Origin of the sequence: Aestuariimicrobium sp. G57, from assembly GCF_050110855.1 — a bacterium.
In the GTDB taxonomy this organism is placed as follows: domain Bacteria; phylum Actinomycetota; class Actinomycetes; order Propionibacteriales; family Propionibacteriaceae; genus Aestuariimicrobium.
Genome location: NZ_JBNINW010000003.1, coordinates 81,036 through 130,727 on the forward strand (window position 1 = coordinate 81,036; position 49,692 = coordinate 130,727).

A 49,692-nucleotide genomic window follows, 5' to 3' on the forward strand; every position below is an offset into this window, starting at 1 on the left:
GCCGGCCCGCAGTCGTCGGATCATCGCCTGGACGACCTCGTCATCGAGTTCCTGGGCGGCGTGGACGACATTGATGGCTGCGCTTTGCAGTTCTGCTGGCAACGTGGAAAAGGCCGCAGCGAAGTCGTTGACCCCGCCCTCACGATCGTTGTGGTGTGCCATGTCACGAGGCTACTCTGCCTTGTCAGGCCGCGGGCGAGGTTGGCTCAGCCCGCCGCGGCAACCTCGGCCAGCATCCCCCGCCAAAAGGTGCGCCACTGCTCGAGCCCGTCGGCCGTGGGCAGCTTGTCGTGGTTGACGGCCAGCGCCGACTTCTGCCCCCCGGGCTTGTTGGTGATGTTCACCGAGACGGTCGCGCCGTCGGCCATCGTGACCCGCCAGTAGCGCCACTTCTCGGTGCTGCTGGTGCGGGGACCATCAACAATCGGTTCGCCGTTGAGCTCGCCGGCGCCGTCGAGGTGCGCCGACCAGCGGGCGAGCACGTCGTCCATGTCACCGGGCAGGGTCTTGCTGACCGTCACCGAGAAGTCGCCCTCGCACCGCTGCCCCGGCAGTCGGCGGCCGATGTGCTGCTCGTAGGCGACGGCGACACCTTGCGCCCACCATTCCGGCGACGAGGACGAGCCCTGCTTGATGATGCGCCCGAGCGCCAGCCTGGCGATACCGGCATGGTCGAGCGTGTGGGCCTGCTGGGCATCGAGCCAGGTCGCCCAGTCGTCCCAGGCGATGCCGCTGCCGGTCTGCAGGGCCTTGGTGTTCGCGGGTGTGGTCATGGGCACCATGGTCGCAGGTTCGACGGGGTTGGTTCACGCGCCGTTCAGCTGATCTGGTCGGCGCCCACCACCTCGACGTCGAGGTGGTGGTCGGCCCAGTGCAACCGGACGAGCACGTGCTGGCCGTCATCATGGGCGTCGGCGACAGTGACCGCCTTGTCCCTGGCCAGGGCCAACGCCAGCTCGCGCAGACGGCGCGAGGGGTGGTCGGCATTGACCAGCAGGGCGGAATGGTCGGCGAACTGCAACCGCGCCACGCCGTCGCTGAACTTCGTGATGCTGCGCAGCGGCGTCAGCCGGGTCTGCACGCGCTGCAGTTGCACCAGCCACGCGGTCACGAGCTCGCGACGATGCTGCGCCGCGGCGGCGGTGAATGCGGCGGCGAGTTCTGGATCGGCGAGCGCTTCGAGAGCCTCGCGGGAGTCCCGCGTGACCATGATCCATTCTCTCTCGCCCACCGGGAGGATGGAAGGGCGGCGCCGAAAGGTCAGCCCTGCAGCACGTCGCGCAGTCGGGCCAGGTCATCGGCGACCATCGCGGAGTCCCGGTCATAGTCGTCGTCGCTGACGCCCTCGAGGCGGTACAGCGTGAAGACAACCTCACTGCCGGCATCGTTGGCGAGCACCCGCAGCGGGTTGTGCACCACGACCCCGTCGGGCAGCACCACGTCGTGGTCGAGGATGCCGAGGTCCACCGGGCCGGTGAACCTCACCTCGACGTCCCCCATGGGCGAGGACGTGAGCCAGCGCTCGTCCTCGTGCCGGATGCCCGCACTCAACCCCGCCGCCCACAGCGGCAGGTTGGCGGGGTCACCGACGAAGGCTGCGACGGCAGCGGGGGGACGGTCGATGCTCACGGAGAGGTGGCGAACTGGCCAGGTCATGGCCCGACCCTATGCCCCCGGGTTAGCCTGCAATGGTGACTGAACTGCTTGATGAGGGTCCGTTCTTCCACGGCACGATCGCCGAGGTGCCGGTGGGTGGGCTGCTGAGCGCCGGTTTTCCGTCGAACTACCGGCCCGAGATCGTGATGAACCACATCTATTTCACCGCGACGGCGGACGGCGCAGGGCTGGCCGCCGAGCTCGCCCGCGAGCTGGCGGGTGGCAAGGCTGAACCGCGGGTCTATCGGGTCGAGCCCACGGGGGCGTTCGAGAACGACCCGAACGTCACCGACAAGAAGTTCCCGGGCAACCCGACCCGGTCGTACCGCACGAGCGAACCGTTGCGGGTCGTGGCCGAGGTCGACGACTGGACGCGCCTGAGCCCCGAAGCGTTGCAGCAATGGCGGGACAACCTGCGCCGACTGCGCGACAGCAACGCCGAGATCATCAACTAGCGCCAGCCTTCCCCGTGCGTCACGCCCAGTGCCGCCGGGCGAACGCGACGATGGCGACCCACAGCCCGACGGGCCACAGCACCCACGGCGCGTAGTGGGCCAGCATGAGGGCCCGCTTCCAGCCGGCCTCGACCTGGGTGACGGGGTTCGAGATGCCCCGCATCGTGAGGGTCACCAGCTGCCAGCCGGTGACGGCGATGATCAGGCTGACGAGTGTCGCCCCTGTCGCAGCGATCGCGACCACCAGGCCGGGCGGGATGCGATGCCCAGCAATCCGCTCGCCCCACGGCTGCACCAGCCCCAGGACGAGCAGCGAGGCGATGGTCTCGACGGCGATGAGCCCGAGCACGTAGAAGAGGCGGCCGCCGTGTTGGAATTCGGGCGCCGGCGACCAGCCGGCACCCCAGACCAGCATGTGCAACCGCCAGATGACCGGCAACAGCCCGGCCGCGACGGCCACCCACGCGGCGATCACCGCCCAGCGCTGCGGAGGTTTTAGCATTACAGTTCTAAAATACATATTCAAAAACTACGTCTAGGGTGGGGACCATGGCAAGACCCGCGCGCTTTTCTCCCGACGACATCATGGACGCCGCCTCCGCAGCCGTCCTGGAGCACGGACGCGGCGCAACGCTGGCCCAGGTGGCGCAAGCCCTGGGCGGCCCGACGGGCTCGATCTACCACCGGTTCGCCTCACGCGACGAGTTGATGGCCGCGCTCTGGTTGCGCTCCATCCGGCGATTCCACGTGGGCCTGATGGCGGCGTACACGCTGCCCGACCCTCAGGAGGCATTGCTGGCAGCCACCAGGCACATCCCGATGCACTGCCGCGAGCACCCGGCGGACGCAATGGCGATGACACTGCATCGTCAGCCAGTCCTCGCGTCGTCCGGACCGGTGTCGCTGCGCGACGAGGCGCGCATGATCAACGACGAGGTGGACGCCGCGATGCGCGACCTGGTGGTGGCCCGCTACGGCGAGGACTCCGACGACGGGTTCCGGCTGGTCATGCTCGCCACACGAATGTGTCCTTTCGGCATGGTGCGCCCGTTCGTGGGCGGCGAGGTGCCGCATTGGCTGGACGAGACCTGTGTCGCGGCCGCAGAAGGAATCCTCGGGCTCGGCGACCGCTGAGCGTCGAACCCGAGCGCCATGACGGCGGCCCACCTGTGGACAACTCGAGAGTTGTCCACAGACGCGGGAATCGGCCCCCGAAGAGCCCCGGTCATCGATGAGACTCACTGCCATGACCTTTGAAGACCTGCCGGACCACTGGAACGAACTCCCCCTCACCGACCCCACAATGACCGCCGATGCCGTCGACCTCGTGCTCAGCGACCGCGACCGCGCCGCATGCAGTTTGCTCGTGCTGTTGTGCGACGACGACTTCGTGCCCCTGCAGCCCATCGTGATCGGCGAGGTCGACTGGAACTGCAGCGCGCGCGAGCGTCGCAAGGGGTTCTCATGGCTCAAGGACGTGCCGGTGGGTGGTGTCGTTGTCGCCATCTCGGCGATGCACCAGCTGCCCACCACCATGGCACAGCGTTGGCTGCGCACCGCCCAAACCGAGTTGCGGGACGGGCCCACACTGCTGGGTTTCTACACAGCCGCGGTGGGCGAACAACCGCGGGCCGTCACGCAGCCGGTTGCCGACGAGATCGCGTCGTGACGCTGCACTACGCCTGGGCGTGCCAGACCCGGTCGAGGTAGCACTCCACCTGCTCCTGGGTGCGGGTGAGCTGCTGGACCTTGACGTCAACGTGAGACTTTGGCATCGCTGCCATGAGCGAGCACTTCACGGACGGCCCCGGCATGCAGCACGCCTCTCGTCCCGGTGCGATCGACTGAGCCTCGCCAGGCCACGTCGTCCAGCACGCTGCGAACGAACGCCATGGCGGCCGGAGACGGGTTGAAATCGCTCCAGGCGAGGTATTCGACCCGTCCCGGGCCGTCAATCATGGGGACCGCACTGACCCCGGGAACGTCGCCGATCGCCCCGGGCGTCAGCAGGGCCACCGCCAGGCCGCGGCGCACCAGACCGAGCATCAGGTCGACGCCGGCCACCTCGAACGCCACATCGCGCGCCACCCCCTGGGCAGCGAATGCGGCGTCGGTCTGCGCGCGCCCCGAAGAACCAGCAGCGAAGTCGGCGAACGTCTCAGCAGCGAGGTCAACCAGACGGACGTCGTGACGCCCAGCCAGTCGGTGGCGCTCAGCAACCAGCAGCACGTGCTTCTCTCGGGCGAGCACCCGCGACTGCACCCCGAGCGGTGGCGTGGCCTCGCTGAGCCCCAGCACGGCCACGTCCATGGTGCCGTCGATGATCCGCGTGACGAACCCGGTGCTGACTCCCCCGCGCACGGCGATGCGGACGTCCGGGTGTGCCTGGTGGAACGACCCGAGCAGCGCGGGCAGGTCCAGTGCGGTCACGGTGGGGATGAGACCCACGGTCAGGGTGCCGCGGACCAGCCCGGCAGCTGCCGCGGCGTCCGTCGCCGCCCGGTCGGCGGCGTCGAGGCATGCCCTGGCACCGACCAGGAAAGCCTGCCCCGACGCGGTCACCTCGACACGACGACTGGTGCGTGCGAAGAGCGTCACCCCGAGAGCCACGCATGCCTCGTCCGGTCGTGTCCGGCGCACCGCGCTCACCGCCATGGCACCGATGGTGTGGGGCACGACCTATGTCGTGACGACGCACCTGCTGCCCGAGGGGCACCCGATGTTCGCGGCGCTGATGCGTACGCTGCCTGCGGGGCTGCTCGCGCTGCTCATCTCGCGCCAACTGCCGCGCGGGTCATGGTGGTGGAAGAGCCTGGTGCTGGGCACGCTCAACATGGGCGCGTTCTTTCCGCTGTTGTTCATCGCGGCGCAACGCCTGCCCGGTGGGGTCGCCGCGACCCTTGGCGCGGCCCAGCCGCTGGTGGTCGTGGCGCTCACAGTGGCGCTGCTGCACGAGCGGCTCTCGCTGTGGCGGCTCGGCTGCGCGGTGGTGGGTGTGTTCGGCGTGGCGCTGGTGGTGCTCGGCCCGGACACCCACCTCGACCCCGTGGGCATCGCCGCAGGCGTGGCCGGCGCGGTGTCGATGGGGGCAGGCGTGGTGCTGACGAAGAAGTGGGGCACGCCAGCGGGTGTCACCCCCATCGCCCGCGCAGGCTGGCAGCTGACGGGTGGCGGGCTGGTGCTGCTGGTGCCGACGCTGCTCATCGACGGCGTGCCGCCGGGCATCGACGGCCCGGCGATCGCGGGTTACGTGTGGCTCGGGCTGGTGGGTGGCCTGCTGACCTACACCCTCTGGTTCACCGGCATCGCCCGGCTGCCGGTGACGGCCACGGCACTGCTCGCCCTGCTGTCCCCACTGGTGGCAGCGGTCTGGGGGTCGTGGTCTCGGGCGAGTCGTTCACCATCGCGCAAGGGGCAGGCTTCGCGCTCGCGCTGGCGGCGATGCTCGCGGGCCAGCTGGCCCCCGCGCGGCTCGGTCGCCGGGTGACCCGCGCGCCGTTGTTGAGCGAACCCGGGCCCGGCTGAGTGGCGCGACTACCGTGGATTCCCCACCCCCCTCACACCGAGGACATCCCATGACCCAGCGTGTGCGAGTCCAGAATTTCGGCGTCAGCCGCGACGGCATCGCCGCCGGCGCTGACCAGACCCTCGACCAGCCCTTTGGCAGTGCCGTCGACCCGATGCGCCTGTTCTCGTGGGCCGTCGCCACCGCGAGTTGGCCCAACCGCACCGAACCCGGCGGCAGCCGCGGCTTCGAAGACCACGTGATCCGCGATTTCACCCACGGCATCGGCGCCGAGATCATGGGCCGGAACAAGTTCGGCCACCAGCGCGGCCCCTGGCCCGACGATGGGTGGCACGGCTGGTGGGGTGAGGACCCGCCGTTCCACACCCCGGTCATCGTCCTGACCCACCACGAGCGCCCGCCCCTGCCCGTCGGTGACACCACCTTCCACTTCGTCAACGCCACACCGGCCGAAGCACTGGCCCGCGCGTTCGACCTGGCCAATGGCTTGGACGTCCGCATCGGTGGCGGCGTCACCACCGTGCTTGAGTTCCTGGACGCCGACCTGATCGACGAGCTGCATGTGGCGATCGCCCCGGTTGAGTTCGGCGACGGTTTGAAGCTCTGGGATCGCCCCGAGGACCTTGAGGACCGATTCCACCTCGAGAAGATCACGGCACCGAGCGGGGTCGAGCACTGCTTCCTGTGGCGCCGCGACGGCACACCGGTCCAGACTTGATCCAGAGTCAAGCGGGACGTCTCGCCCAGAGCCCTCGACCGAAGGAGTCGTCATGGCAGAGAAGACAGATGTCATCGTCATCGGCATGGGCCCCGGGGGTGAGTCGGCTGCCGCGACATTGGCCAAGGCCGGCTTGCGCGTCGTCGGCATCGAGAAGAACCTCGTCGGCGGCGAATGCCCCTATTACGGCTGCATCCCGTCCAAGATGATCATCCGCGCCGCCAACGCCCTCGCCGAGGCACGCAGGGTCGCCGAGCTGGCCGGTACGGCCGAGGTGGTGCGCGACTTCTCGCCGGTCGCCCAGCGCGTGCGCGACGAGGCCACCGACGACTGGGACGACACCGTCGCCGTCGAGCGCTTCGAGAAGGCCGGTGGCCATTTCGTGCGCGGCACCGCCACGGTCACCAGCCCGACAACCGTCCAGGTCACCGGCCCCGACGGCGACCTCGAGTTCGAGGCTGCCCGGGCCATCGTTCTCAACACCGGCACTGATCCGGCCGTGCCGCCGATCCCCGGGCTGGCGGGCACCCCGTTCTGGACCAACCGTGAAGCCATCGCCGCCACCAGCGCACCGGCATCGCTGATCGTGCTCGGTGGTGGCCCCATCGGGCTCGAACTCGCCCAGGCCTTTGCCCGCTTCGGCACCCACGTCGATGTGCTCGAGGGCCTCGACCGGCTGCTGCCCCTCGAAGAACCCGAGGCCAGCACGCTGATCGAGGACGTCCTGGCGGCTGAAGGGCTCGGCATCCACACGGCCACCCGCGCCGAGGGCGTGCGCCATGACGGCAAGGCCTTCACCGTCACCGCCGGGGACCGGGAGTTCAGTGCGGAGCGGCTGTTGGTGGCCACCGGTCGGCAGACGCATTTCGAGGCCCTTGGCCTCGCCTCACTCGGTCTGGACACCAGTGCGAAGGTCGTCCCCACCGATGGGTACCTGCGGGTGGCTGAGGGCGTCTATGCCATCGGCGACATCACGGGCCACGGTGCCTTCACGCACATGTCGATGTACCAGGCGAGGATCGCGGCCGCCCACATTCTCGACCAGAATCCGGACGCGGCCAGCTACCACGCCGTGCCACATGTGACCTTCACCGATCCCGAGATCGGCGGGGTGGGCCTTACCGAACACCAGGCCAGGGAACAGGGCGTGCCCGTCGCGACCGCGACCGCGCAGGTCCCGAGTTCGGCGCGCGGTTGGATCCACAAGGCCGGTAACGATGGCTTCATCAAGCTCGTCGCCGACACCGATCGCGGCATCCTGGTCGGTGCCACCTCGGCAGGCCCCACCGGCGGTGAGGTGCTGTCGATGCTCACCCTCGCGGTGCACGAGCGCACCCCGATCGCACGGCTGCGCGACATGGTCTACGCCTACCCGACGTTCCACCGCGCGGTCGAGGACGCCCTGGGCCGACTGCCCTGACCCGGGGACTAGTCTGGCGACGTGTCGACCACGAAGACTGCGCCCGCCCCTCGCATCAGTCCCTGGCAGATGGTTGACCGGGCTCGGGCTGGTCAGCCTGTTCGCCGACATGGTCGCAGACGGCGGCAAGGCGTTGTACGGGCCGCTGCTCGGTTCGCTCGGCGCCTCGGCACTGATCGTCGGCCTGGTCACCGGTGCGGCAGAGGCGACGTCCCTGCTGCTGCGGCTGGTCGCCGGCCCGCTGGCGGACGCGAAGGGCAACCACTGGAGCTGGACCATCGGTGGTTACGCCTTGACGGCGGTGTGCATCCCGTTGCTGGCAGTGACGCCGTCCATTGGCGCGGCAGGGGTCATCGTTGCCTCGACGCTGATCATCCTCGAACGGGTGGGCAAGGCGTTCCGCAGCCCGTCGAAGTCAGCGCTGCTCGCGCAGGCGTCGCGGGCGATCGGTGCCGGGCGTGGGTTCGGGGTGCACAAGGCACTCGACATGATCGGGGCCGTGTCCGGGCCGTTGATCGTGGCGGCGGTGCTCGCGTGGCGGGGGCAATTGTGGCTCGCGTTCGCCGTGCTCGTGATTCCCGGCGCCATCACGATGGCGATCCTGTTCTGGCTGCGACGCACGGTGCCCAACCCGTCGGTGTTCGACCCGGCGGCGTCCGAGTCGGGTCATGAGGCGCCGAAGGCCACGACCAAGAGCGGCTTCCTCGACCTGGCCGTCGGACGAGACCTGCCCAGGAGCTTCTTCGTCTATGCCGTGGCCGCCGGCCTGATCTCTGGCGGGCTGGTCTCGTGGGGCATCGTCTCGTTCCACCTGCAGCGCGCCGGCATGGTGCCGCTGGCCCTCATTCCCGTGGTCTTCGCCGGTGCCATGGGCGTGGGTGCCATGGCCGCGCTCGGCAATGGCTGGGCCTATGACCGCATCGGCACGAAGGTGCTGCTCATCGTCCCGCTGTTGACCGCACTCGTGCCCGCGCTGGCACTGGGCGACTCGCTGGGATTGGCGCTGCTTGGCATGGCCGTCTGGGGCATGGCTACCGGTATCCAGGACTCGACCATCAAGGCCGTCGTGGCGAAGCTGGTGCCACAGGCCCGGCTCGCCGGGGCGTATGGGGTGTTCGCGGCCATCCAGGGGGTGGCGGCGCTGGTCGGCGGCATCGTGGTGGGCGCGCTGTACGACGTGTCGCGACCCTGGCTGATCGTCGTGGTGGCGGTGGGCCAGGCGGTGGCGCTGGTGCTGCTGATCGTGACCGAGACGCGGGCCGCGCGGACTGCATAGCGGCCGGCCGGCCTCGTCCTCACCCCTGCTGCAGCACCGCCTCGAGCTGGTCGATCGCCCAGTCCAGGTCGTCCTGCGTGATGGTCAGCGGCGGCGCGATGCGGATGGTCTGCCCATGCGTGTCCTTGACGAGCACGCCGCGGGCCAGCACCCGTTCGGCGACCTCGCGTCCGGTGCCCTTGGACGCCGCGATGTCGACGCCTGCCCACAGCCCGGCGACGCGCACTTCGGTCACCCCATGCCCCAGCAACGCCTCGAGCCGGGCCTTGAGGTGGTGCCCCAGCGTCACCGCCCGCTGCTGGAACTCACCGGTGCGCAGCAGCTCGACCACCCGCAGCCCGACCGCCGCCGCGACCGGGTTGCCACCGAAGGTCGACCCGTGCTCGCCCGGCTGGAACACCCCGAGCACGTCGCGGTCACCGACCACCGCTGAGACCGGCAGGATGCCGCCGCCCGCGCCTTGCCCAGCAGGTACAGGTCGGGGACGACGCCCTCGCGGTCACAGGCGAAGGTCGTGCCCGCGCGTCCCAGCCCCGACTGGATCTCGTCGGCGATGAACAGCACCTGGTGGCGGGTGCACAGCTCACGGACGGCCCGCAGGTAGCCCGGCGGCGGGATGATCACGCCTGCCTCGCCCTGGATCGGCTCGATCAGCACGGCTGCGGTGTGCACGTCGATGGCGGCCTCGATCGCGGCGGCGTCCTGGTAGGGCACGACGGTGAAGCCCGGGGTGAACGGGCCGAACCCTTCGCGGGCGAGCGGGTCGTCACTGAACCCGACAATCGTGGTGGTGCGACCGTGGAAGTTGCCGGCGGCCACGATGATGCCGGCCTTGTCGGCGGGCACCCCCTTGACCCGGTAGGCCCAGGCACGGGCGGCCTTGATGCCGGTCTCGACGGCCTCGGCGCCGGTGTTCATGGGCAGCACGAGCTCCTTGCCGCACAACTCGGCCAGGGCGGCGCAGAACGCACCGAGCTGGTCGTTGTGAAAGGCCCGGCTCGTGAGCGTCAGTCGTCCGAGCTGGTCGATCGCCGCGCTGACCAGGTCGGGGTGTCGGTGCCCGAAGTTCAGGGCTGAGTACGCCGAGAGCAGGTCGAGGTAGCGCCTGCCCTCGACGTCTGTCACCCAGACGTCTTCTGCGGTGGCCACCACCACCGGCAGCGGGTTGTAGTTGCGCGCGACATGCTCGTCCTCGTCGTGGATGAAGCCGGCAGTCATCGTCTCGTGGTTGGTCGTGGTGCTCATGGTCAGGCTCCTCGCAGTTCCAGGGTGCAACATTTGATGCCGCCGCCGCCCAGGTGCAGTTCGGAGACGTCGACGGTGACGGGGTGGTAGCCGCGCTCACGCAGCTGGGCTTCGAAGGTGGCGGTGTGGGGTGCGATGACCACGTTGTGGCCGTCGCTGATGGCGTTCACCTCGAGCGTCGGCGGCGCCGAGGCAGCCACGCGGATCGCGTCAGGGAAGCGTTCGGTGAGCACCGCCCTGCTGGCGGCGTCGAAGGCCTCGGGCAGATAGGCGATCGTCGTCCGGTCGAGCACGCACAGTGCGGTGTCGAGGTGGTAGTACGCCGGGTTCACCAGCCGCAACGGGACGACCTCGCGGCCGAACACCCGGGCGACTTCGGGGTGGCTGGCAGGCTCGGAACGGAAGCCGTGCCCAGCGAGGATCACGTCGCCGACCAGCATGAGGTCACCCTCACCCTCCTGGATCGCCATCGGCTCGACGACGTCTAACCCGTGGGCGGCGAACCAGTTCATGAAGGGCCGTTGTTCGGCGCGGCGCTGGGTGACCCTGAACCTCGGGCCGAGGGCCACGCCGTCGATGACCAGCCCACCATTGGCGGTGTAGACCATGTCGACCAGCCCCGGGATGGGGTCGATCAGCTCGACCTCGTGGCCCAGTGCGACATAGGTGTCGTGCAGCCTCTGCCACTGCCGCAGCGCCCTGGCCGTGTCAGGCGGGTGCGCCCTGCTCATCCAGGGGTTGATCTCGTACGTGACCGCGAAATGGTCAGGCCGGCACATGAGGTAGCGACGGTGCTGCATTCCCGCGGAAGTCATGGCGCTCCCCACCGAGGACGGTCGGCGGACGCTGTCCCGGGGCCCGGCGGCAGTTCAACCCGCTGCGTTGCGGGGAAGGGGCGACACGGGCACGCCTGGGTCAATTATTCCACGGGCAGCAGTTTCTCGTACCGAGCGGAGTCGGCACGCTCAGGGACCGGCAACTCGTCGACCCCACCCACCGACTGCGCGGCCTGCAACAGGGCCAGCCCGATGTTCGGACGCGTCGCGGCCCTGGTCAGGATCTCCCGGACCTCGGCCTCCATGGAACGGCCATGCAGCTTCGCCTGTGCGGCGAGCTTGGCCTTCACGGACTCATCGAGCCCGCGGACGACGATGGACGCTCGGCCTCGAGCTTCTTCACAATCCGCTGCACCGTCAGCCACGTGCGGGTGGTGATGTCCTTGCCATAGGTCTGGTCGAGCCAGCGCATGAAATCAGGGGTCTGGCCCGGCTCGCTGTTGTCGATGACGGCAAGGAACGCCCGCGCCGCCTTGTCGAAGCCGACCACGCGCACCAGCGGATCAGGGTCGTCGGGCAGTTCGGTCGGCGGCGCGGCGCCGTCCTTGAGGAACGTCACGACGAGGTAGCTGCCGCGACCGTGGGTCAGCCCGGGGAACGGGTCGCTGTCGAGCAGCGACCGCAACTCCCCCAGCGAACGGACGATCGTGCCACCACCAATGCCCAGGTCTTCGACGAGCGCGGCCTGGATGGTGCGTTCGAGGGCCGGCACATCTGCCTCGTCCGACTCGAAGGTGATGTTGCCGCTGGCCAGCACCGAGGCGACCCGCGCGTAACCCAGCCGCTCGAAGACGCTGCGCAGGCGGGCATTGGAGTTGTTGGGCAGCGACGGGGCGATGCCGCGCAGCAGGGCGGCGTAACGGGTCATGACAACGCTCACCCCTCAGGGTCGGATGGTGTGATGATCAGGCCTTCGTGGGTCACGGTGGCCCCGAGCACGTGGTCATGCTCGTCGCGGAAAATGACGTCCACATCACCCAGTCCGGTCCATCGATGCAACGGATCAGGGTTCGGGTCTTCGGGAAAGAACCCGCCGAGGTCTTCGATGGCGCGGGTGATGGCGCGGTCATAGGCGAATCGACGCTTCACGGCATTCGGCCGTGGCCGGGCATAGCCGTTCCCTGCCCCGACGCCTACCGTCCTGCTCGAGTCGGTTCCGAGGTGGTCGAGCAGCGGGTGCCCCTCATCCCCGTCGTTGAAGACGAACTCGATGTGCGCCGTCCGGGGACGCAACGACTGCAGCCATGCGAGCTGTGCCTCGTGTGAAGGGACCTCCTCGCGATCGTGATCGGTCTTCCACCCCATGGGGCAGCACACTACTGTGTCGTGCCACTCCGAGAGGCTACGCTGCCCGGACGAGCATTGGCGGGACGCCCTGTGGTTCATGACGTCATCAAAGCCGCCGTGCTGCGCGCACGACCGGTACCGAAGCGGACCACGGACGCGAGCGATGCCTCGTTCGGCGTGCTCGTGCGGATGGTCGACCTGGGCGCCGACCTGCAGGCGGTGGATTCCTACGGGAACTCCGCGCTGCATCGCGCGGTGCTCGACGCCGTCCAGGTCCTGCCCTCGCGCGATCCCGGGTAGGCCACAGCACGAATCTCGATCAGTTGCTGTGGCCCACCCGGCAGGCTCGCCACACCGATCAGGGTTGCAGCCGGACGATGATCGCCCAGGTATTGCTTGACCAGCGGGTTGTACTGGGCGTGGTGCGCCTGGGGGTCGACCATGTAGATCTGCAGCTCGGCGATGTTCGTCCTGGTCACGCCGAATCCCGTCAGCACGCGGTCGAGGTTCTCGAGCGTCTGCCTGGTCTGTGCCTCGATGTCGCCGGCACCGACGAAGGCTCCCTGCATGTCGTGCGACATCTGCCCCGAGATGTAGATGGTGCCGTTGACGCAGTAGCCGGCGCTCAGACCGGCGGCTTCCTCCTGCGGGACGCCGTGGCTGTAGGTGGTGATGGTGGCCATGTCGTTGCTCCTGTGTTGTCGCTGGTTGAGTTCATTCTTCACCAGGACTCAGGTGCTGGCGGGGTGATGGGCCTCCCCCAATGGGCACGACGCTCCCCCTCGAGAGCACGCCGCTCCCCATGGACGCACCACGCTCCCCTTGCGCCCGGTCCGACGGGGAGCGTCGCCACCGCAAAGGGAGCGGCATGCACCCCAGGGGGAGCGCGGTGCATGCGGACGGCCGCGGGACAACACCTGCCGCGCCACCGCTCGTCCAACAACGCGCTCGTCCAACGCGGCTCGTCCAACAACGCAGCCGAACCCGCGTGCACCGAAGTTCACCAGGCGCGTTCTCGACGTCAACGCTTTGGTCGCACTTCGCGGAGCAGCGGCAGGATTCCGGCCGCAACGACCAGCACGGCGCTGAAGACTCCGCTGCCCAGCAGGATCCAGCCCGCCAGGGATGCGTCGCCCTCGTCCTGCACGTGAATTGCGACGCCCGCCTTGCCCGGGATCTTCCAGCCGATCGCGTGCTCGGGGCGCAGCAGGGCGACCAGCCCCCATCCGATGAGCATGAACCACACGGCGCACGACGCCACGCGGATGATCAGCGTCAGCGTCACCGCAGACCGCGGAAGGAACACCAACGCCGCAGCACTCGAGCCCACCAGCGTCACGGCACTGCAGGCCACGAACACGCCCCACACGCCCCAGGACAGGTGCATGGCGCACCCGCCGAGCGCCAACAACGCCACGGCAGCCATGATCGCCCATGATTTGGCACCAAGACGCAACTGAACACCTTCCCCCTGCTGGGACGCACCCAGTGTGACTGATGGCATCGAGAGGTCACCAACGTGCATCCACGTCAACTGGGCATCTCAGCCCGGCACCCCATCGCGGCGCTCAGGGGTGATGGAGCACATCCCCAACCTCCGCACGCAGCGCTTGTGCGGCAGAGCAGGGCAACCAACGAACGCCATAGACCAAGCCTTGATGCTCGAGTCGACCGCACTCGATCTCTGGGACAAGCGCCCAGCGCATGCCGTAGTCCTCCTCCAACGATGACCGGGTCCCGTCGAGCCAGACAATGCGCAAATACACGCTCCACCTGGTGGACTTGCCGAAGCCAGGAGACCAGAAGGCCTCTCGACGCGTGAACAAGTGGCCGTGCAACTGTCCGTCCCTGAACAATTCCGCGACACCATCATCGAACACCGACAGTGTCGGATCCTGAAGCTCGACGGCCGGCAGGGGCGCCTCCTTGCTGTCCCACCACCGATCCAGGCGCGCCTGGACCCAGGAGGCCAGGCTTCGACGACGAGCGCTGCTCATGGTGTGAGCGTAGCGAACGGCAGGGACTCACTCACCCAGGTCGCCGCTCAGCCCGGCATGACGCCCAGGATCTTGACCAGCTCCACCAGTCGCGGGTCCAAACCCGAGCGCAGGGCAGTGACTCTTGCTCAAGTTCATGCGACGAATCTATGCCTCGGCAGCGACGAGTTGTCGAGCCGCAGGCCACGCCACCCACCACGAGTTCGTGTCAGGCGCAGCAGGACAGCAGCTCCGCCTTCGTGGTGAACGTCCTGGCGACGATCCGGATGCCCTCGGCCATGGTCAGGTACGGAGCCCAGGCGTCCGCCACCTCCGCGATGGTCTTGCCGATGAGGTGAACGCCAGTCGCAGCCAGTTCGCCGGCGTCCTTGGCGACGGAGCTCAACCCCAGGATCTCGTTCGTGTCCGCATTCACGACCATCTTGATGAAGCCGCGGGTGTCGCGGTTCACCACGGCCCGAGGCAGGTGGTGCAGCGCCAGCACGCGGCAGTCGCAGCGGATACCCGCGGCGACGACCTCTTGCTCTGTCATCCCGACCGCGCCGACCGCTGGACTCGTGAATGTCACCCTCGGCAGGCGTGTGTAGTCCACCGATCGGTCCGCCGCGGCGAAGGCGTTCTCTGCGACCAGGGTGCCGTGGTTCGCGGCGACGTAGACGTACTCCGGGTGCCCGGTCACGTCCCCGGCAGCCCAGATCCGTGGGTTGGAGCTCTGCATCCGGTCGGAAACGACGACCTCACCGAGTTCGCCGGTCGCCACCCCCACGGTGTTGAGGCCGAGCCCCTCGGTGACGGCGCGTCGTCCGAGTGCGACCAGGACGTGGTCAGCCCGGAACTGCTGCTCGCTGCCCGCGACATCGGCCGTCACGACGACCTGGCCGGTGGACCCTTCGCGCACCATCCGGACCGGCACAGCGCGTCGCACCACCCGGATGCCCTCGTCGGCCAAAGCGCCCTCAAGCACCTGCGACACCTCCGGCTCTTCCTTCGATGCCAGGCGCGAACGTGCCAGCACCGTGACGGACGATCCGAGCCGGGCGAACAGCTGGGCTTGCTCGAGCGCCACGGGGCCACCACCGAGCACCAGCAATGACGTCGGCACCTCGTCGAGTTCCATCGCCGTCGTCGACGTCACGTACCCGGCCTCGTCCAGGCCCTCAATCAGTGGGGCCCACGGCCGGGAACCCGTGGCAACCAGGTAGTGATCGGCCTCGATGACCTCGACGCTGCCGTCGGCTGCAGTCACCGTGAGCAATGGCTCGTCCGGCGTGCCGACGAACGCAGCATCACCTTGGCGCACCGCCCAGCCGTAGGAGTTGGCCACGTCGATGTACTTCTCGCCGCGCAGCGACTCGACCAACCCCTGCTTGCCGGCGACCAGCGCGGCCATGTCGACGGGCCCCGCGGCGGTGGCAATCCCCGGGAAGCGCGACGCGTCGTCGGCAATGTGGCGTGCCTCAGCCGCCGCGATGAGTGCCTTGGACGGGACACAACCCGTGTTCACGCAGGTGCCTCCGAGGGTGCCACGCTCGATCATCACCACAGATTTGCCCAGCGTCGTCGCGTGGATCGCCGCCGCGAAGGCCGCACCTCCGGACCCGATCACGGCGAGCTGGTAGCGCTGGGGGCTCGGCCCAGCTGTGAATCGTTCATCCGCTGTAGTCGTCATGCGACCAGTGTGAACCTTCCAGTACACTGGAAGGTCAAGTGCTGTGATCAGAAACGCTGCGATCAGGGAATCAGGGGAATCATGAGAATCGGTCAGCTCGCGGCCATCACCGGGGTCACCTCGAAGACCCTCCGGTTCTACGAGGCCGAGGGGCTCCTGCCCCCGACCCAGCGCACGGTGTCCGGGTACCGCGACTACACCAATGAGTCCACGCACAGGATCGACTTCATCCGTCGCGGTCAGGCAGCGGGCCTCACGTTGGCCCAGATCCGCCAGATCCTCACGATGCGGGACGACGGACGGGCCCCGTGCGAGCATGTCATCCAGCTTCTCGACCAGCGTCTGACCGAGATCGACAGGCAGATCGCCGACCTGCACGCGCTCCGGCGCTCGATAGCCGACCTGCGGTCAGCGGCGGACGACGTGGACCCGAACAGCTGTGGGGCCGAGGACGTCTGCCTCTACCTCTGACGCCTGCAGGTTGCCCCGAACTGACGACACCGGGTCACAGCTGGATCGACCTGTCCTCAACGACGGCATCGAGGTAGGCCGTCGCCGCCCTCAAGACCTCGATCCCCAGCGCCTCGTGCGGCACCTGCCCCAGCAGACGGTGCGTGAGGGACTCGACCAGGGCGACCAGAGTCACAGCCGTCCCCAAAGCGTCGGGCCACCCGTGCTCGGCCTCGAGCAGGGCTGCCACTGCCTTGCATAGAGACTGCTGGGCGTTGATGAAGCACTCCTCCAGTTCGGGTGTGCGCGGCGAGCGGCCCGGCGCTCTCTTGCAGGTGTCGCTGGGCCAACTCGAGCAACAAGGCGTCCTTGTTCGGGAAGTACTGGTACAGGGAGCCGATCGAGACACCGGCCCGGGCGGCGAAGCGGTCGGTGGTCGCCGAAGTCCCCTCGTCGGCGAAAACGTGAGCAGCCGCTGTCAGGATCCGTTGCACAGTCTCTCGTGAACGCCGCTGACGAGGCATCTTGCGCGGGCCGAAGGTCTTGGAACCCGGCATCGCCACCTCCCCGAATGCGAGTACAAAACGCGAGTAATCCCTCATATTCTTACGCATGGAATCACATCTGGTCGGATGGCGCACGTTCGCCGTACTTGGCCTCGCGCTCTACGCCGTGGGACTGCTGCTCGCGTTCGGTGCGCGTGCGTGGTGGCACTTCAGGCGAACCGGCGACTGGGGCATCCGTCGGGTCAGTTCCACGGAACCATTCCTCGGCAGGCTGGGCGCGGGGTTGTTCGGTGCCTCGTTGGCTATGTGTGCGCTCGGGCTCATCATCGGCGCAGTCGTCCCCGCATGGCGACTCCCCATACCCAACTACTGGGCCTGGGTGGGACTGGCCGCGTGCGTTGCCGGACTGCTCGCAGTCGTCGCCTCACAGCTCGCCATGGGCACCTCGTGGCGGGTGGGGGTCGACCCGCAGGAGCGTACCGAGCTGGTCACGGACGGCCCCTTCGCCTGGGTGCGCAACCCCATCTTCACAGCCATTGGCGCCACTCTGGTCGGGTTGGCACTCATGGTGCCCAACTGGGTCGTCCTCCTCGCCCTGGTGCTGTTCGTGGTGGGCGTCCAACTCCAGGTCCGGTTGGTCGAGGAGCCCCACCTGATCACCGCCCATGGTGACGCCTATCTGTATTACGCCCGCCGCACCGGCCGCTTCGTCCCCGGCCTCGGGCGCCTGGTCGGGACCCGCCCAGGCGAATCGACGCTGGGTTGAGCGCCTTCTCGGCGTTCACGCCATGATCGGCCCGGCCATCATGGAATTGTTCCGGCATCGAACCGGGCAGAAGGGCTTGCCACATGAGTGATTCCAGCTCGCGCGAGGCACGGGCGCGAAGCTTCACCAGCAGGAGCGAGTTTCACCGGCCGAGGGTCCGGCACAGCTTGTTCCTCGTGCTCGTGGGCCTGCCGCTTGTCGCGTGGGGGATGTACGTGGTCATCAATGACGTCCATGGACGCACGTTGACACCCTTGCAGGCATGACGACACCCGTGGACGGGTGTCGACGTGCGCCGATGGGTGTCGACGTGCACCTCCAGGTGGGTTGGCGCTCCCGCAGTGGGCACGACGCTCCCCCTCGAGAGCACGCCGCTCCCCTTGGACGCACCACGCTCCCCTTGCGGCCGGCCTCACAGGGAGCGTCGTCACCTCAAAAGGAGCGGCATGCACCCCGGGGGGAGCGTAAGAGCGGGCTCCCGCCAGCGGGACCCAACTCGACGTTGAAGTCAGTGCCCGACCCCGCCTTCGCCATTCCGACCCGAAGGGCCATGTACTCGCCACTCAGATTGAGACGGGCGTCCAGAGCCGATCGATGGGCATCACGTGCAGACGATCCCCGCGTCCGGGATCGATCTGCCTCGTCCGTGGTGTCGAAGGCGGACCCTCACCGTCTGCGTGACGCCGACCCACTCGCGGCCGACGAGGGTGCGCGCACCGGTTCCACGAGCTATCGGCTGACCGCCGAGGGGCGCGATGGGGAAATTGTGGGCCTCCCTGCCCGATCTGGTGGCATCGAGAGGTCACCATCTGTACCACCTGGGGCTCGGGTTCTGCAGAAAGTTGCCTCTCGATCACCGGGTGGCGCTTGTGCCACGGAGCTCAAGGATGGCTCAGCAGCACGCCCACACCGCCGCTGAATTTGATGCCGGCGAAGGTCGCCGCGCGCTCGACCTCAAGGAACCCCAGCTCCAGGTGCAGGTCAATCGACGCAAGGTTCCCGGCGTTGATCACGCTGAAGATCGGTTCGTCCTGCGTCGTCCTCGGGGTGTCGCGAACCAGCTCACCCAGCAGCCGCGCACCGATACCGCGCCGACGCGCGGCTGGGACGACAGTCAGCCCGGCAACCAGCCACTCCAGCTCCGCACCCGGACGAATCCGCACCTTCTGGATGCCGCACCAGCCGACGGGTGCCCCATCCTGCTCTGCGATCAACAACACCTCCAGCCGAGCGATGAGACGACGGGCACTGACGAGATGCTCGTGGGCGGTTCCACCTCGTACGGCCATGATGGTCGCGAGAGCATCTGCGTCCGTGGGCAGGGCGTTGCGCGTCGCCACGGAGGCATCGGGCCCCGATGAGCGGGCGGCCGGCGCATAGTCGGCGAAGGCACGTGGTCCGGCCGTCATGCGATCTGCGGGGGCGTGATCGCGGCCCCGTCCAGGATCTCGTCAATGCGTCGCGGAGGCACACCGATCTCCACCGCGAGCTTGTTCTGGCCGGGACATGGGCCTCATGCTATCCAGACACCGGAGGAGCCGCGGCGGTGGGACCCGAGCAGATGGGTATCGATGATCCCGATCGCTTCCATCAGCGCGTACATCGTCGTGGGGCCGACGAACGCGAATCCTGCCTTGCGCAGCGCCTTGGACAGGGCGAGCGATTCCGGCGACGTCGTGGGGATCTCCGCGAAGGTGCGCGGGGCCGGTGTCTTCGCAGGCTGGAAGGACCAGACGAAGTCGACTATTCCACCTCTGTCTCGCAGACGAATGGTAGCTTTCGCATTCGTGATCGCGGCATGGATCTTCGCCTTGTTCCGCACGATCCCTGTGTCGGTCATGAGCCGCGCGATATCGGCCTCTCCATAGGCGGCGACGCGTTCGGGATCGAAACCGTCGAACGCGACGCGGAACGCGGGCCGCTTGCGCAGGATCGTCGCCCACGACAGGCCGGCCTGGAAGGCTTCGAGGCTGATGCGCTCGTCATTCCCGACTCGTCGGTCACGGGCATTCCCCACTCGGTGTCGTAGTAGTCGCGCAGCATCGGGTCGACGCTCGCCCATGCCGGGCGGGCCAGGCCCTCGTCACCGACGACGACGCCAGGGTCCCCGGGCGTACCGGCGGGCGCTGCGGTGGCGGGTGTGCTCACACTGTTTCTCTCGCTCGTTCGGATCTGATCTGGGAAGACGACCGCTCAGCCGTCGAGGCCGGTAACCCGCACCGTGATGTTGATCCGCCCGGTCTGCAGCCCGCAGCCGTCCGGTGCGGTGCCCGGGTAGACCTTCGGGATGCCGTGGTAGGCGAGCCGGGAGGGGCCGCCGAACACGAACAGATCGCCGGAGGCGAGCTCGATGTCCTTGTAGGGCTTGTTGCGAGACTCAGTGTTGCCGAACCGGAACCTGCAGGTGTCCCCGATCGACAGCGACACCACCGGGGCCAAGGATCGTTCGTCCTTGTCCTGGTGCATGCCCATCCGCGCCGCATCGTCGTAATAGTTCACCAGTGCGGTATCCGGTGTGTAGCCATCGCCTGCGTGCGGGTTGCCGGTCGCTGCGACGAGTGCCTTGCGGCCGAGACGCACCATCCAGTCGGGGAAGTCGAGCACCCGATTGCCGTTCACGTCGACGGCCTCGCGGGTGTACTCATAGGGGTGCCAGTGCCAGCCCAGGCATACGGTGCGCACGCTCATCTCGTGCCCACGCACCTTCGCCGCCCGGATGGGCACCGGGCCGTTAGTCCACTCGTGGAAGCGGGCGACGATCCACCGCTGCTGCTCGAGCGTGAGCCAGCCCGGCACGTAGTACGCCCCCTCGGGCAGCTCCGGGGTGGGCCAGTCGATCATGTCGTCTCCGAACAGGGTGCTCACAGCATGATCCTCTCGATCTCGGCGGGATGCAGGGGCTCGATGTCGCCATCCCGGATCGAACGCGAGGTGTCGTCGCGTCCGTGACCGATCGCAATGTTCTGCGCCCCTAGTCGGATCCCCAGCTCTATCAGCGCGTTGACCTCAGCATCGGCCGCGGGCTGCACTTCCGTGTTGCGCACAGTCGGGGGCATGGACAGGCGCGGACCACGACTCATCGGATCTCCTCTCGGGCCCGCTTCCACGCGGCGTACTTCCCCGGCAGGCAGACACCGCAGGGCCGGAACCCCGCGGCGACGGCCGTTGCCTCGTCGGCGAAGAACACCCGGTTCTTCACGTAGCCGCCCTTCGCGATGGCGCGCAGCGCCGCCGGGCAGTCCAAGCAGCCATAGATGCGTCCACCACGGTGCCCGCCGACGGTTCCCGGAATCGAGCTCTGGTAGGGCTTCCGGTCCGCGTCAAGGAGCGTGTAGGTCTTGTCGCCCATCGCACCCTCACGCGGCATCGTGGAAAACCAGCGCGAGCGTGAACCGCTCACCCGAGCGGATCGCCGATACGCCGTGCCTTACTGGGGCCGCCGACCAGCCCCGCTTGGACTCCACCGGTCGATCCCGCGTGGTGAACACGTAACCGTGACCCTGTGGCAGCAGGAATGCGGTACCCCTGGACTGCGCCCTGGGGCGCTGCTCCAGCAGCAGGAACTCGCCGCCGGTGTGATCCACGCCCGGGTTGTTGAGGTTGATGACCACCTGCAACGGGAAGACCAGGTCGCCGTAGAGATCACGGTGCAGCGCGTTCCAGTCCTTTGCGCCGTACTTCAGCAGGATCGCGGTCGACTTGTCCTGCCCGGCCCGATGGCACTTCTCCAACCACTCGTCCAGGGTGTCCGGCCAGATTGCCTCACGGCCGAGTTTGCCCCACCAGTCGCGGGCGATCGGCAGCAGACGCGGGTAGAGGGCCTGCTTCAGTCGCTCGATCGGCTCCGGGTAGGGGGCGTGGAAGTACTTGTACTGCCCCTCCCCGAATCGCACCCGACCCATGTTGACCGTCTGCCGGAACATCTCGCCGGAGTCGTAGAGGCCTCGGATCTCCTCGGCCTCTTCGGGGGTGAGCAGCTGTGGCAGCAGCGCTCCGCCATAGTCGTTGACCTCTTCGGTGATGGATTCCCAGTCGCCGGAATCCACGCGCTGCGCGTACACGTCGCGGCTTGCTGAGGCCATGTTCTTCCTCCTTGTACATCTGAGTGTGGCCGTAACCGATGTGTGGCAGATGGCCTTGCGGCGAGCGAGGCCAGGAACGTCTCGGAACAGGCATCGTCTGCGTCCACGCCGGGTCCGGGCACAGAACGAACGGCAGACCCGCAGCACGGTCTCCCCGTGCCGCTTGACGACCTGCTCATATGGGCGCTTCACCTTCATCACAAGGTAGACGCGCCAGTCCGACGAAACGTGAGATCCGAGTTGCTAGAACAATCGCGACCTGGACTTCTCGGCCGGTTCCTCCAGCTCCAGCAGGAATCGCTTGCGCTCAAGCCCTCCCGCGTATCCGGTCAGGGAGCCATCCGCGCCCACCACGCGATGGCAGGGGATGATGACGCAGACCGGGTTGCGACCCACGGCCTGTCCAACCCGCTGCGCGAGACGTCGATCCCCCAAGCGTTCCGCCAACGCGCCGTAGCTCGTGGTCTGCCCGTAGGGAATCTCCTGCAGCATCGCCCACACCTTCTCGGAGAACGCATCACCTCGCGCGCGCACCGGCACGTCGAATGACTGTCGATCTCCGTCGAGGAATGCGTCCAGCTCGTCCTTCGTCCGGGCGAGCACTTCGTCAGTCACGGCCTCGACACGGATGCCGAAGCCAGACTCGTTTGGCAGGTGCCAGTGACCTGGAAAGTACAACCCAGTCAACGCGTCGCCGTCAGAGACGAGGGTCACCTCGCCCAACGCTGTCTTCACACGTGCATGTCGCGGATTCGCCATGTTCTGCACCTTCCTGTTCATGATGAAGACGTCTGAATCCCCTCGGACGTGAGAGAAGCATCTGCATCAATCAGCCATTCACCAGCGCCACTCGTGGTGCGCGGATGCGCGGGAGTATCTCGACGGCGATGATCACCACAGCGCAGATGATGCCCATGCCGAGCACGCTCCAACCAATCCACACAGCGTCGGCCTCATCTTTCACGTGCATGCCCCTGCCGCCCCTGCCCGGAAATCTCCAACCGATCGTGTACTCGGGGTAAAGCAGTAGGACCAACCCCCACCCGATGAGCATGAACCACACGGCGCACGACGCCACTTGCATGATCAGCGTTCCCGTCACCGCAGACCGCGGGAGGAGCATCAACGCCGGTGCTGTCGAGCCCACCAACGTCAGGGCGCTACAGGCCACGAACACGCCCCACGCACCCCAGGACAGATACATCGCGCATCCGCCGGCCACCAGCCCGGCCGCGGCAGCGATGACTGCCCAGTGTTTCCTCGCAAGACGCGACCGCATCTGCCTCAACCGCTTGGAGACCATCCGTCTATCGCCGTTCACCACACATACCAACTCCTGTTGAGCAACCGAAATACCCTTCAGCCAACTACGTGACGCCAGTCGAGCACCAGGCCGACAAGCCCTGGGAAGCGGGCGTTCACGTTGGAGTGCGAACCCCATTCGACCACGTCCCACACACGCCGGGCAGTCTGCACGGCGAGGATACCTGCGTCGCGGGGAACCGCCACCGGCGCTCGGGCCCCTGGGGCATGGACTTGCGGCCCTATCTCCCCACGCGGCACCGGCGAGGCGAACGTCATAGGTCACCAAGGCCTCGACATCGAAACGAATCGTGTCGTTGATCCGCCCCGGCGGCACACCGATCGACACCGCCAGCTTGTTCTGCGTGATCCCGAAGCCCTCGATGAAGTCCTCCATGAGGTTCTCCCCTTGGTGGATCGGCTCGAGCAGGTCGCCCTCATCTCTGGCCGTCGCGGCGCCAGCCGCGGCGAGTCAGCCGAGTGCGAGCGTCTCGACAGCCTGGCCAGTGATCTCGGCGATCAGGTCGAAGTCCTTGTCAACAGCCAGGACCGTCAGCCCGACCTTCTCCGCGGTCGCCGCAATGAGCAGATCCGGGATGGACGGAGCGCGGTGCTGGCCACGATCCGCGAGCAGCATCTGCACCTCGAAGGCGCGATCCTCCATGGCGGGCGTGAGGTGATCGATCGGCATGAGCGACAAGGGTGGCATCTCAAACGCCTCGCGACCGACGGCACCCGAGCGGACGGAGAAACCCAGTTCGAGCCGCGTCACCGCCGAAAGGTGCAACAACCCCCGCTCGATGCGCGCGTTCCACTCGGGCATGTTCTGCGCCTGTCCGGCCTGCATCCGCACATAGGCCGACTTGTCGACGAGCCAACTCGTCACCGCCACGCGTCGTCCATCACACCAGGGTCAGCGAGGTCGCCGAACACCTCCGCCGACCGACGCCAGTCGTCCGCTGTGACCGTCGTCGCTACCGGAGCCGAGGCGTCCTGCTCCAGACGGCGACGCAGGAACTCATTGCGCGAGAGCCCCAGCGCAGCCGCCTCCGCGTCGATGCGTGCGACGGCCGCCTCACTCAATCCACGGATCAGCACGTTCGTCATCGAGACCACCTCCATTCACAGATATCATGATATCATGATATCATGATATCAGTCGCCTCGTGGCCCCGCGGCCTCGGCCGACAACCCGTCGCAGCCCTGCAGACCAGCCGTCGAGCCAGACCTTCATCACACATTGAAGCGGAACTCGACCACGTCGCCACGGCTAGGAACCAGCAGAAGCTGCACCCTCTTCGTGGGGTACCTCAGCCGCGTCGTCTGCATTCTCTAGCCATGCGAATGCCTCAGCCACCGCGTCGCCATCGGTCCCAAGAATCTGTAGCCCCGTACGCACAAGGGAGTAGAACTGGTCTACCCATGACGTTGCGAGTTCGACGTTGCCGCCATAGCTCAACGAAAGGCTCGGGATCTGGTGCATCCCATGCAGTACGTTCAGACACGGTTCCATTGCATGTGTCTCGACCGACCACCACTCTGAGTGGGAGACTCCGCTGGCGAGCGAATACGCCTGTCGGTAGAAGTCCAACAGATCGGCCTCTTCGGCCATCGCACGAATCGACTTGCCTTCGGCGAAGGTGTCACGGGTGTCAACGACGCGGTGATCGAGTACGTCATGGTTGTGACTGAGACGCCGCAACTCATCGATACTCTCACGAAACCCCGCGGTTCTCGCTTCCTCAGGTAACTCGTCGGAGATTCGAGCGTAAAGTTTCGCTTTGCCGGCACCATATTCCTGGAACTGTCGGTAGATGATTGGGTCCTGCCGTGCCATCCAATGAAGATAGATCTTCGTCTCCACCAACATGCGTCCGATATGCGCTCCATGCTCCAAACACCACAGGTCAGGAGCTCCCAACACCGCGATGAGATCACGCCCAGCGCGTGCTACAAGGCCAGAAACGACCTCCTGACGTTCATTCGAGTAAAGATTGGCCGGGGCGGTCTCCAACGCCTCTACGAAACTACTCAGCACATCCATCGTGAACCGGCGCAGGTTGCTGCCGTCCTCGGGTATCGGAGTCGGTTCAGTTGAACCGGAGTCACCGCGCGCAGCCTGCCGGTCCTCGACACTTGGATCCGGAGTACCTTCGATCTCCCTCTTTCGGATGCACCTGGACGTCATCGAGTTCGCTCCCCAAAACACCCGCGCCCATTTGATTGATTCATCGAAATGAGCCGGATTGTCGGCCTGAATCATCGCCTTGTGCGCACCCCACATGGCCCGCACCACCGAGTCAGCCGCTGCGCGCTTGGTCGGTTCGCCTGGGTAGTCCCTTAGTAGGTCAATCGTGTCGGCGCTCGACCTGAACGTCCCGGCTTGAACCGTGCTCCAGGTACGCAAACACTTCAGGAGCGCCTCACGGTGGCCATCCTTGATCACACCAAGCAATGCATCTCTGATGAGTTCGAGATCATGCTCTCGAGGTGGCGACGCCTCGACACCGCCCACAAGCCATCGGGCTGGTAGATACGGGTAGGAGGCCAGCGCACCTTTTACCTCCGCAGAGAGCAGTCCCCACGACTCGGCTTCGCCAACAACGATCGTCGGCGCATCCGAAAACTTCTCAGCCAGCGCGGCCAGGTTGGTGAGCCTTCCATCGAGTACCTCCGAAACCCATCCGGTGTCGCCATAGTGCGAAAGCCCCTTCTGCACAGCCTCTTGCCACTTCACAAACATCCGGGCAGCGTCGTTGCCTCGCTCAGCCAGAACGAGTGCGGGCCAAAGAAGATCTGGAAGGTCATCCTTGATCCAATTCTCGAGGCTCAGCACTCCCGTTGCAGCAAGCGGGGACTTAAAGACGCGCCCCTTCCTCACATGGCCAGCCATCGGCCCCGCGTGCTGGTTAGTTCTCGGAAAGCTCACGTTAGACGACCTTCTCTGTTGACCGATAGGTTCGAAACTCTTTCATCGGTATGCCCCTCGACCGTGTCCGACCCTGAGCACGAGGACCGCCAGTTCGTTGTCCTGAATGTCATAAACGATTCGGTAGTCACCGACGCAAATTCGGAACTCACCGTCACCTTCTTTGAGCTGGATGCACCCGGAAGGGCGTGGGTCGCTTGCGAGCGACTCGATCTCATCGAGCAGACGGCGTGCCGTCGACCTATCGAGCTTACGGATCGCCTTCGCTGCTGACGGGACATAACTGATCGCGTACGACATCGAATAGGTTTAGAGACCGAGCTCGTGCATGAGTTCTTCGTGGGAGACGCGCCCTACCTCGCTCCGCGCTTCAACAGCAGCATGCATGTCAGTCTGGTCCTCCAGGGCCCGCACCGCACGGTCATAGAACTCCGGCGACACGACCACCGCACGGCGGCCCGCGCCACGCGAAGTGATCTCAACGGGTTCGCGCTGCGCTGCAGCGATGTAGTCGCTCTGCTGGCTACGGAACTGGGACAGAGTCACGGAGGTCATGAGTCCATCGTACAACTTGTACAAGTTGTACGATTTGTACTCAAATGGCCCGCAAGGCCACAACCAGACGTTAGAGCGCGAACCTCCACTCGACCACGTCCCCATCCTGCATGACGTAGTCCTTGCCCTCGAGCCGCATCTTGCCCGCCGCCTTCGCCGCCTGCTCCGAACCCGCCGCCACCAGGTCGTCGAAACCGACCACCTCGGCCTTGATGAAGCCCTTCTCGAAGTCGGTGTGAATGACCCCGGCCGCCTGCGGCGCGGTCCAGCCCTTCTTGATCGTCCAGCCGCGGGCCTCCTTCGGCCCGGCGGTCAGGTAGCTCTGCAGCCCCAGCGTGTCATAGCCGACACGAGCCAGCACGTCCAGGCCCGGCTCGTCAACACCCGAGTCAACCAGGAACTCCCGCGCCTCGGCCTCGTCCATCTCGACCAGTTCACTCTCGAACTTGGCGTCGAGAAAGATTGCCTCGGCCGGCGCGACGATCTCGCGCATCGACGTCTTGAGCGCTGCGTTGGCCAGCTCGTCCTGGTCGCAGTTGAAAACATAGATGAACGGCTTGGCCGTGAGCAGGAAGAACTCGCGCAGCAGTTCGATGTCGAGCCCGGCGGCGAAGATCGTGGTGCCGGTGTTCAGCACGTCGATGGCCTTCTGCATCGCCTCGAGCTTCGGCTGGGTCTCCTTCTTGATCCGTGCTTCCTTCTCGACGCGCGGCAGAGCCTTCTCGAGCGTCTGCAGGTCGGCGAGGATCAGCTCGGTGGTGATCGTCGAGATGTCGTTGCCCGGGTTGACGGTGCCGTCGACGTGGGTGACGTCGGCGTCCTCGAACACGCGGGTCACCTGGCAGATGGCGTCAGCCTCGCGGATGTTGGCCAGGAACGCGTTGCCCATCCCCTCCCCCTGGCTGGCCCCCTTGACGATGCCGGCGATGTCGACGAACGACACGGTCGCGGGCACGATCCGCTCCGAGCCGTAGATCTCGGCGAGCTTGCCCAGCCGCGCGTCGGGCACGCCCACCACACCGACGTTGGGCTCGATCGTCGCGAACGGGTAGTTCGCCGCGAGCACGTCGTTCTTGGTGAGCGCGTTGAAGAGGGTCGACTTGCCGGCGTTGGGCAGTCCGACGATGCCAATGGTGAGTGCCACGGTCGGCAAGCCTACCGGTCATGGACGAGGACCGCCGCACACGACCCCGACCGGGGCGACCCGTCCCACTCTGCGAGAATTACGCAACCCCCGCTTTTCGGAAACTTTGCCCACCCGCTAGCCTTCGTGTTTAGGTAAGGATCACCTAACCATGAGCCTGGCGCCGCCCCCGGCGCCCACGACTGAAAGCAGTCAGATGCCCTTGTTCGACCAGATGCCGCTGTTCGACCGCCCCCTCACCCGGCGCCGCCTCGGTCTCGTTGCCGCCAGCATTGCTGCCGTCGGCACCCTCGCCGCCTGTGGCGCCTCGGCCGAAGCCGGCTCGTCCAACGGCCCGAAAGTGAGCGTGACCCACGCCCAGGGCACCACCGAGGTGGCACAGAACCCGCAGAAGATCGTCGTGCTCGACTTCGGCGCGCTCGACACCCTGAACTCGCTGGGGCTGGCCGATCGCGTCGTCGGCATCCCCAAGGGTGGGGTCGTGCCCGAGTCGCTCGCGGCGTTCAAGGACGACAAGTACGCCGACGTCGGCACGCTGCAGGAACCCAACATCGAGGCGATCAACAAGCTGAAGCCTGACCTGGTCATCGCCGGGTTCCGGTCGGCGGCGAAGTACCCCGAGCTGGCAAAGCACTTCACCACCATCGACATCACCTACACGACCGACAAGCCGTTCTACGACGGCGTGTCCGGGGCCGCAACCATCATCGGCAAGGCCGTGGGCAAGGACGCCGAGGTCGCCACCAAGCTGGCCGAGATCAAGAAGGCCCTGGCCGACGCCAAGGCGAAGGCACCCACCGGCGCCAAGGGCATGATCCTGATGACCACCGCCGGCAAGGCCACCCTGCACGGCGCCGACTCGCGTTACGGCATGATCCACCGCGACCTCGGCATCGCCCAGGCGATCACCGATGTCAAGGCGGCGAGCCACGGCGACGCCGTCTCGTTCGAGGCGGTGCAGAAGGCCGACCCCGACCTGCTGTTCGTCATCGACCGCGATGCCGCTGTCGGACAGGAGGGCAAGGCCGCGAAAGAGGTGCTCGACAACGAGCTCGTGGCCACCACCAAGGCATGGAAGAACAACAAGGTGACCTACCTCGACGGCCAGCGCTGGTACATCACCATCCACGGCCTCGACAACGCCCTGGCCATGGTCGCGGAGGCCGCGGCCAGCCTGTGACCCGCGCACCCGTGAGCAACACCGCGACCACCGGTCCTGCGTCCGTCACCCCGGACGCCCGCCCCACCCACCCCCGCCCTGCGCGGGGGTGGGTGTTCGGCGTGGCGGTGGCCGTCGTGCTGGTACTCGCACTGGTCTCGCTGTTCGTCGGCGTCAATGACCTCTCGCCCCTCGACGTGCTCACCGGGCGAGCCACCGAACAGCAGTGGCAGACCCTGTTCGCCTCGCGCATCCCCCGCACGGTGGCGGTACTGCTGGCCGGGTCGGCACTGGCGCTGTCGGGCCAGCTGATGCAGCTGCTCGTCCGCAACCGGTTCGTCGAACCGGGCACGGTCGGCACCGCCGAGTCGGCAGGTGCCGGGATTCTGCTCGTCACACTGCTGTGGCCGGGGGCACCGCTGGTGGTCAAGATGCTGATCGCCATCCTCACCGCGCTGGCCGGCACCGCCCTGTTCATGCGGCTGGTCAACGCGCTGCCCCGCGGCGAATCGGTGATCGCGGTGCCGCTGGTCGGCATGATGCTCTCGGGCATGATCGCCGCCGCCACCACGTTCGTGGCCTACCAGACCGACCTGCTGCAGTCGCTGGGGGTCTGGCTGGCCGGCGACTTCTCGGGCATCCTGCGCGGACGCTACGAGCTGCTGTGGGTCATCGGGCTGGTCTTCGTCGCCGTCTGGTTCGCGGCCGACCGGTTCACGATCGCGTCGCTGGGCGAGTCCCACGCCCATTCGCTGGGGCTGAACTACCGCGCCGCCATGAACCTGGGCCTGGCGCTGATCGCCATCGCGAGCGCCGTGTGCCTGGTCGTGGTCGGCAACATCGCGTTCGTGGGCCTGGTCATCCCCAACCTCGTCAGCGCCGCGCTGGGCGACAACCTGCGCCGCAACCTGGGCTGGGTGGCCGTCTCGGGAGCGGGCTTCGTGCTCGTCTGCGACCTGATCGCCCGCACCATCAACTATCCCTACGAGGTGCCCGTGGGCACGATCGCGGGGGTGATCGGCGCCGCGGTCTTCCTCGTCCTGCTGTTGCGCCGGGTGCCGTCGCGCAACAGGGCTTCGTCCCGAAAGGCCGGTGGACGAGCATGAGCGCGGCCAACCTGACTGTGCCGGGCACGACACTCGCACCCACCCGTCGGCGGCTCTCGCCCGCGATGCGAGTCGCGCTGCTGGGGTCGATGGCCGCGCTGGCCGTCTTCGCGTTCCTGGCGATCGGGTCGGGTGGCGACCTGTTGTTCACCCTCGAGTTCCGCGGCCGCAAGCTGGCCGGCATGGTGCTGGTCGGCTGGGCCACGGGCGTGGCGACAGTGGCGTTCCAGACCGTCACGGGCAACCGCATCCTGACGCCGTCGGTGATGGGCCTCGATGCGCTGTACGCGTTCGTGCAGACGTTCCTGCTGTTCCAGCTGGGGGCGACGATCACGGCGACGCTGGGCCCGGTGCCGATGTTCGGCATCAACCTGGGCGTGATGATGGGCTTCGGCGTGCTTCTGTCGCTGCTGCTGGCCAACCGGCGCACCAATGTGCACCTACTGGTGCTGATCGGCATCGTGCTGGGCACGCTGTTGCGCTCGCTGCAGTCGCTGCTGACCCGCATGATGGACCCGACGTCGTTCACCCAGCTGCAGACCTATTTGTTCGCGTCGTTCAACACCGTGCACCCCGAGTTGTTGTGGGTGGCGGCGGTGTTGATCGCGGGCGGTTCGGGCTGGTTGTGGTGGCGTCGCCATGAACTCGACGTGATGATGCTGGGCCCGGACGCCGCGCAGGGCCTGGGCGTGAACCCGCGCCGCATGATCACCGAGGTGCTGCTGGTCTCGGTGCTGCTGGTCAGCGCCAGCACCGCGCTGGTCGGGCCCATCACGTTCCTGGGGCTGATCGTGGCGAATGTCGCCTACCTGGTCGCCGGTTCGGGTCGGCACACGTGGACCATGCCGGTGGCGGGACTGCTGGCGATCGTCATGCTGGTGGGCGGCCAGGCGATCCTCGAGCAGGTGTTCGGGTTGTCCACCGTGCTCAGCGTCATCATCGAATTCGGCGGCGGGCTGGTGTTCATCTGGCTCGTCATCAAGGGCAGTGCTGTCAAGAAGGGAGCCGGGGCATGATCGAGATCAGTGGGGTGTCGAAGACCTACGGGCGCAGTGTGGTCGTCGACGACGTCAGCATCGCGTTGCCGACCGGTGGCATCACCTCGATCGTCGGTGCGAACGGTGCGGGCAAGTCGACGCTGCTGTCGATGATCGCGCGGCTGCTGAGCATGGACGAGGGCACGATCCGCGTCGGTGGGCTCGACGTGGCCCAGACCGATTCGCTCGAACTGGCGCGCAAGCTGGGCATCCTCAAGCAGGACAACGGGCTGCAGGTGCGCCTCACCGTCGCCGACCTGGTCAGCTATGGCCGGTACCCCCATTCGAAGGGACGACTGAAGCAGGCCGACCACGACGCCATCGAGGCAGCCATCGAGCACATGGACCTGGGCGCATTGCGCGACCGGTTCCTGGACGAGATGTCGGGCGGCCAGCGCCAGCGGGCGTTCGTGGCGATGCTGCTTGCCCAGGACACCGAATACCTGCTGTTGGACGAGCCGCTCAACAACCTCGACATGGCCCATGCCCTGGCGATGCTGCAGCGACTGCGCCGCGCCGCCGACGACCTCGGCAAGACCGTGGTGATGGTGGTGCACGACATCAACTTCGCCTCGGCCTGGAGCGACCACATCGTCGCCATGAAGGACGGCAAGGTGGTGCTGCAGGGTGCCCCCATGGACGTCGTCGACTCGGCCATGCTGGCCCATGTGTTCGGCGTGAACTGCGCGGTCGACAAGGCCTCGGGCTGCCCGATCGCCCAGTACTACATGCCCTCTGCGCTCACCCCGACGCGGCGGCTGGCTGCGGCCGAGCAGGTCGTCGCCGTGGGGCACGGCCTGTCCTGACGCCCACGGCGTCCGGGGTTGGCCCAGCCATCGAGGCTCAGACGCCCGACCAGTAGGCCTCGAGAGCCCGGGCGAGGTACCACGGGTCGTCGATGCCGCACATCTCGCGGGCGGAATGCATCGACAGCAGCGGCACGCCGACGTCGACCGTGGTGATGCCCAGCCGGGTGGCGGTGATGGGCCCGATGGTCGACCCGCACGGCACCGCATTGTTCGACACGAACGGCTGGGTGGGCACCTCGGCGGCCGCGCAGGCACGCGCCCACAACGAGGCCCCGACCGCATCAGTGGCGTAGCGCTGGTTGGCGTTGATCTTCAGCAGCGGCCCGCCGTTGACCAGGGGCAGGTTCTGCGGGTCGTGCATGCCCACGTAGTTGGGGTGCACCGAATGACCACAGTCTGCCGAGATGCAACTCGACCGGGCGATCATCGCGGCGAACCGGTCGCCGGTGACGCCGTGGCCGGCGGCGACGCGGCGCAGCACGTCTTCAAGCACCGGGCCGGCCGCACCGGAGGCAGTGGTCGAGCCAATCTCTTCGTGGTCGAAGGCGACCATCACGGCGATGTCCGACCCGAGTTCGACGCGGGTGAGCGCGGACAGGGAGGCGTGCACGCTGACGAGGTTGTCCATGCGTGGGGCAGCCAGGAACTGTTCGGTGACCCCGAACAGCGACGGCGCCTCGGTGGTGAATGCGACCACGTCGTGGTGGGCCAGGTCGCCCCGGTCGATGCCTGCGAGCTCGCACAGGTAGTCCTCGATGTCGAGGCCGGTGTCATTGACCGCATAGACCGGCTTGGTGTGCTGCTGGCGGTCGAGGTGCAGGTTGTCGTTGGCGGTGCGGTCGAGGTGGATGGCCAGCTGCGGGATGCGCAGGATGGGGCCGGTGCGGACCATGCGCACCTCACCGTCGACGGTCGACAGCCGCCCGGCGAGGCCGAGTTCGCGGTCGAGCCAGGAGTTCACCAGCGGACCGCCGTAGATCTCCATGCCCGCCTGCTGCCAGCCGACCGCGGTCGACGAGGCCGTCGGCTTCAGCGTGAAGGTGGGTGAGTCGGTGTGCGAGCCGACGATCCGGAACCCGGTGGCGTCGTCCACGGTGTCGGGGATCAGCCACGCGACGACCGCACCGTCGCGCACGATGTACTGCCCGCCGTGGCCACGGTCCCACGGCCGGCGTTCATCGAGCCGGGTGAAGCCGGCGGCCTCGAGCTGCGCGGCCACGGTCTCGGCGGCGTGGTACGAGCTGGGCGAGGCGCTGATGAACGTGGCCAGGGCGTCGATGTGTTCGCGTGCGGACATGTCGACCATCCAACCAGAGGGGTCCGACATTTCCCGGTCAGTCAAGCCCCAGCGTGGCCACCTGCCGCTCGATGATGACGTCGAAATAGTCGTCAGGGGCCGTCACCACCCCGACGAAGTGGCCCGCCAACTGCATGGTGATGAAGCCGATCAGCTGGGTGAGTTCGGCCACGGCCCCTGCCGTGGCCCCGGCCGAGACGTCGACGGGCTGGACGAAGCCGCCACCGGGGTGGTCATCGGCGCCGGCGCCCGTGGCGGCGATCTCGAGGAACGGCCCGGCCACCCTCGCTGCGGCGGGAATCGTCTGCGGCGGGGCCTGGTAGCCGGGGATGGGCGTGCCGTAGATCAGCTGGAACTCGTGCGGGAACTGCAGCGCCCATGCCCGTGCTGCGCGGGTGGCGGCGCGCCACCTGTCGGCAGCCGAGCGCCCGCCACCGACCCGGTCGACCGCGTCGTGCACGGCATCGGCCAGGTGGTGGTAGCTCTCGATGATCAGTTCGGTCAGCAGCGCTTCGCGGGACTCGAAATAGCGAAAGACGGCCGACGAGACCATGCCGACGTCGCGGGCGACGGCACGCATGGACAGCCCCACGGCCCCATGCTCGGCGATCTGGCGGCGCGCACTGGCCAGGATCCGTGCGGTGTTCTCGGCCCTGCCCCGCTGCCGGGCACCGGGTTCGCTGTTGTCTGCCATGCCACCCATCATGCCGGGGTTCGCAGCACATTGCGAGAGCACAGCTCTTGTTTTTCGAGAGCGCTGCTCTCATACTGTGAAGAGCACCGCTCTCACCCTGGAGGAACCCATGAAGCACCCGTCCCCCACCTTTCGCGCCCTCGCCGCCCCGCTGGTCGGCACGGGTCTTGCGATGGCCACCTATCTCGTACTGCGGCCCTATGGCGATGCCGGCGATGACCCCGGCGCCGCCGCGGCGGCGTTCGCCAGCCCCCTGTGGGTCACCGCCCACCTGTTCGGCGTGCTCGCCATCGCCCAGTTCGCCCGCCTGGCCCTGCGACTGGACGAGTCGCTCGCCGTCGCCGGGCACCGCTCCCCCAGCGCGCGGGCCGCACGCACCCTGGCACTGGTCGGGGCCGTGCTGTGCCTGCCCTATTACGGGGCCGAAACCTTCGGGTTGCATGCCCTGGGGGCAGCCCAGGTGGCCGATCCGTCGGCGGGGATGCTGGCGGTGGTCGACCAGGTGCGCAACCACCCGGCAGCACTGGCCACGTTCGGGCTGGGATTGGTGGCGCTGTCGGTGGCCGGTGTGCTGGTGGCACTCGCCTGGTCACGGCGCGCGACGGTCATGCGCTGGGCAGCCTGGCCGCTGGGACTTGCCATGGCACTGTTCCCGGCACAGTTCTTCGTGCCACCGGTCGGCCGCGTCGGCTACGGCGTCGCATTCGCAGTCTGTGCGGGCATCTGGTTGGTGGCCGCCCAGCGCCCACAGGACGGGGCGCACGTGGCGGAATCAGGGCCCGCGCGGGGTGGGGAAAAGTTTTTGTCAGAGGGGTACGGCACAGTGAAGGCATGACTTTCGCATCGCTCATCGTGCCGCTCGTCGGCCTGCTGCTGGGCATCGTCGTGGGTGCCGTTGGCGCCTGGCTGGTGTCGCGTTCCCGGGTGCAGGCTGACTCCTCGGACGCTGCGGCCGCCCTGGCTGAGGCCAGGGCGGCCGCCGAACGCGCCCGGGCCGATACATCGGATGCCCGCAGCGAGACGGCCCAGGTGCGGGTCGAGCTGGCGACCCAGCGTGAGCTGCTCGCCCAGCACCGCACCGAGGCGGCCAATGCCGATGCCGACCGGGCCGAGCAGCAGGCCATGGTGAGCCACGCCCGCAGCGAGGTCGCCGAGGCCAGGTCGGCACTTGCGGCTGCTGCGGCCGAGCGTGATGCCGCACTCGCGCAGGTGAAGGCGATGACCGATGACCAGCAGCGCATGGTCGACCAGTTCAAGGTGCTCTCGGGTGAACAGCTCGACAAGCAGGGCAAGGCTGTCGACGCCTCGGCCGTCGAGCGCAACAAGGCGGTCGAGGCGATGCTGGTGCCGCTGACCCGCCAGCTCGGCGAGTTCCAGGCCAAGCTGGCCGAGATCGAGAAGGAACGCGTCTCGATCTCGTCCGAGCTGCGCGAGCAGGTGCGACAGGTGACGCTGACCGGCACCGAGGTGCGCCGCGAGACGGCCGCGCTGGTGACGGCGCTGCGCAAGCCGCAGGTGCGCGGGCAGTGGGGCGAGCTGCAACTCAAGCGGGCGGTCGAACTCTCGGGCATGGTCGAGCACTGCCACTTCGAACAGCAGGGCACCACCACCAATGCCGCTGACGCCACCATCCGCCCCGACATGACGGTGATGCTTGGTGATGACCGGTTCGTCCATGTTGACTCGAAGGTGCCGCTGAACGCGTTCCTGGACGCACAAGAGGCGGCCGAGCCGGCTGAACAGGAGCGCCTGATGGGTGCCTTCACCCGCAACGTCCGCTCACACGTCGACCAGCTGTCCGGCAAGCGCTACTGGACGAGCACCCAGACGGCGACACCCGAGTTCGTCGTGATGTTCATCCCCAGCGAGGGGCTCGCGTCCGAGGCGCTGAGCCGCATGCCCGACCTGCTGCAGTACGCCAGCGAACGCAATGTCATCATCGCCACCCCGACCACCCTGATCGGGCTGCTGAAGACGGTGGCCTATTCGTGGCGCCAGGCCGACCTGGCCGAGAACGCGCAAGAGGTCTTCGAACTGGCCCGCGAGCTGTACTCGCGGCTCGGCAAGATGGGCACGCACGTCGACAAGCTCGGCCGGGCGCTCAACACCGCGGTCGTGGCCTACAACGGCACCGTCGGCTCCCTCGAGACGCGGGTACTGGCGCAGGCCCGCAAGATCGCTTCGCTGAACGTGACCGACGCACAGCTGGCCACCCCCAAGGTGGTTGACGAGGCGGTGCGCTCCATCACCTCGCCCGAGCTGATCGAGAGCGCCCACGAGGTGCCGTCGCTGCTCGATGACCTGTCCCTCACCCGGCCTGAGCCGTCCGCCGACGACCTGGTCGCCGAGGAGCAGTCCCGCGCCACCGCACAGGCCACCAACCGGCTGCGCTCGCTGGGCTGAGGTCCGGCGCGCAGGTGCGCGATCGCGACCACCGGAGTAGAAATGACTCTTGTGACCACACCCGCTGAACTGTCCACGCTCATCGAGTCCGCGACGCGGTCGCTCGAAGGCGTCGCCACCCTGACCCCCCTGCAGCGCAACGACCGGCTGTCCGACGCCACCGGCGCCGAGGTGTGGCTCAAGCGTGAAGACCTGCAGCCGGTGCGGTCCTACAAGTTGCGGGGCGCCTATGCCCTGATGAGCCAGCTCACCGCTGAGGAACGCGCCGCCGGCGTGATCTGTGCATCCGCCGGCAACCACGGCCAGGGGGTGGCGTGGTCGTGCGCACGGCTGGGCATCAATGCCCGGGTGTTCATCCCCAGCACCACCCCGCGCCAGAAGCGTGACCGCATGCTCGCACTCGGCGCCGGCCACATCGAACTGATCGTGGGCGGCGACACCTACGACGACGCCTCGACCGCAGCGAAGCTCACGGCGAAGGAACAGGGCGCCACCATGGTGGCCGCCTTCGACGACCTGCGCACCATGGCCGGCCAGGGCACCATCGCCCCCGAGATCGTCCAGCAGCTGGGCAAGGCCCCCGACGTGCTGCTGGTACCCGTGGGTGGCGGCGGGTTGCTGGCGGGCATGGGGGCCTGGATGCGCACCCACCACCCACAGACCCGCATCGTCGGCATCGAACCCGCCGGCGCCCAGTGCATGATCGAGGCCATGGCCGCGGGCAGGCCCATCACCCTCACCGGCATCGACACGTTCGTCGACGGCGCCGCTGTCAGCCGGGCCGGTGACCTCACCCTGCCGCTCGTGCAGCAGATCGCACCCGAACTGGTGGCAGTGCCCGAGGGGCAGGTGTGTTCCGAGATGCTCGAGCTCTACCAGGTCGACGGCATCATCGCCGAGCCCGCCGGTGCGCTCGCACCCGCTGCGCTGCGGCATGGGTCGGTCGACACGACCGTCACCATCGAGCCGGGCCAGACCGTGGTGACTATCCTGTCGGGTGGCAACAACGACGTGTCCCGCTACGCCGAGATCGTCGAGCGTTCACTGGTGCACGAGGGCCGCAAGCGCTACCTGCTGGTGAGCTTCCCCCAGGAGCCGGGGGCTTTGCGGCGGTTCCTCGATGAGGTGCTCGGCCCCACCGATGACATCGTCCACTTCGAATACGTCAAGCGGTCGAACCGGGACAGCGGCCCGGCGCTCGTGGGCATCGAACTGGCCGACCCGCTCGACTTTCCCAAGCTGGTCGACCGCCTCAAGAAGAGCGCGCTGCAGGCAGAGGTGCTGCCGACCGACAGCACGTTCACGCGCCTGCTCGTCTGACCCGACTCGTCTGACCCGACTCGTCTCACCCGATCAGTGCTGGGCGGCGCGCTTCAGGTCCTTGCGCAGCTCAGGCGGCAGCGCGAAGACCAGCGACTCCTCAGTCAACCGCTCTTCGGTGGCCTGCGGGTAGCCCTTCTCGACCAGCAACTGCAGCACACCCTGCACCAGTTCGTCGGGCACAGACGCACCGCTGGTGACGCCGACCCTGTCGACGCCCTCGAGCCAGGCCGGGTCGATCTCGCCGGCGTTGTCGACGCGGTAGGCCGCCTTGGCGCCGGCATCCAGGGCCACCTCGACGAGCCGCACCGAGTTGGACGAGTTGCGTGAGCCCACGACGATGACCAGGTCTGAATGCGCCGCGATCTGCTTGATGGCTGCCTGCCGGTTCGAGGTGGCGTAGCAGATGTCATCCGAGGGCGGGTCCATCAGCAGCGGGAACTTCTCGCGCAGCCGGCGCACCGTCTCATAGGTCTCGTCGACGCTCAGGGTGGTCTGGCTCAGCCAGGCCAGCTTGCTGGGGTCCTTCACTTCGAGGCGCTCGACGTCCTCGGGGTGCTCGACCAGCGTCATGTGCTCGGGGGCCTCGCCCATCGTGCCCTCAACCTCTTCGTGGTTGGCGTGGCCGATCAGCAGGATCTCGACATCCTCTTTGGCGAACCGCTTCGCCTCGTGGTGCACCTTGGTCACCAGGGGGCAGGTCGCGTCGATCGTCTTGAGTTCGCGTTCGGCGGCCTCGGCGTGGACGGCAGGCGAGACACCGTGGGCCGAGAACACGACCGTGGCGCCCTCGGGCACCTCGGTGAGCTCTTCGACGAAGATGGCGCCCCGCTGTTCGAGGGTCTCGACGACGTGCTTGTTGTGCACGATCTGCTTGCGCACATAGACCGGGGGGCCGTACAGGTCGAGCGCCTTCTCGACGGTGATCACGGCCCGGTCAACACCGGCACAGTAACCACGGGGAGCGGCGACAACCACACTCCTGGCATTCTCAGTCATTGCGTCCGAACTCATGGCCCCGAGTCTACGTGACCGCCATGATGGACCAGCATTTTGTCAGACCCACCCCCTAGGGTTGAGCACGTGCCACTCGAAAGCTCACCTGACAAGCCCCAGCCGCTGGCCCGTGTCGTGTCCGGCCTGCGTGGCTGGATCGAGCGCACCGGTGACATCTGGGTCGAGGGCCAGGTGCTCGAGATCAACCGGCGCAACACCGCGACGCAGTACCTCAAGCTGCGCGACCTGCGCGCCGACGTGTCGGCCACCCTGACCTGCAGTCGGCTCGTGCTCGACGCCGCCGGCCCCCTGACCGAGGGCGCGACCGTGGCCGCCTGGGTGAAGGCGCGCATGTTCGAGCGCACCACCCAGTTGACGTTCGAGTGCCGCGAGATCCGCCCGGTCGGCGAGGGCCAGCTGCTGGCCCGGCTCGAACAGCTCAAGCGCACACTGCAGGCCGAGGGTCTGTTCGACCCCGTGCGCAAGAAGCGGTTGCCGTTCGCCCCGGCCGTGATCGGGCTGGTCTCGGGGGCGAACTCCGATGCCGAACGCGATGTCATCACCAACACCCGGCGCCGCTGGCCCGCGGCACGCTTCGAGGTGCGCCACACCCCCGTGCAGGGTCCCGACGCGGCCAACGCCATCATGGCCGCCCTCGCCGACCTGGACGCAAACCCCGCGGTCGAGGTGGTCGTCATCGCCCGCGGCGGCGGGTCGCTCGAAGACCTGCTGCCGTTCTCGGACGAGGGGCTGGTGCGGGCCGTGGCCGCTGCACGCACCCCCGTCGTCTCGGCGATCGGGCACGAGAAGGACTCCCCCATCCTCGACAATGTCGCCGACCTGCGCGCCTCGACACCGACCGACGCCGCGCGGCGCATCGTGCCCGACGCCGTCGAGGAACTGGCCATGGTGGCCCAGCACCGCACCCGGCTGCTCAACGCCGTCAGCTCACGGCTCGACAACGAGCAGCGCCACCTCGACCAGCTGCGCAGCCGGCCGGTGCTGGTCAACCCGCTCGCCAGCTTCGAGGTGCACGACGAGGCGCTGCGGTTGCTGCGGCAGAGCCTGCGCACCTCCATCGCCCGGGTGGTCACCCATGAGCACCAAGAGGTCGAACACCTGCTGGGTCGCGTACGGTCGCTCTCGCCGCAGCGCACGCTCGAGCGCGGCTACGCAATCCTCAGCGACGGTTCCGACACGATCACGTCGGTGCACCAGGTTGACGAGGCCGACGACCTGATGGCCTGGGTGCACGACGGCCAGATCATCCTCGAGGTGCGCCAGGCCATCCCCCACCCCGAGGACACGTCCCGCCCCCACGAGACCCGAACCACCCAGGAGCGCGTATGAGTGATCAGCCCATCCCCTATGAACAGGCCCGCGCCGAGCTGGCCGAGGTCGTCCAGAAACTCGAATCCGGCCGGGTGCCGCTGGCCGAGTCAATGGTGCTGTGGGAACGCGGTGAGGCACTGGCGAAGATCTGCCAGGACTGGCTCGACGGCGCCCGTGAAAAGGTCGCTGCGGCCCGGGCCCAGGCCGAGGCTGCCGAGGCGCCACGCCGTGCACCGGCGGGTGGGCCTGACGCCTGACTCCCCGTCAGGCCGGCGTCAGCATTCCCGCGAGCTGCACCAACCGGTCGACGCCGGCGTCGGAAACCAGCAGCGTGGTCACCCCACCCTCGGTGCGCACCAGCGAATGCGTCCGGTCGTTGGGCGATTGGTAGTGGTCCCACGTAACATCGCCGACTTTCACCGGGTCGAGCTTGATGCCGTCCCTGGTGACCTGCTGGCGATAGGACGAGCTCGTCGACGACGTCTGGTTCACGGCGAAGTACATCTCGTCATCGCTGAGGAAGCCGAGCTCAAGGGTGGGCGCATCGGCAGGGTTGCCCGACGGCAGCTGTTCGCCCTGCTTGACGAACGTCGCCTTGGTGGCGCGCCACCCGGCAGGCAGCGCCACCAGCGTCTGCACCGGGAAGCCCGCCTCGGTCTTCGCCGTCTGCACCGTCGACTGCCACGGCACGTCCACGATGGGCGGCTGCTCGGGGTCGCGGGTGAAGAACCACGTGATCAGCAGCACGGGCACCATCAGCACCGCGACGGTCAGGAACATGTCGCGCGCTCCCGCGCGGGGGTTAGGGCCAGCCACCCGGACAGTCTCCCAGCCCCACCCAACCGCGACAAACCAGCGTCACTCGCCGTCGGGGCCTTCGTTGACGGCGTCGAAGTCGAGTTCTTCGCCCTCGGTCAGCGTTTGCGAGCCGTCGGGCCCGAGCGCCACCACCTCACCGTGGCGCGCGACCACGGCCTCGATGCCGAGTTCGTCGCGGATGCGCCCGGCGAAGGTGCTGGCGACGCCCGGCTCACCGTGCACGACGAAGACATGTTCCGGTGCCGGGTCGAGTGCCGCCACCCAGTCGAGCAGGTCGCTGGCGTCACCATGCACCGAAAACTCGTGGTCACGCACGATTTCGGCCCGCACCGGAACGTAGCGACCATGGATCTTCACCTGCGGGGCACCATCCTCGAGCGCCCGGCCACGGGTGCCCTCGGCCTGGTATCCGGTCAGCACCACGGTGTTGCGCTGGTGGGGCAACAGCCGCGCCAAGTGGTGCAGCACCCGTCCACCCTCGGCCATGCCGGATGACGAGATGATGATGCAGGGCTGGCGCATGGCGTTGAGCTGCTTCGATTCCCCGGACGACCTCAGCACCTTCAGCCGCGGGAGCCCTCGAAAGTCCTCAACCCTGATGTCGTCGCGCAACTCGTCAAGGCTCGTGTCGGAATAGACCTCGAGCGCCGCCAACCCCATGGGTGAGTCGACGAACACCGGCACGTCGGGGATGCGCCCGGCACCCATCATCTGCACCAGCGACCGCAGCACCGTCTCGGTGCGGTCGATGGCAAAGGCCGGCACCACCACCTGGCCACCGCGCTCGACAGTGCGCCTGATAGCATCGGCGAACGGCTCGTGCTCGAGCTCGGGTTCGGGGTGTTCCCGGTCGCCATAGGTCGACTCGCACAGCACGAACCGCGCACCCTGCGGCACCCCACGCGGCTTCAGCAGCGGGTGGTCGTGGCGTCCGAGGTCGCCCGAGAACAGTGCCTCACAATCACCGTGGCTCACGCGCACACTGGCCGAGCCCAGGATGTGGCCCGCGCGCGTCCACGTGCCCACCAGCCCATCGCCCAGGTCGACGACCTCGTCGAACTCAATCGTGCGGAACTGCTTGATCGTCGCCTCGGCGTCGTCACGGGTGTACAGCGGCAGCGGCGGGTGGTGCTTCGACCAGCCGCCGGCCGCCGCCTCTTCGGCCTCGATCTCTTGCAGCTTGCCCGAATCCCGCAACACGATCGCGGCGAGGGCCGCAGTGCCGCGGGTCATCCAGATGGGGCCCGTGAAGCCCTGCTTGACCAGCCGCGGCAGATAGGTGGAATGGTCGGCGTGGGCGTGGGTCAGCAGCACGTCGGTGATCGTGCGCGGGTCGATCGGGAACGGCTCCCAGTTCTTCTCGCGCCACTGCTTCTCGCCCTGGAACAGGCCGGCATCGACCACCACATGGCGTTCGCCGATCGTCAGCACGTACTTCGATCCGGTCACGGTGCCCGAGGCGCCGAGAAATTGCAGGGTCATCGGTGAGCTGCTCATGACACCAGCCTGCCCGCCCAGTTGCGCGCCCGCCCGCAATCACATACAACCTGCCCCCCGAAATTCCGGCGCACTCACCCCCTGCGACCCACGTGGCTGGTGGGGCGACAGGGGGTGTCAGGGCGTGGCTCAGTACGGGAAGATGCCGATGCCGTTCGGGATGTAGCGCAGCACCTCGATGCCACTCACGCGGCTGCGGTTCAGCAGCTCCCAGTCACCCTCGAGCCCGTCGCGGGCGATCATCGTGGACGAGCCGCCGCCATCAAGCAGCACGCCGTCGTGGGCACCCAGGTGGCGCACCAGGTCGGCGCCGTCGCGGGTCGAGATGCCCTTCGAGACGTTGTCGCGGCCATCGATGGTGAGCAGGTACATCGTCTCGCCGGCGGCATCGACACCCGCATAGGTGCGGGGCTCGCCCGGCTGGTTCGAGATGTTGGCGGTCAGGGCCCCGTCCTTGACGAAGATGCCGCCAGCGACGGCCCAGTCGAACTTGTTGCCGTTCTCGGCGACGCCGCGGAAGTTCGAGGCCACCTCGTCACCCACCTGCAGCTGGCGCAGCTTCGCCGCGCCCTGCTCTCGTCCCACGATCGCCAACTGCTTCTCACCCAGCTGACCGGCGCCGATGGTCGGCGAGATCGAGGTCACCTTGTTGTTGGTCAGGATCACCTCGACGACGTCGGTCGAGCAGACATCGCGGCGGCTGCGGTTGGTGCCGCACGCAACGCGCTGGCGCGACAGGCGACCCCAGCGGTGGTCGAAGGCGGTGATCTGGTTGACGTCCATGCCATAGATGTTCAGGCCGTTGACGGCGATCTTGCCGATGCGCTCGTTGTTGATGAACGCGTCCAGTTCGATGCGGGTGACGGCACCGCGGCCGTTGCGCTGCACACCGATCACCTCGTTGCCGCGGTTCTCGGGGTTGGGCATGGTGCCGCCGTAGCGCTGGCCCTCGGGCACCGCCGACTTGAGGATCTTGCCGTCGAGGATCTCGACGCCGACCGGTGCGAACGTCGCCGGCACACCGGCGTGCTCGACCGAGTTCTGGAAGAAGTCGGCATTCACCGCGGCGATGGCACCGGCGTCCTCGGCCATGTCGTCGAGGCGCTGGTTCCACGCGATGGTCTTCGTGCACAGCAGGTTGGTGGTCGAGATGCGCAGGTCAACGGTGAACAGGTGCGCCTTCGACGCGCCGTGGGTGGCCACCACGTCGTAGTGGCTGACCTGCAGCCCGGGCTGGTGGGTGCTGGTCGAGGTCTGGACGACGCTGACGAGCCCGGAATTCGGGAAGTCGGACGCCGCTGCAGCGCTCGAGCGCAGGAAGGCCGGGGTCAGCACTGCGGCGGCGACGCCGGTGCCGAACACGCGGCGGGACAGGTAGGAGCCGGGCAGGTTGGACGAGTTCATGAGAAGTCCTTTGACGGGAGGGGACACGGTCGCGGTCAACCTAGGCCAGATCCACCACGTCTCGTCAGGTTCTTCACCCGGGGTTCACGCAGAGTTTCCCCGTACCGCTGATCACCGCCCGCCAGTGTGTTCAGCGGCACTGAGCGAACCTGTGAACAGGCCACCGACTAGTCATGAAACGTTTTCCCACAGCACCTCCACGGTTCACCCCGGTTGCCTAGCGTCATCATGTCCCCGCAGGTCCCCCAGGAGGAACAATGAAGCTCCGCAGCACTCACGCCGCCGCGCTGGCGATCGCCATCGCCGTGCCCGGCATCACCGCCTTTGCCCCCACCCTGACCCAGTCCGAGAACGTCTCGGCCCTGACCGTGCCCGCGCAGTACGTCACCACGGCCCCGTCCGCACCGAGCACCGTGCCCGACCGCATCGTGCTGAACGCCACCCAGAACGCCGAGACCGAGCAGGTGGTCTCGTGGCGCACGGCCGTCGGCATCACCCCGGTCGTCGAATGGTCGCCCGTCACCGCCAACCCGTGGGGCCTGAAGAAGACCACGGTGGCGGGCACCACCCAGGTCATCGACTCCAACCTGGGCTACCAGCACGCCTTCCACGAAGCCACCATCACCGGGCTGAAGCCCGGCACCACCTACATGTACCGCGTCGGCGGCGCCGGCGGCAGCTGGTCGGGCTGGCAGGAGTTCACCACCTCGAACCCCAACGCCACGAAGACCTCGCTGATCGCCATGGGCGACATCCAGACCGGCATCAAGGAGTGGTGGACCCGCGTTGCCAGCGCCGCGCAGGCTGATCGTCCGAATGCTGCGGCCATGATCACCGTGGGTGACCAGGTCAACACGTTCAACAACGACCAGCAGTGGCACGAACTGTTCGGCGCTGCGGGCACGATCCCGCAGACGATGAAGTGGCTGCCGGCCGTGGGCAACCACGAGTACCGCTCGACCGCATCGGGTGAGCTGACCCCGCAGTTCCGCGCACAGTTCGCGGTCCCCCAGAACGGCCCGACCGAGTTCCCCCACTTCAACGAGACGGTCTATTTCACCGACATCGATGACGTGCGCGTGGTCACCCTGAACAGCTACTACCGCATTCCGCTCGCGGCCGCGGACGAGCAGAAGTGGCTCGATGCCCAGGCCGCCTGGCTCGACCAGACCCTGACCAACAACCCCCGCAAGTTCACCATCGTGACCATGCACTACCCGATCTATTCATCCTCGCCCGACCGCGGCAACCCCGAACTGCGCGCCACGATGCTGCCTGTGCTGCAGAAGCACAATGTCGACCTGGTGCTGCAGGGCCATGACCACGCCTACGTCTCGGGCCAGACCAACGCCGAGGGCAAGAACAACGGCCCGCTCTATGTCACCTCGTCCTCGTCGAACCGCCAGTACCCGCTCGACTACAGCGACTGGACGAAGAACGGTGCCACGCCCATCACCGGTTTCCACTCCACCAGCACCTACCAGCTGATCGACGTCGAGGGCTCGACCATGACCTACACCGCCAAGGATGCCACCGGCCGCGTGGTCGACCAGTGGGTCATCAAGCGCCCCGGCGGTGGCAACTCGAAGCAGGTCACCAACACCGCGAGCATCGGGATCCCCCCGGTGAAGTGATCGACCATCACCCCGGCAACCACCCACGTAGCTGGCGTTGTTCGACCCAGCTGGTCCCTAGAGCGCCAGCCACGTCGAACAACGCCAGCTACGTGTGGGCTGGGCTGCATGAGCCTCGCCACCCTTGAGCAGGCGACACAGGTCATCCACGCCGCCCTCGACGCCGGGGTCACATTCTTCGACACCGCCGAGGTCTATTTCGCGCACGAGAACGAACGCCTGGTCGGTCAGGTGCTCGCCCCGGTGCGCGAGCGGGTCACGATCGCCACCAAGTACGGCTTCAACGTCAACAACGGCCTCGACGGGCTGAACTCGCGCCCCGAACACATCAAAGAGGTCGTGGACGGGTCGCTGCAACGGCTGCAGGTCGACCACATCGACCTGCTCTACCAGCACCGCCTCGACCCCGAGGTGCCCATCGAAGAATCAGCCGGGGCCGTCAAAGAGCTGATCGACGCCGGCAAGGTCGGGCATTTCGGCTTGTCAGAGGTGGGTGTCGACATCATCCGCCGCGCCAACTCCGTGCAACAGGTCACCGCCCTGCAATCGGAATACTCGCTGTGGTGGCGCGAACCCGAGCAGCAGATCCTGCCCGTGCTCGAAGATCTGGGCATCGGCTTCGTGCCGTTCAGCCCGCTGGGCAAGGGGTTCCTGACCGGCAAGCTCACCCCCGACACCGTGGACGACCGCCGCCGCGCCATGTTCCCGCGCTTCGAGGCCGGGCGCATGACCGAACACCAGGGGCTCGTCGAGGTCGTCACCGGCATCGCCGACAAGCACGGCTGCACCCCGGGGCAGGTGGCGTTGGCCTGGATCATCACCACCCAGCCCCACGCCGCACCCATCCCGGGGACGAGCAAGCCCGAGCGTGCCACCGAGAATGCCACCGCGGCCGAGGTCGACCTGGACGCCGCTGACCTGGCCATGCTCGACGAGACCAGTCAACGGTTCCAGGTCGACCCGGTGCGCTACGCCCCCAGCCACCAGGCCTGGATCAACCGCTGATCCAGCCTCAGAGTGCCTCCTCCAGCAGGTCGGTCACCAGGGCCGCGATCGGCGAGCGCTCCGAGCGGGTCAGCGTCACATGCCCGAACAGCGGATTGCCCTTGAGTCGCTCGACCACCGCCGCGATGCCGTCGTGGCGCCCCACCCGCAGGTTGTCGCGCTGGGCCACGTCATGGGTCAGCACCACCCGCGAGTTCTGCCCGATGCGGCTCAGCACGGTCAGCAACACATTGCGCTCCAGTGACTGTGCCTCGTCCACGATCACGAACGCGTCATGCAGCGAGCGGCCGCGAATGTGGGTCAGCGGCAACACCTCGAGCATGTTCTGGTCCATGATCTCGTCGATGACGAACTTGTTGGTGTGGGCGCTCAGGGTGTCGAAGACGGCCTGGCCCCACGGCGCCATCTTCTCGCTCTCACTGCCGGGCAGGTAGCCCAGTTCCTGCCCGCCGACCGCGTACAGCGGCCGGAAGACCATCACCTTGGAATACATCCGCCGTTCCATCACCAGTTCGAGACCGGCGCACAACGCCAGCGCCGACTTGCCGGTGCCCGCGCGTCCACCGAGCGACACGATGCCCACCTCGGGGTCGAGCAGCAGGTCGAGCGCGACGCGCTGTTCGGCCGAGCGGCCGTGCAGCCCGAACGCCTCGCGGTCCGACTTCACCAGCCGCACCTGCCCGTTGGGCAGTTTGCGCGCCAGCGCCGTCCCCCCGGACGAGTGCAGCACCAGTCCGGTGTTCACGGGCAGGTCATCGGTCTCGGCAATGTCCACGGCGCCGTCGCTGTACAGCCCGTCCACCACGTCACCACTGACGTCGTAGTGCACCATGCCGGTCCAGCCGGTGTCACGGGCGAGTTCGGCGCGGTACTCCTGCGCCTCGAGCCCCACTGCGGACGCCTTGACACGCATCGGCAGGTCTTTCGAGACCAGGACCACGTCGTGGCCCTCGGCCTTGTAGTTCAGCGCCACCGCCAGGATGCGGGTGTCGTTGTCGCCCAGCCGGAAGCCCAGGGGAAGGCGCTCCTGGTCGGTGTGGTTCAGCTCGACATGGATGACGCCGCCCTTGTCATTCACCGGAATCGGGGCATCCAGTCGGCCATGCTTGACGCGCAGGTCGTCGAGAAGGCGCAGCGCCGAACGGGCAAAGTAGCCCAGTTCGGGGTGGTGGCGCTTGCCCTCCAGTTCACTGATGACGACGATCGGCAACACGATGGCATGCTCGGCGAACCGCAGCAGTGCGCGGGGGTCACTCAGCAACACCGAGGTGTCGATGACATAGGTGCGGGTCGACTGTTCGGCGGCCACGTTGAGCGCGTCCTGCGTGACGTGCTGGCGGGCAATGCCGAATTCGGGGGCCGAGGCGTCGGTGGCACTCTTGAGCACGGTGTTTCCTTCCCGTGGCAAGCGGCGATACCCAAGGGGCACGCCCTTGCGCGGATCTTTCGTTCCGTGGTGAAACTTCGCCTGGGGAAGGCCGGGCCATGGGGCCCGAGACAACTGCTTCTGCTGGGAAACCTAACTCTCGCCGGCGTCAATCCACGACGCCGCGCCGACTGTTCACCTCGAGTTCGCCTGAGGTTCCGGACGACCCCAGCTCAGCCGAACGTCGCCACGCAGATGGCCGCGAAGTGGCACAGGGCCGCGACCACCGTGGCGGCGTGGAAGATCTCGTGGAACCCGAACCACGTCGGCGACGGGTTGGGCTTCTTGCGGGCATAGACCACGGCCCCGAACGAGTACACGAGCCCGCCCAGCACCACCAGCACCACGACGAGCGGGCCGCCGTTCGTCCAGAACTGCGGCAACCAGCCGAGCGCGGCCCAGCCCATCAGCAGGTAGAGCGCGGTGTAGAGCCAGCGCGGGGCCGACAGCCACAAGACCCGGAACAACACACCGGCTGCGGCAGCCGTCCACACGAGCGCCAACAGCGCGACGCGCGACGGACCGCTGAGCAGTTGCACCGCCAGCGGGGTGTACGTACCGGCGATGAACAGGTAGATGTTGGCGTGGTCGATGCGCCGCAACACGCCCGCGACGGTGTCATTCCAGCGGCCCCGGTGATAAATGGCCGAGTTGCCGAACAGCATGAGCGAGCTGAGCAGGTAGACCGCCACGGCGGTCCGTCCGCCGATGCTCGGGGTCAGGATGAGCAGCACCAGCCCGCCCAGGAAGATGAGCGGGGTCATGCCGGTGTGCAGCCACCCACGCAGGCGCGGCTTGACCACTGCTGCGACCTGGTCGATGACGGACTGCTCAGACTCTGCGGCGTCATCGGGCGCGTGCTTCAACTTCTCCACACCACAAACCTACGCTTGCGTAGGTTTGTGGTTCAACCCGGGGCCAGCAAAACCTACGCAAACGTAGGTTCCAGTTCATCTGGAGGTAACCCACAGCCCCCTCACCCACGTCGCTAGTCTGTGCGCATGCCCGCGAAGTCCTTCTTCAGCAAGACTCCCCTCGCCCGCTGGGCGGGCAGCGACACGTTGCACGACGTCGTCGATCGACTGCACCCCAAGGGCCTGCTGTACCGGTCGTACGAGGGTCGGCTGGGTGCCGAGATCGACCGGTCGCGCCTGCCCCAGCATGTCGCGGTGATGGCGGACGGGAACAGGCGCTGGGCCCGGCTGAATGCCCCGAACCAACCATTGGTGGTCGGGTACCGCGCCGGCGCTGACAAGCTGCTGGAGTTCTGCCGGTGGTGTGATGAGGCCGGCATCAGCCGGGTGACGCTGTGGGTGCTCAGCACCGACAACCTGCAGCGGGCAGATTCCGAGGGGCTGGACGACCTGCTCGGAGTGATCGCTGACCTGGTTGACGAGTTGGCCGCCCACCCCGGCTGGCGGGTGCAGATCGTCGGGGCCATGGACCTGCTGCCGTCCCCGATCGCCGAGCGGTTGACCAAGGCCACCGCGGCCACCGAGAACCGCACCGGCATGCACGTCAATGTGGCGGTGAGCTATGGCGGGCGCCATGAACTGCGTGATGCGTTCCGCTCGCTGCTCGCCGACGAGGCAGCGAAGGGGACGACGCTGGCCGAGCTTGCCAACACCCTCGAGATCGAGCAGATCGCTGACCACCTGTACACGAAGGGCCAGCCCGACCCCGACCTGATCATCCGCACCAGCGGCGAGCAGCGGGTCTCGGGGTTCCTGATCTGGCAGAGCGTGCACAGCGAGCTGTACTTCTGCGAGGCGCTGTGGCCGGACTTCCGGCGGGTGGACTTCTTGCGGGCGCTGCGCTCGTTCACGCAGCGGGAGCGCCGCTTCGGGCGCTGAGGACCACCTGACGTGACGACCGTGTGCCGAAAACCCTATTCCCACCGAAAGTTCTGAACACCGTCACCCGTCCAAGCACGCA

Annotated in this window: 58 protein-coding genes and 2 pseudogenes (1 of these 60 cut by a window edge); 21 read left to right on the top strand and 39 right to left on the bottom strand. The window is 67.4% G+C overall.

The window, feature by feature from the left end; all coding sequences use genetic code 11:
- The 4 genes in view from ACQCX5_RS07340 to ACQCX5_RS07355 are tightly spaced (at most 50 nt apart) and all read right to left on the bottom strand, a layout consistent with a single transcriptional unit that may run on beyond the window.
- A protein-coding gene (locus ACQCX5_RS07340) for a hypothetical protein (protein ID WP_434541380.1) crosses the window boundary here: on the bottom strand, nt 1-162 show its 5' portion. Its footprint begins 105 nt before the window's first position; only the first 162 of its 267 coding nucleotides appear in the window; its start codon is at nt 160-162; its stop codon lies beyond the left edge, outside the window.
- Nucleotides 163-206: 44 nt separating this feature from the next.
- Nucleotides 207-773, bottom strand: a complete 567-nt coding sequence (locus ACQCX5_RS07345) for a hypothetical protein (protein ID WP_434541381.1) — start codon at nt 771-773, stop codon at nt 207-209.
- 44 nt (nt 774-817) lie between these two features.
- Nucleotides 818-1,210, bottom strand: a complete 393-nt coding sequence (locus ACQCX5_RS07350) for a hypothetical protein (protein WP_434541382.1) — start codon at nt 1,208-1,210, stop codon at nt 818-820.
- A gap of 50 nt (nt 1,211-1,260) precedes the next feature.
- Nucleotides 1,261-1,656 (bottom strand): SRPBCC family protein, encoded by a 396-nt coding sequence (locus ACQCX5_RS07355; RefSeq protein WP_434541383.1) that lies wholly within the window; start codon nt 1,654-1,656, stop codon nt 1,261-1,263.
- Between the two features lie 32 nt (nt 1,657-1,688).
- Here ACQCX5_RS07355 and arr point away from each other — a divergent pair, with 32 nt between their 5' ends.
- Nucleotides 1,689-2,111, top strand: a complete 423-nt coding sequence (gene arr, locus ACQCX5_RS07360) for an NAD(+)--rifampin ADP-ribosyltransferase (RefSeq protein WP_434541384.1) — start codon at nt 1,689-1,691, stop codon at nt 2,109-2,111.
- Nucleotides 2,112-2,130: 19 nt separating this feature from the next.
- Here the strand turns inward: arr and ACQCX5_RS07365 are convergent, their stop codons facing one another.
- On the bottom strand, nt 2,131-2,613 hold the full coding sequence (locus ACQCX5_RS07365; RefSeq protein WP_434541385.1) for a hypothetical protein: 483 nt from the start codon (nt 2,611-2,613) through the stop codon (nt 2,131-2,133).
- 47 nt (nt 2,614-2,660) lie between these two features.
- Between ACQCX5_RS07365 and ACQCX5_RS07370 the strand changes: the two genes are divergently transcribed.
- Both ACQCX5_RS07370 and ACQCX5_RS07375 read left to right on the top strand, forming a co-directional pair.
- Nucleotides 2,661-3,245 (top strand): TetR/AcrR family transcriptional regulator, encoded by a 585-nt coding sequence (locus tag ACQCX5_RS07370; RefSeq protein ID WP_434541386.1) that lies wholly within the window; start codon nt 2,661-2,663, stop codon nt 3,243-3,245.
- 112 nt (nt 3,246-3,357) lie between these two features.
- Nucleotides 3,358-3,780, top strand: coding sequence for a hypothetical protein (locus ACQCX5_RS07375; protein WP_434541387.1), 423 nt, complete (start codon nt 3,358-3,360; stop codon nt 3,778-3,780).
- An 86-nt stretch (nt 3,781-3,866) separates the two neighbouring features.
- On the opposite strand, the gene ACQCX5_RS07380 is transcribed toward ACQCX5_RS07375, so the two are convergent.
- Entirely contained in the window at nt 3,867-4,709 is an 843-nt protein-coding gene (locus tag ACQCX5_RS07380) for a LysR substrate-binding domain-containing protein (protein WP_434541388.1), read from the bottom strand.
- On the opposite strand from ACQCX5_RS07380, the gene ACQCX5_RS07385 reads away from it, so the two are divergent.
- The 4 genes from ACQCX5_RS07385 to ACQCX5_RS07400 all read left to right on the top strand — a co-directional run bounded on the left by ACQCX5_RS07385 (nt 4,690) and on the right by ACQCX5_RS07400 (nt 9,051).
- Nucleotides 4,690-5,598: an EamA family transporter gene (locus tag ACQCX5_RS07385; protein WP_434541389.1), complete on the top strand. Its 909-nt coding sequence runs from the start codon at nt 4,690-4,692 to the stop codon at nt 5,596-5,598. The genes ACQCX5_RS07380 and ACQCX5_RS07385 overlap by 20 nt on opposite strands.
- 88 nt (nt 5,599-5,686) lie before the next feature.
- Entirely contained in the window at nt 5,687-6,355 is a 669-nt protein-coding gene (locus ACQCX5_RS07390; protein WP_434541390.1) for a dihydrofolate reductase family protein, read from the top strand.
- 52 nt (nt 6,356-6,407) lie between these two features.
- Nucleotides 6,408-7,775 (top strand): dihydrolipoyl dehydrogenase family protein, encoded by a 1,368-nt coding sequence (locus ACQCX5_RS07395; RefSeq protein WP_434541391.1) that lies wholly within the window; start codon nt 6,408-6,410, stop codon nt 7,773-7,775.
- A gap of 73 nt (nt 7,776-7,848) precedes the next feature.
- Nucleotides 7,849-9,051 carry an MFS transporter gene (locus ACQCX5_RS07400; RefSeq protein WP_434541392.1) on the top strand — a complete coding sequence of 401 codons (1,203 nt, stop codon included), beginning with the start codon at nt 7,849-7,851 and terminating at the stop codon, nt 9,049-9,051.
- Nucleotides 9,052-9,070: 19 nt separating this feature from the next.
- Here ACQCX5_RS07400 and rocD read toward each other — a convergent pair.
- The 9 genes and pseudogenes from rocD to merA all read right to left on the bottom strand — a co-directional run bounded on the left by rocD (nt 9,071) and on the right by merA (nt 16,085).
- Nucleotides 9,071-10,329 (bottom strand): annotated as a pseudogene (gene rocD / locus ACQCX5_RS07405) (ornithine--oxo-acid transaminase).
- Entirely contained in the window at nt 10,299-11,111 is an 813-nt protein-coding gene (gene ddaH / locus ACQCX5_RS07410) for a dimethylargininase (protein WP_434541393.1), read from the bottom strand. The pseudogene rocD and the gene ddaH overlap by 31 nt, the downstream one beginning before the upstream one ends.
- 104 nt (nt 11,112-11,215) lie before the next feature.
- A complete protein-coding gene (locus ACQCX5_RS07415; RefSeq protein WP_434541394.1) occupies nt 11,216-11,422 on the bottom strand; it encodes a FitA-like ribbon-helix-helix domain-containing protein in 207 nt (68 codons plus the stop codon).
- Nucleotides 11,419-12,000, bottom strand: coding sequence for a DUF1697 domain-containing protein (locus ACQCX5_RS07420; protein WP_434541395.1), 582 nt, complete (start codon nt 11,998-12,000; stop codon nt 11,419-11,421). Before ACQCX5_RS07420 ends, ACQCX5_RS07415 begins: the two co-directional genes overlap by 4 nt.
- Nucleotides 12,001-12,008: 8 nt before the next feature.
- Nucleotides 12,009-12,437 (bottom strand): hypothetical protein, encoded by a 429-nt coding sequence (locus tag ACQCX5_RS07425; protein ID WP_434541396.1) that lies wholly within the window; start codon nt 12,435-12,437, stop codon nt 12,009-12,011.
- Nucleotides 12,438-12,646: 209 nt separating this feature from the next.
- Nucleotides 12,647-13,102 carry a RidA family protein gene (locus tag ACQCX5_RS07430; protein ID WP_434541397.1) on the bottom strand — a complete coding sequence of 152 codons (456 nt, stop codon included), beginning with the start codon at nt 13,100-13,102 and terminating at the stop codon, nt 12,647-12,649.
- 338 nt (nt 13,103-13,440) lie between these two features.
- On the bottom strand, nt 13,441-13,845 hold the full coding sequence (locus ACQCX5_RS07435; RefSeq protein WP_434541398.1) for a hypothetical protein: 405 nt from the start codon (nt 13,843-13,845) through the stop codon (nt 13,441-13,443).
- Nucleotides 13,846-13,987: 142 nt separating this feature from the next.
- Nucleotides 13,988-14,416, bottom strand: a complete 429-nt coding sequence (locus ACQCX5_RS07440) for a hypothetical protein (RefSeq protein ID WP_434541399.1) — start codon at nt 14,414-14,416, stop codon at nt 13,988-13,990.
- Nucleotides 14,417-14,624: 208 nt separating this feature from the next.
- Nucleotides 14,625-16,085 carry a mercury(II) reductase gene (gene merA / locus ACQCX5_RS07445; protein WP_434541400.1) on the bottom strand — a complete coding sequence of 487 codons (1,461 nt, stop codon included), beginning with the start codon at nt 16,083-16,085 and terminating at the stop codon, nt 14,625-14,627.
- A gap of 81 nt (nt 16,086-16,166) precedes the next feature.
- Here merA and ACQCX5_RS07450 point away from each other — a divergent pair, with 81 nt between their 5' ends.
- On the top strand, nt 16,167-16,556 hold the full coding sequence (locus ACQCX5_RS07450; RefSeq protein ID WP_434541401.1) for a heavy metal-responsive transcriptional regulator: 390 nt from the start codon (nt 16,167-16,169) through the stop codon (nt 16,554-16,556).
- Nucleotides 16,557-16,590: 34 nt separating this feature from the next.
- Here ACQCX5_RS07450 and ACQCX5_RS07455 read toward each other — a convergent pair whose 3' ends face one another.
- Nucleotides 16,591-16,731, bottom strand: a complete 141-nt coding sequence (locus ACQCX5_RS07455) for a hypothetical protein (RefSeq protein WP_434541907.1) — start codon at nt 16,729-16,731, stop codon at nt 16,591-16,593.
- Nucleotides 16,732-16,894: 163 nt separating this feature from the next.
- Nucleotides 16,895-17,149: pseudogene (locus ACQCX5_RS07460) on the bottom strand (TetR/AcrR family transcriptional regulator); the annotation flags it as partial.
- Between ACQCX5_RS07460 and ACQCX5_RS07465 the strand changes: the two are divergent.
- The gene (locus tag ACQCX5_RS07465; RefSeq protein WP_434541402.1) at nt 17,148-17,807 is read left to right on the top strand and encodes a methyltransferase family protein; all 660 of its coding nucleotides are present in this window, start codon (nt 17,148-17,150) and stop codon (nt 17,805-17,807) included. The pseudogene ACQCX5_RS07460 and the gene ACQCX5_RS07465 sit on opposite strands and share 2 nt — an antisense overlap.
- A gap of 881 nt (nt 17,808-18,688) precedes the next feature.
- Here ACQCX5_RS07465 and ACQCX5_RS07470 read toward each other — a convergent pair.
- The 14 genes from ACQCX5_RS07470 to ychF form a co-directional block, all read right to left on the bottom strand.
- The gene (locus tag ACQCX5_RS07470; RefSeq protein WP_434541403.1) at nt 18,689-19,147 is read right to left on the bottom strand and encodes a GNAT family N-acetyltransferase; all 459 of its coding nucleotides are present in this window, start codon (nt 19,145-19,147) and stop codon (nt 18,689-18,691) included.
- A gap of 173 nt (nt 19,148-19,320) precedes the next feature.
- Nucleotides 19,321-19,824, bottom strand: coding sequence for a DNA-3-methyladenine glycosylase I (locus ACQCX5_RS07475; RefSeq protein WP_434541404.1), 504 nt, complete (start codon nt 19,822-19,824; stop codon nt 19,321-19,323).
- 176 nt (nt 19,825-20,000) lie between these two features.
- Nucleotides 20,001-20,672, bottom strand: a complete 672-nt coding sequence (locus tag ACQCX5_RS07480) for an alpha-ketoglutarate-dependent dioxygenase AlkB family protein (RefSeq protein ID WP_434541405.1) — start codon at nt 20,670-20,672, stop codon at nt 20,001-20,003.
- Nucleotides 20,669-20,887 carry a hypothetical protein gene (locus tag ACQCX5_RS07485; protein ID WP_434541406.1) on the bottom strand — a complete coding sequence of 73 codons (219 nt, stop codon included), beginning with the start codon at nt 20,885-20,887 and terminating at the stop codon, nt 20,669-20,671. The genes ACQCX5_RS07480 and ACQCX5_RS07485 overlap by 4 nt, the downstream gene beginning before the upstream one ends.
- Entirely contained in the window at nt 20,884-21,156 is a 273-nt protein-coding gene (locus tag ACQCX5_RS07490) for an Ada metal-binding domain-containing protein (protein WP_434541407.1), read from the bottom strand. Before ACQCX5_RS07490 ends, ACQCX5_RS07485 begins: the two co-directional genes overlap by 4 nt.
- Nucleotides 21,157-21,163: 7 nt before the next feature.
- Entirely contained in the window at nt 21,164-21,889 is a 726-nt protein-coding gene (locus ACQCX5_RS07495; protein WP_434541408.1) for a 2OG-Fe(II) oxygenase, read from the bottom strand.
- Nucleotides 21,890-22,132: 243 nt separating this feature from the next.
- On the bottom strand, nt 22,133-22,669 hold the full coding sequence (locus tag ACQCX5_RS07500) for a methylated-DNA--[protein]-cysteine S-methyltransferase (RefSeq protein ID WP_434541409.1): 537 nt from the start codon (nt 22,667-22,669) through the stop codon (nt 22,133-22,135).
- Nucleotides 22,670-22,718: 49 nt separating this feature from the next.
- Nucleotides 22,719-23,588, bottom strand: coding sequence for a hypothetical protein (locus ACQCX5_RS07505; RefSeq protein ID WP_434541410.1), 870 nt, complete (start codon nt 23,586-23,588; stop codon nt 22,719-22,721).
- Nucleotides 23,589-23,663: 75 nt separating this feature from the next.
- Nucleotides 23,664-24,083 carry a PIN domain nuclease gene (locus ACQCX5_RS07510; RefSeq protein ID WP_434541411.1) on the bottom strand — a complete coding sequence of 140 codons (420 nt, stop codon included), beginning with the start codon at nt 24,081-24,083 and terminating at the stop codon, nt 23,664-23,666.
- On the bottom strand, nt 24,074-24,298 hold the full coding sequence (vapB, locus tag ACQCX5_RS07515; RefSeq protein WP_434541412.1) for a type II toxin-antitoxin system VapB family antitoxin: 225 nt from the start codon (nt 24,296-24,298) through the stop codon (nt 24,074-24,076). Before vapB ends, ACQCX5_RS07510 begins: the two co-directional genes overlap by 10 nt.
- Before the next feature lie 163 nt (nt 24,299-24,461).
- Nucleotides 24,462-26,027: a DUF5677 domain-containing protein gene (locus ACQCX5_RS07520; protein WP_434541413.1), complete on the bottom strand. Its 1,566-nt coding sequence runs from the start codon at nt 26,025-26,027 to the stop codon at nt 24,462-24,464.
- 135 nt (nt 26,028-26,162) lie between these two features.
- Nucleotides 26,163-26,420, bottom strand: a complete 258-nt coding sequence (locus ACQCX5_RS07525) for a type II toxin-antitoxin system RelE family toxin (protein WP_434541414.1) — start codon at nt 26,418-26,420, stop codon at nt 26,163-26,165.
- A gap of 9 nt (nt 26,421-26,429) precedes the next feature.
- A complete protein-coding gene (locus ACQCX5_RS07530) occupies nt 26,430-26,675 on the bottom strand; it encodes a type II toxin-antitoxin system prevent-host-death family antitoxin (RefSeq protein WP_434541415.1) in 246 nt (81 codons plus the stop codon).
- A gap of 70 nt (nt 26,676-26,745) precedes the next feature.
- Nucleotides 26,746-27,819 carry a redox-regulated ATPase YchF gene (gene ychF / locus ACQCX5_RS07535; protein WP_434541416.1) on the bottom strand — a complete coding sequence of 358 codons (1,074 nt, stop codon included), beginning with the start codon at nt 27,817-27,819 and terminating at the stop codon, nt 26,746-26,748.
- 196 nt (nt 27,820-28,015) lie between these two features.
- Here ychF and ACQCX5_RS07540 point away from each other — a divergent pair, with 196 nt between their 5' ends.
- Genes ACQCX5_RS07540 through ACQCX5_RS07555 form a run of 4 tightly spaced genes read left to right on the top strand, consistent with a single transcriptional unit; the run spans nt 28,016 to nt 31,927 of the window.
- Nucleotides 28,016-28,999: a siderophore ABC transporter substrate-binding protein gene (locus tag ACQCX5_RS07540; protein ID WP_434541417.1), complete on the top strand. Its 984-nt coding sequence runs from the start codon at nt 28,016-28,018 to the stop codon at nt 28,997-28,999.
- 11 nt (nt 29,000-29,010) lie between these two features.
- The gene (locus ACQCX5_RS07545) at nt 29,011-30,084 is read left to right on the top strand and encodes an ABC transporter permease (RefSeq protein WP_434541418.1); all 1,074 of its coding nucleotides are present in this window, start codon (nt 29,011-29,013) and stop codon (nt 30,082-30,084) included.
- A complete protein-coding gene (locus ACQCX5_RS07550) occupies nt 30,081-31,100 on the top strand; it encodes an iron chelate uptake ABC transporter family permease subunit (RefSeq protein ID WP_434541419.1) in 1,020 nt (339 codons plus the stop codon). Before ACQCX5_RS07545 ends, ACQCX5_RS07550 begins: the two co-directional genes overlap by 4 nt.
- Nucleotides 31,097-31,927 carry an iron ABC transporter ATP-binding protein gene (locus ACQCX5_RS07555; RefSeq protein ID WP_434541420.1) on the top strand — a complete coding sequence of 277 codons (831 nt, stop codon included), beginning with the start codon at nt 31,097-31,099 and terminating at the stop codon, nt 31,925-31,927. Before ACQCX5_RS07550 ends, ACQCX5_RS07555 begins: the two co-directional genes overlap by 4 nt.
- A gap of 37 nt (nt 31,928-31,964) precedes the next feature.
- On the opposite strand, the gene ACQCX5_RS07560 is transcribed toward ACQCX5_RS07555, so the two are convergent.
- Nucleotides 31,965-33,236 (bottom strand): M18 family aminopeptidase, encoded by a 1,272-nt coding sequence (locus ACQCX5_RS07560; protein ID WP_434541889.1) that lies wholly within the window; start codon nt 33,234-33,236, stop codon nt 31,965-31,967.
- Between the two features lie 28 nt (nt 33,237-33,264).
- Nucleotides 33,265-33,921: a TetR/AcrR family transcriptional regulator gene (locus tag ACQCX5_RS07565; RefSeq protein WP_434541421.1), complete on the bottom strand. Its 657-nt coding sequence runs from the start codon at nt 33,919-33,921 to the stop codon at nt 33,265-33,267.
- Between the two features lie 109 nt (nt 33,922-34,030).
- Here ACQCX5_RS07565 and ACQCX5_RS07570 point away from each other — a divergent pair, with 109 nt between their 5' ends.
- The 3 genes from ACQCX5_RS07570 to ilvA are packed head-to-tail and all read left to right on the top strand — an operon-like array spanning nt 34,031 to nt 37,644.
- A complete protein-coding gene (locus ACQCX5_RS07570) occupies nt 34,031-34,756 on the top strand; it encodes a hypothetical protein (protein ID WP_434541422.1) in 726 nt (241 codons plus the stop codon).
- A complete protein-coding gene (locus tag ACQCX5_RS07575; RefSeq protein ID WP_434541423.1) occupies nt 34,753-36,324 on the top strand; it encodes a DNA recombination protein RmuC in 1,572 nt (523 codons plus the stop codon). The genes ACQCX5_RS07570 and ACQCX5_RS07575 overlap by 4 nt, the downstream gene beginning before the upstream one ends.
- Nucleotides 36,325-36,366: 42 nt before the next feature.
- A complete protein-coding gene (gene ilvA / locus ACQCX5_RS07580) occupies nt 36,367-37,644 on the top strand; it encodes a threonine ammonia-lyase IlvA (RefSeq protein WP_434541424.1) in 1,278 nt (425 codons plus the stop codon).
- A 33-nt stretch (nt 37,645-37,677) separates the two neighbouring features.
- On the opposite strand, the gene ACQCX5_RS07585 is transcribed toward ilvA, so the two are convergent.
- Entirely contained in the window at nt 37,678-38,658 is a 981-nt protein-coding gene (locus ACQCX5_RS07585) for a 4-hydroxy-3-methylbut-2-enyl diphosphate reductase (RefSeq protein WP_434541425.1), read from the bottom strand.
- A 69-nt stretch (nt 38,659-38,727) separates the two neighbouring features.
- On the opposite strand from ACQCX5_RS07585, the gene xseA reads away from it, so the two are divergent.
- The gene (xseA, locus tag ACQCX5_RS07590) at nt 38,728-39,990 is read left to right on the top strand and encodes an exodeoxyribonuclease VII large subunit (RefSeq protein WP_434541426.1); all 1,263 of its coding nucleotides are present in this window, start codon (nt 38,728-38,730) and stop codon (nt 39,988-39,990) included.
- The gene (locus tag ACQCX5_RS07595) at nt 39,987-40,229 is read left to right on the top strand and encodes an exodeoxyribonuclease VII small subunit (protein ID WP_434541427.1); all 243 of its coding nucleotides are present in this window, start codon (nt 39,987-39,989) and stop codon (nt 40,227-40,229) included. Before xseA ends, ACQCX5_RS07595 begins: the two co-directional genes overlap by 4 nt.
- Nucleotides 40,230-40,236: 7 nt before the next feature.
- On the opposite strand, the gene ACQCX5_RS07600 is transcribed toward ACQCX5_RS07595, so the two are convergent.
- The 3 genes from ACQCX5_RS07600 to ACQCX5_RS07610 form a co-directional block, all read right to left on the bottom strand.
- Entirely contained in the window at nt 40,237-40,788 is a 552-nt protein-coding gene (locus tag ACQCX5_RS07600; RefSeq protein ID WP_434541428.1) for a DUF4245 domain-containing protein, read from the bottom strand.
- Between the two features lie 42 nt (nt 40,789-40,830).
- Nucleotides 40,831-42,288 carry an MBL fold metallo-hydrolase RNA specificity domain-containing protein gene (locus ACQCX5_RS07605; RefSeq protein WP_434541429.1) on the bottom strand — a complete coding sequence of 486 codons (1,458 nt, stop codon included), beginning with the start codon at nt 42,286-42,288 and terminating at the stop codon, nt 40,831-40,833.
- Between the two features lie 129 nt (nt 42,289-42,417).
- The gene (locus ACQCX5_RS07610; RefSeq protein ID WP_434541430.1) at nt 42,418-43,692 is read right to left on the bottom strand and encodes a phosphodiester glycosidase family protein; all 1,275 of its coding nucleotides are present in this window, start codon (nt 43,690-43,692) and stop codon (nt 42,418-42,420) included.
- Between the two features lie 257 nt (nt 43,693-43,949).
- Here ACQCX5_RS07610 and ACQCX5_RS07615 point away from each other — a divergent pair, with 257 nt between their 5' ends.
- Both ACQCX5_RS07615 and ACQCX5_RS07620 read left to right on the top strand, forming a co-directional pair.
- Nucleotides 43,950-45,326: a fibronectin type III domain-containing protein gene (locus ACQCX5_RS07615; RefSeq protein ID WP_434541431.1), complete on the top strand. Its 1,377-nt coding sequence runs from the start codon at nt 43,950-43,952 to the stop codon at nt 45,324-45,326.
- A 108-nt stretch (nt 45,327-45,434) separates the two neighbouring features.
- Nucleotides 45,435-46,331 carry an aldo/keto reductase gene (locus tag ACQCX5_RS07620; protein WP_434541432.1) on the top strand — a complete coding sequence of 299 codons (897 nt, stop codon included), beginning with the start codon at nt 45,435-45,437 and terminating at the stop codon, nt 46,329-46,331.
- 7 nt (nt 46,332-46,338) lie between these two features.
- Here the strand turns inward: ACQCX5_RS07620 and ACQCX5_RS07625 are convergent, their stop codons facing one another.
- A complete protein-coding gene (locus tag ACQCX5_RS07625; RefSeq protein WP_434541890.1) occupies nt 46,339-47,676 on the bottom strand; it encodes a PhoH family protein in 1,338 nt (445 codons plus the stop codon).
- 254 nt (nt 47,677-47,930) lie between these two features.
- Nucleotides 47,931-48,578, bottom strand: a complete 648-nt coding sequence (gene trhA / locus ACQCX5_RS07630) for a PAQR family membrane homeostasis protein TrhA (RefSeq protein ID WP_434541891.1) — start codon at nt 48,576-48,578, stop codon at nt 47,931-47,933.
- A gap of 180 nt (nt 48,579-48,758) precedes the next feature.
- Between trhA and ACQCX5_RS07635 the strand changes: the two genes are divergently transcribed.
- Complete coding sequence (locus tag ACQCX5_RS07635) at nt 48,759-49,610, top strand: isoprenyl transferase (protein WP_434541433.1); 852 nt, start codon at nt 48,759-48,761, stop codon at nt 49,608-49,610.
- Nucleotides 49,611-49,692 lie beyond the last annotated feature (82 nt).

Coding starts and splice junctions, on each gene's coding strand:
- ACQCX5_RS07345 (WP_434541381.1), bottom strand. CDS start 773: ATGACCACACCCGCGAACACCAAGGCCCTGCAGACCGGCAGCGGCATC.
- ACQCX5_RS07350 (WP_434541382.1), bottom strand. CDS start 1,210: ATGGTCACGCGGGACTCCCGCGAGGCTCTCGAAGCGCTCGCCGATCCA.
- ACQCX5_RS07355 (WP_434541383.1), bottom strand. CDS start 1,656: ATGACCTGGCCAGTTCGCCACCTCTCCGTGAGCATCGACCGTCCCCCC.
- arr (WP_434541384.1), top strand. CDS start 1,689: ATGGTGACTGAACTGCTTGATGAGGGTCCGTTCTTCCACGGCACGATC.
- ACQCX5_RS07365 (WP_434541385.1), bottom strand. CDS start 2,613: ATGCTAAAACCTCCGCAGCGCTGGGCGGTGATCGCCGCGTGGGTGGCC.
- ACQCX5_RS07370 (WP_434541386.1), top strand. CDS start 2,661: ATGGCAAGACCCGCGCGCTTTTCTCCCGACGACATCATGGACGCCGCC.
- ACQCX5_RS07375 (WP_434541387.1), top strand. CDS start 3,358: ATGACCTTTGAAGACCTGCCGGACCACTGGAACGAACTCCCCCTCACC.
- ACQCX5_RS07390 (WP_434541390.1), top strand. CDS start 5,687: ATGACCCAGCGTGTGCGAGTCCAGAATTTCGGCGTCAGCCGCGACGGC.
- ACQCX5_RS07395 (WP_434541391.1), top strand. CDS start 6,408: ATGGCAGAGAAGACAGATGTCATCGTCATCGGCATGGGCCCCGGGGGT.
- ddaH (WP_434541393.1), bottom strand. CDS start 11,111: ATGACTTCCGCGGGAATGCAGCACCGTCGCTACCTCATGTGCCGGCCT.
- ACQCX5_RS07420 (WP_434541395.1), bottom strand. CDS start 12,000: ATGACCCGTTACGCCGCCCTGCTGCGCGGCATCGCCCCGTCGCTGCCC.
- ACQCX5_RS07425 (WP_434541396.1), bottom strand. CDS start 12,437: ATGGGGTGGAAGACCGATCACGATCGCGAGGAGGTCCCTTCACACGAG.
- ACQCX5_RS07430 (WP_434541397.1), bottom strand. CDS start 13,102: ATGGCCACCATCACCACCTACAGCCACGGCGTCCCGCAGGAGGAAGCC.
- ACQCX5_RS07435 (WP_434541398.1), bottom strand. CDS start 13,845: ATGGCTGCCGTGGCGTTGTTGGCGCTCGGCGGGTGCGCCATGCACCTG.
- ACQCX5_RS07440 (WP_434541399.1), bottom strand. CDS start 14,416: ATGAGCAGCGCTCGTCGTCGAAGCCTGGCCTCCTGGGTCCAGGCGCGC.
- merA (WP_434541400.1), bottom strand. CDS start 16,085: ATGACGACTACAGCGGATGAACGATTCACAGCTGGGCCGAGCCCCCAG.
- ACQCX5_RS07450 (WP_434541401.1), top strand. CDS start 16,167: ATGAGAATCGGTCAGCTCGCGGCCATCACCGGGGTCACCTCGAAGACC.
- ACQCX5_RS07465 (WP_434541402.1), top strand. CDS start 17,148: ATGGAATCACATCTGGTCGGATGGCGCACGTTCGCCGTACTTGGCCTC.
- ACQCX5_RS07485 (WP_434541406.1), bottom strand. CDS start 20,887: ATGAGTCGTGGTCCGCGCCTGTCCATGCCCCCGACTGTGCGCAACACG.
- ACQCX5_RS07490 (WP_434541407.1), bottom strand. CDS start 21,156: ATGGGCGACAAGACCTACACGCTCCTTGACGCGGACCGGAAGCCCTAC.
- ACQCX5_RS07495 (WP_434541408.1), bottom strand. CDS start 21,889: ATGGCCTCAGCAAGCCGCGACGTGTACGCGCAGCGCGTGGATTCCGGC.
- ACQCX5_RS07500 (WP_434541409.1), bottom strand. CDS start 22,669: ATGAACAGGAAGGTGCAGAACATGGCGAATCCGCGACATGCACGTGTG.
- ACQCX5_RS07505 (WP_434541410.1), bottom strand. CDS start 23,588: ATGGAGGACTTCATCGAGGGCTTCGGGATCACGCAGAACAAGCTGGCG.
- vapB (WP_434541412.1), bottom strand. CDS start 24,298: ATGACGAACGTGCTGATCCGTGGATTGAGTGAGGCGGCCGTCGCACGC.
- ACQCX5_RS07525 (WP_434541414.1), bottom strand. CDS start 26,420: ATGTCGTACGCGATCAGTTATGTCCCGTCAGCAGCGAAGGCGATCCGT.
- ACQCX5_RS07530 (WP_434541415.1), bottom strand. CDS start 26,675: ATGACCTCCGTGACTCTGTCCCAGTTCCGTAGCCAGCAGAGCGACTAC.
- ACQCX5_RS07540 (WP_434541417.1), top strand. CDS start 28,016: ATGCCCTTGTTCGACCAGATGCCGCTGTTCGACCGCCCCCTCACCCGG.
- ACQCX5_RS07550 (WP_434541419.1), top strand. CDS start 30,081: ATGAGCGCGGCCAACCTGACTGTGCCGGGCACGACACTCGCACCCACC.
- ACQCX5_RS07555 (WP_434541420.1), top strand. CDS start 31,097: ATGATCGAGATCAGTGGGGTGTCGAAGACCTACGGGCGCAGTGTGGTC.
- ACQCX5_RS07560 (WP_434541889.1), bottom strand. CDS start 33,236: ATGGTCGACATGTCCGCACGCGAACACATCGACGCCCTGGCCACGTTC.
- ACQCX5_RS07565 (WP_434541421.1), bottom strand. CDS start 33,921: ATGGCAGACAACAGCGAACCCGGTGCCCGGCAGCGGGGCAGGGCCGAG.
- ACQCX5_RS07570 (WP_434541422.1), top strand. CDS start 34,031: ATGAAGCACCCGTCCCCCACCTTTCGCGCCCTCGCCGCCCCGCTGGTC.
- ACQCX5_RS07575 (WP_434541423.1), top strand. CDS start 34,753: ATGACTTTCGCATCGCTCATCGTGCCGCTCGTCGGCCTGCTGCTGGGC.
- ilvA (WP_434541424.1), top strand. CDS start 36,367: ATGACTCTTGTGACCACACCCGCTGAACTGTCCACGCTCATCGAGTCC.
- ACQCX5_RS07585 (WP_434541425.1), bottom strand. CDS start 38,658: ATGAGTTCGGACGCAATGACTGAGAATGCCAGGAGTGTGGTTGTCGCC.
- ACQCX5_RS07595 (WP_434541427.1), top strand. CDS start 39,987: ATGAGTGATCAGCCCATCCCCTATGAACAGGCCCGCGCCGAGCTGGCC.
- ACQCX5_RS07605 (WP_434541429.1), bottom strand. CDS start 42,288: ATGAGCAGCTCACCGATGACCCTGCAATTTCTCGGCGCCTCGGGCACC.
- ACQCX5_RS07610 (WP_434541430.1), bottom strand. CDS start 43,692: ATGAACTCGTCCAACCTGCCCGGCTCCTACCTGTCCCGCCGCGTGTTC.
- ACQCX5_RS07615 (WP_434541431.1), top strand. CDS start 43,950: ATGAAGCTCCGCAGCACTCACGCCGCCGCGCTGGCGATCGCCATCGCC.
- ACQCX5_RS07620 (WP_434541432.1), top strand. CDS start 45,435: ATGAGCCTCGCCACCCTTGAGCAGGCGACACAGGTCATCCACGCCGCC.
- ACQCX5_RS07635 (WP_434541433.1), top strand. CDS start 48,759: ATGCCCGCGAAGTCCTTCTTCAGCAAGACTCCCCTCGCCCGCTGGGCG.